Annotated in this window: 44 protein-coding genes (2 of these 44 running past the window's edge); 21 read left to right on the top strand and 23 right to left on the bottom strand. The window is 62.7% G+C overall.

Annotated features, from left to right (window positions below):
- The 5 genes from ACZ6YA_RS01340 to ACZ6YA_RS01320 all read left to right on the top strand — a co-directional run.
- On the top strand, positions 1-1208 hold the 3' portion of the coding sequence (locus ACZ6YA_RS01340) for an NAD(P)/FAD-dependent oxidoreductase (protein WP_465894953.1). It extends 82 nt beyond the left edge of the window; the window shows 1208 of its 1290 coding nt (coding positions 83-1290); the start codon falls outside the window, past its left edge; its stop codon occupies positions 1206-1208.
- The gene (locus tag ACZ6YA_RS01335) at positions 1201-1752 is read left to right on the top strand and encodes a helix-turn-helix domain-containing protein (RefSeq protein WP_465894952.1); all 552 of its coding nucleotides are present in this window, start codon (positions 1201-1203) and stop codon (positions 1750-1752) included. The genes ACZ6YA_RS01340 and ACZ6YA_RS01335 overlap by 8 nt, the downstream gene beginning before the upstream one ends.
- 9 nt (positions 1753-1761) lie before the next feature.
- On the top strand, positions 1762-3117 hold the full coding sequence (locus tag ACZ6YA_RS01330) for a glutamine synthetase family protein (protein WP_465894951.1): 1356 nt from the start codon (positions 1762-1764) through the stop codon (positions 3115-3117).
- A 72-nt stretch (positions 3118-3189) separates the two neighbouring features.
- Positions 3190-4020 (top strand): alpha/beta fold hydrolase, encoded by an 831-nt coding sequence (locus ACZ6YA_RS01325; RefSeq protein ID WP_465894949.1) that lies wholly within the window; start codon positions 3190-3192, stop codon positions 4018-4020.
- Positions 4021-4185: 165 nt separating this feature from the next.
- Positions 4186-4965: a TSUP family transporter gene (locus tag ACZ6YA_RS01320; RefSeq protein ID WP_465894948.1), complete on the top strand. Its 780-nt coding sequence runs from the start codon at positions 4186-4188 to the stop codon at positions 4963-4965.
- Here the strand turns inward: ACZ6YA_RS01320 and nudC are convergent.
- The gene (gene nudC / locus ACZ6YA_RS01315) at positions 4933-5763 is read right to left on the bottom strand and encodes an NAD(+) diphosphatase (protein WP_465894947.1); all 831 of its coding nucleotides are present in this window, start codon (positions 5761-5763) and stop codon (positions 4933-4935) included. The genes ACZ6YA_RS01320 and nudC overlap by 33 nt on opposite strands.
- Positions 5764-5796: 33 nt before the next feature.
- Complete coding sequence (locus ACZ6YA_RS01310; RefSeq protein WP_465894945.1) at positions 5797-6609, bottom strand: crotonase/enoyl-CoA hydratase family protein; 813 nt, start codon at positions 6607-6609, stop codon at positions 5797-5799.
- Positions 6610-6764: 155 nt separating this feature from the next.
- On the opposite strand from ACZ6YA_RS01310, the gene ACZ6YA_RS01305 reads away from it, so the two are divergent.
- The 4 genes from ACZ6YA_RS01305 (at position 6765) to ACZ6YA_RS01290 (ending at position 10496) form a co-directional block, all read left to right on the top strand.
- Positions 6765-7328, top strand: a complete 564-nt coding sequence (locus tag ACZ6YA_RS01305) for a lipocalin family protein (protein ID WP_465894944.1) — start codon at positions 6765-6767, stop codon at positions 7326-7328.
- 61 nt (positions 7329-7389) lie between these two features.
- Positions 7390-8349, top strand: a complete 960-nt coding sequence (locus ACZ6YA_RS01300) for a ribonuclease Z (RefSeq protein ID WP_465894943.1) — start codon at positions 7390-7392, stop codon at positions 8347-8349.
- Positions 8350-8500: 151 nt separating this feature from the next.
- On the top strand, positions 8501-9400 hold the full coding sequence (locus ACZ6YA_RS01295; RefSeq protein ID WP_465894942.1) for a c-type heme family protein: 900 nt from the start codon (positions 8501-8503) through the stop codon (positions 9398-9400).
- Entirely contained in the window at positions 9393-10496 is a 1104-nt protein-coding gene (locus ACZ6YA_RS01290) for a serine/threonine-protein kinase (RefSeq protein ID WP_465894941.1), read from the top strand. Before ACZ6YA_RS01295 ends, ACZ6YA_RS01290 begins: the two co-directional genes overlap by 8 nt.
- Before the next feature lie 33 nt (positions 10497-10529).
- Here ACZ6YA_RS01290 and tssM read toward each other — a convergent pair whose 3' ends face one another.
- The 13 genes from tssM to tssA all read right to left on the bottom strand — a co-directional run bounded on the left by tssM (position 10530) and on the right by tssA (position 29931).
- Positions 10530-13952 carry a type VI secretion system membrane subunit TssM gene (gene tssM, locus ACZ6YA_RS01285; RefSeq protein WP_465894939.1) on the bottom strand — a complete coding sequence of 1141 codons (3423 nt, stop codon included), beginning with the start codon at positions 13950-13952 and terminating at the stop codon, positions 10530-10532.
- A gap of 10 nt (positions 13953-13962) precedes the next feature.
- Positions 13963-15243: a type IVB secretion system protein IcmH/DotU gene (icmH, locus tag ACZ6YA_RS01280; RefSeq protein WP_465894938.1), complete on the bottom strand. Its 1281-nt coding sequence runs from the start codon at positions 15241-15243 to the stop codon at positions 13963-13965.
- Positions 15244-15265: 22 nt separating this feature from the next.
- A complete protein-coding gene (tssK, locus tag ACZ6YA_RS01275; RefSeq protein WP_465894937.1) occupies positions 15266-16597 on the bottom strand; it encodes a type VI secretion system baseplate subunit TssK in 1332 nt (443 codons plus the stop codon).
- 33 nt (positions 16598-16630) lie between these two features.
- Positions 16631-17986, bottom strand: a complete 1356-nt coding sequence (tagH, locus tag ACZ6YA_RS01270; protein WP_465895323.1) for a type VI secretion system-associated FHA domain protein TagH — start codon at positions 17984-17986, stop codon at positions 16631-16633.
- 40 nt (positions 17987-18026) lie between these two features.
- Positions 18027-19985 carry a type VI secretion system Vgr family protein gene (locus tag ACZ6YA_RS01265; RefSeq protein WP_465894936.1) on the bottom strand — a complete coding sequence of 653 codons (1959 nt, stop codon included), beginning with the start codon at positions 19983-19985 and terminating at the stop codon, positions 18027-18029.
- 58 nt (positions 19986-20043) lie between these two features.
- Complete coding sequence (tssH, locus tag ACZ6YA_RS01260) at positions 20044-22719, bottom strand: type VI secretion system ATPase TssH (protein ID WP_465894935.1); 2676 nt, start codon at positions 22717-22719, stop codon at positions 20044-20046.
- Complete coding sequence (tssG, locus tag ACZ6YA_RS01255; RefSeq protein ID WP_465894934.1) at positions 22712-23755, bottom strand: type VI secretion system baseplate subunit TssG; 1044 nt, start codon at positions 23753-23755, stop codon at positions 22712-22714. The genes tssH and tssG overlap by 8 nt, the downstream gene beginning before the upstream one ends.
- Positions 23740-25614, bottom strand: a complete 1875-nt coding sequence (tssF, locus tag ACZ6YA_RS01250) for a type VI secretion system baseplate subunit TssF (RefSeq protein ID WP_465894933.1) — start codon at positions 25612-25614, stop codon at positions 23740-23742. Before tssF ends, tssG begins: the two co-directional genes overlap by 16 nt.
- Entirely contained in the window at positions 25611-26129 is a 519-nt protein-coding gene (gene tssE / locus ACZ6YA_RS01245) for a type VI secretion system baseplate subunit TssE (RefSeq protein WP_465894932.1), read from the bottom strand. The genes tssF and tssE overlap by 4 nt, the downstream gene beginning before the upstream one ends.
- A 99-nt stretch (positions 26130-26228) precedes the next feature.
- Positions 26229-26711 carry an Hcp family type VI secretion system effector gene (locus ACZ6YA_RS01240; protein ID WP_465894931.1) on the bottom strand — a complete coding sequence of 161 codons (483 nt, stop codon included), beginning with the start codon at positions 26709-26711 and terminating at the stop codon, positions 26229-26231.
- A gap of 49 nt (positions 26712-26760) precedes the next feature.
- Positions 26761-28257, bottom strand: coding sequence for a type VI secretion system contractile sheath large subunit (gene tssC, locus ACZ6YA_RS01235; protein WP_465894929.1), 1497 nt, complete (start codon positions 28255-28257; stop codon positions 26761-26763).
- A gap of 91 nt (positions 28258-28348) precedes the next feature.
- Complete coding sequence (tssB, locus tag ACZ6YA_RS01230) at positions 28349-28858, bottom strand: type VI secretion system contractile sheath small subunit (RefSeq protein WP_465894927.1); 510 nt, start codon at positions 28856-28858, stop codon at positions 28349-28351.
- Between the two features lie 59 nt (positions 28859-28917).
- Positions 28918-29931, bottom strand: coding sequence for a type VI secretion system protein TssA (tssA, locus tag ACZ6YA_RS01225; RefSeq protein ID WP_465894926.1), 1014 nt, complete (start codon positions 29929-29931; stop codon positions 28918-28920).
- 257 nt (positions 29932-30188) lie between these two features.
- Between tssA and ACZ6YA_RS01220 the strand changes: the two genes are divergently transcribed.
- The gene (locus tag ACZ6YA_RS01220) at positions 30189-30722 is read left to right on the top strand and encodes an RNA polymerase sigma factor (protein ID WP_465894925.1); all 534 of its coding nucleotides are present in this window, start codon (positions 30189-30191) and stop codon (positions 30720-30722) included.
- A 34-nt stretch (positions 30723-30756) separates the two neighbouring features.
- Here the strand turns inward: ACZ6YA_RS01220 and ACZ6YA_RS01215 are convergent, their stop codons facing one another.
- A complete protein-coding gene (locus tag ACZ6YA_RS01215; RefSeq protein WP_465894924.1) occupies positions 30757-32040 on the bottom strand; it encodes a Zn-dependent hydrolase in 1284 nt (427 codons plus the stop codon).
- A 13-nt stretch (positions 32041-32053) separates the two neighbouring features.
- Positions 32054-33556, bottom strand: coding sequence for an NCS1 family nucleobase:cation symporter-1 (locus ACZ6YA_RS01210; protein ID WP_465894922.1), 1503 nt, complete (start codon positions 33554-33556; stop codon positions 32054-32056).
- Positions 33557-33905: 349 nt separating this feature from the next.
- On the opposite strand from ACZ6YA_RS01210, the gene hydA reads away from it, so the two are divergent.
- The 3 genes from hydA (at position 33906) to preA (ending at position 38083) form a co-directional block, all read left to right on the top strand.
- Complete coding sequence (gene hydA, locus ACZ6YA_RS01205) at positions 33906-35345, top strand: dihydropyrimidinase (protein WP_465894921.1); 1440 nt, start codon at positions 33906-33908, stop codon at positions 35343-35345.
- Positions 35346-35440: 95 nt separating this feature from the next.
- Positions 35441-36808, top strand: coding sequence for an NAD(P)-dependent oxidoreductase (locus tag ACZ6YA_RS01200; RefSeq protein WP_465894920.1), 1368 nt, complete (start codon positions 35441-35443; stop codon positions 36806-36808).
- Positions 36809-38083 carry an NAD-dependent dihydropyrimidine dehydrogenase subunit PreA gene (preA, locus tag ACZ6YA_RS01195; RefSeq protein ID WP_465894919.1) on the top strand — a complete coding sequence of 425 codons (1275 nt, stop codon included), beginning with the start codon at positions 36809-36811 and terminating at the stop codon, positions 38081-38083.
- A 30-nt stretch (positions 38084-38113) separates the two neighbouring features.
- Here preA and ACZ6YA_RS01190 read toward each other — a convergent pair whose 3' ends face one another.
- The 4 genes from ACZ6YA_RS01190 to gnd form a co-directional block, all read right to left on the bottom strand.
- Complete coding sequence (locus ACZ6YA_RS01190; RefSeq protein WP_465894917.1) at positions 38114-38734, bottom strand: TetR family transcriptional regulator C-terminal domain-containing protein; 621 nt, start codon at positions 38732-38734, stop codon at positions 38114-38116.
- Positions 38734-40530: a glycoside hydrolase family 15 protein gene (locus ACZ6YA_RS01185; RefSeq protein WP_465894916.1), complete on the bottom strand. Its 1797-nt coding sequence runs from the start codon at positions 40528-40530 to the stop codon at positions 38734-38736. Before ACZ6YA_RS01185 ends, ACZ6YA_RS01190 begins: the two co-directional genes overlap by 1 nt.
- A gap of 113 nt (positions 40531-40643) precedes the next feature.
- Positions 40644-42149, bottom strand: coding sequence for a glucose-6-phosphate dehydrogenase (gene zwf / locus ACZ6YA_RS01180; protein ID WP_465894915.1), 1506 nt, complete (start codon positions 42147-42149; stop codon positions 40644-40646).
- Positions 42146-43129 (bottom strand): phosphogluconate dehydrogenase (NAD(+)-dependent, decarboxylating), encoded by a 984-nt coding sequence (gene gnd / locus ACZ6YA_RS01175; protein ID WP_465894914.1) that lies wholly within the window; start codon positions 43127-43129, stop codon positions 42146-42148. The genes zwf and gnd overlap by 4 nt, the downstream gene beginning before the upstream one ends.
- A 202-nt stretch (positions 43130-43331) precedes the next feature.
- On the opposite strand from gnd, the gene ACZ6YA_RS01170 reads away from it, so the two are divergent.
- The 7 genes from ACZ6YA_RS01170 to glgX all read left to right on the top strand — a co-directional run bounded on the left by ACZ6YA_RS01170 (position 43332) and on the right by glgX (position 54740).
- Positions 43332-43499, top strand: a complete 168-nt coding sequence (locus ACZ6YA_RS01170; protein WP_465894912.1) for a DUF6026 family protein — start codon at positions 43332-43334, stop codon at positions 43497-43499.
- A gap of 511 nt (positions 43500-44010) precedes the next feature.
- Positions 44011-45570, top strand: coding sequence for a glycogen synthase GlgA (glgA, locus tag ACZ6YA_RS01165; protein WP_465894909.1), 1560 nt, complete (start codon positions 44011-44013; stop codon positions 45568-45570).
- 14 nt (positions 45571-45584) lie between these two features.
- The gene (gene treZ / locus ACZ6YA_RS01160; RefSeq protein ID WP_465894908.1) at positions 45585-47327 is read left to right on the top strand and encodes a malto-oligosyltrehalose trehalohydrolase; all 1743 of its coding nucleotides are present in this window, start codon (positions 45585-45587) and stop codon (positions 47325-47327) included.
- Positions 47324-49393, top strand: a complete 2070-nt coding sequence (gene malQ, locus ACZ6YA_RS01155) for a 4-alpha-glucanotransferase (protein WP_465894907.1) — start codon at positions 47324-47326, stop codon at positions 49391-49393. Before treZ ends, malQ begins: the two co-directional genes overlap by 4 nt.
- Entirely contained in the window at positions 49390-52164 is a 2775-nt protein-coding gene (locus tag ACZ6YA_RS01150) for a malto-oligosyltrehalose synthase (RefSeq protein WP_465894906.1), read from the top strand. The genes malQ and ACZ6YA_RS01150 overlap by 4 nt, the downstream gene beginning before the upstream one ends.
- 14 nt (positions 52165-52178) lie before the next feature.
- Positions 52179-52445, top strand: coding sequence for a DUF2934 domain-containing protein (locus ACZ6YA_RS01145; protein WP_465894904.1), 267 nt, complete (start codon positions 52179-52181; stop codon positions 52443-52445).
- A gap of 141 nt (positions 52446-52586) precedes the next feature.
- Entirely contained in the window at positions 52587-54740 is a 2154-nt protein-coding gene (glgX, locus tag ACZ6YA_RS01140) for a glycogen debranching protein GlgX (protein ID WP_465894903.1), read from the top strand.
- A 77-nt stretch (positions 54741-54817) separates the two neighbouring features.
- On the opposite strand, the gene ACZ6YA_RS01135 is transcribed toward glgX, so the two are convergent.
- Positions 54818-55684, bottom strand: a complete 867-nt coding sequence (locus ACZ6YA_RS01135) for a hypothetical protein (RefSeq protein WP_465894902.1) — start codon at positions 55682-55684, stop codon at positions 54818-54820.
- Between the two features lie 518 nt (positions 55685-56202).
- Between ACZ6YA_RS01135 and ACZ6YA_RS01130 the strand changes: the two genes are divergently transcribed.
- On the top strand, positions 56203-57279 hold the full coding sequence (locus ACZ6YA_RS01130; RefSeq protein WP_465894900.1) for an autotransporter domain-containing protein: 1077 nt from the start codon (positions 56203-56205) through the stop codon (positions 57277-57279).
- Positions 57280-57390: 111 nt separating this feature from the next.
- Here ACZ6YA_RS01130 and glgB read toward each other — a convergent pair whose 3' ends face one another.
- Positions 57391-57671, bottom strand: the end of a protein-coding gene (glgB, locus tag ACZ6YA_RS01125) for a 1,4-alpha-glucan branching protein GlgB (RefSeq protein WP_465894899.1). Its footprint extends 1930 nt past the window's final position; the window shows 281 of its 2211 coding nt (coding positions 1931-2211); its start codon lies off the right edge, out of view — the gene reads right to left on this strand; the stop codon is at positions 57391-57393.

Genomic DNA, 57671 nt, shown 5'->3' with positions numbered 1-57671 from the left:
AAGGCCGGCACGACACCGATGTGCTGATCATCGGCGCTGGCTTCAGCGGCCTGCACACCGCCCTGCGCCTGGCCCTGGCCGGCAAGCGCGTGACCCTGTTGGAAGCCAGCCGGGTGGCCTGGGCCGCTTCGGGTCGCAACGGGGGCCAGGCGCTGCTGGGCTGGTCATGTGACATGCCGCCCATGGAGAAGGCGTTGGGCGTCGAGCGCACCCGGCGCCTGTGGGAGAGCATGTGCTGGGCCGCCGATGAAACGCGTGAGCTGCCAGTGCGCCATGGCTTCGATATCGACTATCGGCTTGGCAGCCTATGGACATCGGTATTGCCGCGCCGGGTGAAGATGTTGCAGGAAGCGTTGCGAGACGCCGAGCAGAAATGGGGCTATGACGCCTTGCGCCTGATCGGCCGGGACGAGTTGACACACTGGATCGACAGTCCGCGCTACCAGGCCGCGCTGTACGACGCCAAGGGTGCGCACCTCAACCCCATGAAGCTGGCCCAGGGCTTGGCTGCCACCCTTGAAGCCGTTGCCGGGCAGATTTTCGAGCAAAGCCAGGTCCTTGCTTACCAACAGAGCGTCAATGGTTACGTCGCCCGCACGGCGCAGGGCGAAGTGCACTGTGACGTGCTGGTACTGGCCTGCAACGCCTACATCGACCGCCTCGACCGCACCCTGTCACGCCGCTTGCTGCCGGTCGGCTCGTATCAGGTGGCCACTGCGCCCCTCGAAGCGGATGTCGCCCGCTCGCTGCTGCCGCGCAACAGTTGCGTGATCGACAACCAATTCGTGCCTGACTATTTCCGCCTCACCCCGGACAACCGCCTGCTGTTCGGCGGTGGCTGCACCTACCTGGGCGGTATCCCAAAAGATGTCGCCAGCGCCACCCGTCCCTACCTGGAGCGGGTATTCCCGCAGCTGACCGGCGTGGCCATCGACTACGCCTGGGGCGGGCATATCGACTGCAGCATCCAGCGCACCCCGGACATCGGCCGCGAGGGCCAGCGCTATTGGCTGCAGGGTTTCTCTGGCCACGGCGTGCTGCCGACCCTGGCCGGGGCGCGGGCGGTGAGCGATGCGATCCTCGGCGACGACGAGCTGCTGGCGTTGTACCAAGGCATCGACAATGGCCGCTTCCCCGGCGGCGACCTGCTGGCCGCGCCGCTGGAAGCCGCCGCCAAGGCCTGGTACAGGATGCGCGACCATGTCTGAAGACGCCCAGGGCCTGGCCCAGCTGATTCGCGACCTGCGCAAGCACCGCGGGTTGACCCTCGGCGAGCTGGCGACCAAGGTCAATCGTTCGCTGGGTTTTCTGTCCCAGGTCGAACGTGGCCTGTCGCAGCCCACCGTGGCCGATCTGACCGGCATCAGCGAGGCCCTTCACGTACCTACCACCTACTTCTACTCGGCCAGCCAGCCGCGTGAACTGGACTGGGTCACCCGCCCAGGCGAACGGCGCACGATCTACTACGCCGAGGGCATCAGCGACGTGCTGGTATCGCCGACCCTCAACGGCAGCTTCGCGATGCTCGAAAGCCACTTGGCGCCCGGTGCCAGCAGTGGCGAGGGGCACCTGAACGACAGTTCGGAACAAGGGGGTTTCGTGCTCGAGGGCGAGCTGACGGTTTGGCTGGCGAGCCGCGAAGGCGCGATAACACTCGGCCCCAACGACAGCTTTCAGCTCCCCCCGCACAGCCACTTCCGCTACGCCAACCTGACCGACCAGACGACCCGCGTCCTCTGGGTATTCCGATGAGAGCACAGCATGACAACCACAACGACAAGCGTTGCCGATCTGCTCAGTGAAGTGCGCGCTTTCCGCGCCCGTTACCCCGAAGTCACCCACGTCGACCTGCTGAGCCTGGACATCCCCGGGCACTTCTACGGCAAGCGCTACCCCCTCGACATGCTGGAAAAGGTCGCCGGCGGCAGCCCGCTGAAGCTGCCGCAGAACTGCGTGCTGCTGGGCGTGCAAGGGGGGCTTTTCCCGATTGGCGACTACTGCTTCAACGATGGCGACCCGGATGCGCTAAGGCGTCTGGTGCCCGGTACTCTCAAGCCGGTCAGCTGGGAACACGAGCCGCTGGGCCAAATGCTGATCAGTTCCGACGGCACCGCCGCCCCCATCGAATTCGAGCCCCGCGCAGTGCTCGCACGCGTGCTGCAGCGCCTGGAACGGCGCGGCATTCGCCCAGTGGTGGCATTCGAGCTGGAGTTCTACCTGTTCGACCGGGCGCTCAAGCAAGGCCTGCCGCAATTTCCGCGCGACCCATTCAGCGATGACCCTGATGACCAACCGAACATGCACATTGAACGGTTGTCGCGGTTTAGCGATGTGCTCCGCGACATGGTGCACACCGCCAACGCGCAAGGGGTCGACGCCAACGTCATCACCGCCGAGCTGGGCCCAGGCCAGTTCGAGATCAACTTCGGCCATTGCGACGACGGCCTGCGTGCCGCCGACTGGGCGGCCTTGTTCTGCCGCAGCACGCGCGGCGTGGCGCTCAAGCACGGGCTGCGCGCCTCGTTCATGAGCAAACCCTATCTGCAGGCACCGGGCAGTGGCATGCACGTGCACGTCAGCCTGTACGACAAGGCGGGCAACAACCTGCTGGCGGCCAACCAACAGCGCCCACTGCGCCATGCGGTGGCTGGCTGCCTGGCCTTGCTGCCGCACTGCATGCCGATCTTTGCCGCCAACCACAACGCGTTTCGCCGCTACGGCGCCATGGTCAACGCCGCCAGCCGCGCCAGCTGGGGCTTTGAAGACCGTGACGCATGCATCCGCATTCCCGACTCGGATCCGCGCAACCTGCGCATCGAGCACCGCCTGGCGGGGGCGGATGCCAACCCCTATCTGGTGCTGGCTGCAATCCTCTGCGGCATGGAGCACGGGCTGGATGCCAAGCAGGAGCCGATTGCGCCGCTGAACGAAGACCGCACCAGCGGGATCGACTTCCCCAAGGACATGCCAAGTGCGGTCGTGAGCATGCGTGGGCACCCGGCAGTGAATGAGGGACTTGGAGAAGAGTTCGTGATGGTGTACTGCGAGAACAAGCGCCAGGACCACCTGGCATTCATGCACGAGGTCAGCGCTCGCGAATATCGGTGGTTCCTGTGAACGACAAAAACCAAATCTCTCCTATTCTCAATAGCTCATTTGGCAACCCCCCTGCACAGAGGAGACGCGACCATGAGCTACGTGACCACGAAGGATGGCGTTCAAATCTTCTACAAGGACTGGGGCCCGCGCGATGCGCCGGTCATCCACTTCCACCACGGCTGGCCGCTCAGCGCCGACGACTGGGACGCGCAGCTGCTGTTCTTTCTCGACAAAGGTTTTCGCGTAGTGGCCCACGATCGTCGCGGCCACGGGCGCTCCAGCCAGGTGTGGGACGGCCACGACATGGACCATTACGCAGATGACGTGGCCGCCGTGGTCGCGCACCTGGGCATCCAGGGTGCGGTGCATGTCGGCCACTCCACCGGTGGCGGCGAGGTGGTGCGCTACATGGCCCGCCACCCCGGCGACAAGGTGGTTAAAGCCGTGTTGATCGCGGCCGTGCCGCCATTGATGGTGCAAACCCCAGGCAACCCCGGCGGCCTGCCCAAGTCGGTCTTCGATGATTTCCAGGCGCAGGTGGCGAGCAACCGCGCCCAGTTCTACCGGGATGTGCCCACTGGGCCGTTCTATGGCTTTAACCGCCCGGGCGCCAAGCCTGCCGAAGGGGTCATCGCCAATTGGTGGCGCCAGGGCATGATCGGCAGTGCCAAGGCCCACTACGACGGGATCGTCGCCTTCTCGCAAACCGACTTTACCGAAGACCTCAAGGGTATCAGCCAGCCGGTACTGGTGATGCATGGCGATGATGACCAGATCGTGCCTTACGAGAACGCCGGGCCGCTCTCAGCAAAATTACTGCCCAATGGCACGCTGAAAACCTACAAAGGCTACCCGCATGGCATGCCGACTACCCATGCCGATGTGATCAACGCGGATCTGCTGGCGTTCATCCAGAACTGATTTGATTGGCTGCACCGGCCTCTTCGCGGGCAAGCCCGCTCCCACAGATTACGAGTTGCAATTGAACCTGTGGGAGCGGGCTTGCCCGCGAAGAGGCCGGTACTGGCAACCCATTCTTCCCAGGTTTACCATGCGCTTCCTGCCTACCCTGCAAGCCAGCCACCAATGCCCTTCGAACTCACCGTAGAACCACTCACTCTGCTGATCCTCGTGCTGGTCGCCTTTGTCGCCGGTTTCATCGACGCCATCGCCGGCGGTGGCGGCCTGCTCACCACCCCGGCACTGCTCACCGCCGGCATGCCACCGCACCTGGTGCTGGGCACCAACAAGCTCAGTTCGACCTTCGGTTCCGCCACCGCCGGCTTCACCTACTACAGGCGCAAGCTGTTCCACCCGGCGCAGTGGCGCCCGGCGTTGTTCGCCACGCTGGTCGGTGCCTCAATCGGTGCGGTCGTGGCCCACTACATGCCCGCCGAATGGCTGAACAAGATGCTGCCAGTGATCGTCTTCGCTTGCGGCATTTATCTGCTATTCGGCGGTACCCCTAAGGCGCCGCTGGATGCCGATGCGCCGATCAAGAAGAAGTGGCAGTTCCCGCAAGGCTTCACCCTGGGCTTCTACGACGGCGTGGCCGGCCCCGGCACGGGTGCGTTCTGGACCGTGAGCACCCTGCTGCTTTACCCCATCGACCTGGTCCGCGCCAGCGGCGTGGCACGCAGCATGAACTTCGTCAGCAACATCGCAGCGCTGACGGTGTTCGTGATATCAGGACAGGTGGATTACGTCGTCGGCCTGTGCATGGGCCTGTCGGTGATGGTCGGCGCGTTCTTCGGCGCACGCACGGCGATCAGCGGCGGCAGCAAGTTCATCCGCCCGGTGTTCATCACCGTGGTGCTGGCATTGACCGTGCGCCTAGCGTGGCAGCACTGGTTCGGCCAGGCCTAAGCGGCGCGCCACATACAAATCGATCAGGTAACGGGCGATGGAACGTCCCGCCGGCAGCGGTGGCAGGTCGTGCACGCTGAACCACTGGGCGTCCTCGATTTCGTCCGGCTGCATGACGATGTCTCCTCCCGCGTACTCGGCATGGAAGCCCAGCATCATCGAATGCGGGAACGGCCAGCACTGGCTGCCGACGTACTGGATGTTGCGCACCTCGACCGCCACCTCTTCGCGCACTTCGCGCACCAGGCAGTCCTCGGCCGATTCGCCCGGCTCGGCGAAGCCCGCCAGGGTGCTGTAGACACCGGTAACGAAGCGCGGTGAACGGGCCAGCAGGATCTCGTCGCCACGGGTCACCAGCACGATCATGCTCGGCGAAATGCGCGGGTAGCTGCGCAGGTCGCAGGGCTGGCAGTACATCGCCCGCTCCCAGCGAATCTGCGTCATCGCCTGGCCGCAGCTGCCGCAGAAGCGGTGCTCGCGTGCCCAGGTGCCAATCTGCGCCGCGTAGCCCAGCACTTTGTAGAGGTCGAAGTCGCCTTCCAGCATGAACGCCCGCAGGCCACGCCAGTGGCAGCCAGGCACTTCGGCGGCGTTGCGCAGCTCCAGCAGGAACACCGGCTCACCGTCGAAATGGCCGATCCCGTGCTCGGCCAGCACGTCGAGGTCCTGGCGTTTAAGCCAGTCGCGCGGGAACAGCGCGCCGTTGGCGTCCAGCAAAAACCCTTCCGGGCTGCGGGCGACGGCCCAGCCCCCGGTGATCTGCGGGTCGAGTACTGCGGTAGTCCAGCGTGCTGACATGTCGGGGTTCCTGTGTTGCGTCCCCCGGCCCAGTCAGTCGGCGAACGTCGGTTTCTGTTTGCTCATGTGCGCTGCCACGGCCACGCGCAGGTCTTCGGACTGCAGCATCGCGGCGTTCCAGGTGGCGATGTATTCCAGGCCATCGTCGATGCGATGGTCGCGCATGTAGCTGAGCATTTCCTTGGTGCCGGCCACGGCGATCGGCGATTTTGCGGCAATCTCGCGGGCGATGGCAAAGACCCCGTCAAGCAGCGCGGCCTGATCATCATAGACCCGGTTCACCAGGCCGATGCGCAGCGCCTCGTCGGCCTCGACATTACGTCCGGTGAAAGCCAGCTCACGCATGATGCCGTCGCCGATAATACGTGGCAAACGTTGCAGGGTGCCGACATCGGCGGCCATGCCCATGTCGATTTCCTTGATCGAGAATTGCGCCTCCGTGCTGCAATAGCGCATGTCGCAAGCCGAAACCAAGTCGATGGCGCCACCGATGCAATAGCCCTGGATCGCTGCCAGCACTGGCTTGCGGCAGTTGTCCACGGCGTTGAACGAGGACTGCAGGCGCAGGATGGTGCGGCGCAGCAGGCGCGCATTGCGGCCCACGTCCTTGCCCATCTGGCCAGCCAGCGAAGCCAGCATCATCAGGTCGATGCCTGAAGAAAAGTGCTTGCCCGCACCGCTGATGACCACCGCGCGAACCGCGTCGGTGTCGTCGATCCACTGGAAGATATCGACGATCTCCTCCCAGAAGGCCGCGTTCATCGCGTTGATCTTTTCCGGTCGATTGATCTGGACATGAGCAATGTTGTCGGTCAGTTCGACCTTGAATGCGCTGTACTCGGTCACGGGCTGCACTCCTGGGGGTAAAGGGTTCACGTTGCCGGATGGTAACTCAGCCGGGTTGCCGTGCTTGTGCCAAAAGCGGGACCCCAATACAACTTTTAGCCCCCGCCCGTATCGAAACACAGGTAAGTATTACAACCGTTTCCAGGAGGTTTGCCATGGCGATGCGTACGGCCCTTATCCTTTCCTGCATGACGCTGGCCCTGGCGGGCTGCGCCGGTTCAAGCGACGAACACCGCTCCCCACCCACCACCCAGCAGGTCGACTTGCAGCGCTACCAGGGCACTTGGTACGAACTGGCGCGCTTGCCAATGTTCTTCCAACGCAACTGCGTGCAGTCCGAGGCGCACTATGGTCTGCGCGAAGACGGGCGCATCGACGTAACCAACCGCTGCAAGGAAAAGGATGGTGAATGGAACGAGGCCAAGGGCATTGCCCAGGCGCAGCAACCCGGCAAGACCGACAAGCTCTGGGTGCAGTTCGACAACTGGTTCAGCCGCCTGGCGCCGGGGCTGACCAAGGGCGAATACTGGGTGCTGTATCACGACAAGGACTATCGCGTAGCGCTAGTCGGGCACCCGAATCGCGAGTACCTATGGGTTTTGTCGCGTACACCGGCCATCACTGACCAGAGCCGCGAGCAACTGTTGGCGATGGCGCAGAAGCAAGGGTATGACACTCGCAAACTGATCTGGCGCCAAGCGGATTCCGCCACTCCCTGACCCATCGACGGCTCGGCCCAGCCGGGCTAAGGTAGGCCCACGGAACATAGGGAGTCAGACAGTGGACCTGCAGTTTCTGGGCACCTCGGCCGGGGTGCCCACCCGAATGCGCAACGTCAGCGCCACCGCAGTGATCGAGCCCTGTGGTAAGCGATGGTACCTGGTCGATTGCGGCGAGGGCACTCAGCATCAATTGCTACGCACGTCATTATCCATGCGCGACTTGCGCGCCATCTTCATCACCCACGTGCACGGCGACCATTGTTTCGGCCTGCCTGGCCTGCTGGCCAGTGCCGCAATGAGCGGGCGCACAGCGCCACTGGAGTTGATCCTGCCGGATGCGTTGCGCGACTGGGTACGCTTGAGCCTGGCGGCCAGCGACAGCTTCCTGCCTTTCGAACTGCGCCTGTTGCCAGTCGAAGGTTTGGTGAATTGGAACAGCGAAACGCTCCGCGTCAGCACCGTCCAGCTGTCGCACCGGGTACCGAGTGTCGGCTATGTCTTCACCGAGCTCAATCCCGAACCGCGCCTGGCTATAGCGCGCCTGGATGCCGAAGGGATCCCGCGCGGCCCATTGTGGGGCGACCTGGCCCGGGGGCTGTCGGTCGAGTTCGGCGGGCAGCGGCTTGAGGCTCGCGACTATCTGCTGGCCTCGCGGCCACCGCAGCGGGTGATCGTATGCGGTGACAATGACAACCCGGCGCTGTTGGCCGATGTCGCCCAAGGTGCGGATGTACTGGTGCACGAGGCAACATTCACCCAGCCCATCGTCGAGCGCAGCGGCAACGCCTTCGGTCACAGCACGGCGGCGGCCGTCGCGCAATTTGCCGAGCGAGCGAAGGTGCGCAATCTGGTGCTCACCCACTTCAGTGCCCGCTACCAGAGCGACATGCGACGCAGCCCGCACATCGAGGATGTGCGCACTGAAGCCCGTGTTCATTACACCGGGCAACTGACCCTGGCGCAGGACCTGCAGCGCTACCACCTGGGCCGTGATGGATACCTGCTGCCTGTCAGCTGAACACCCGATGACGTCCTTTTATTCCATGATTTCATTCAATCCCTTCACCTGAACGACATAGAGAGAATTGCCGTTCCCCATCCCCGTGGAGTCGTTACGCTGCCTTCCGTTTCAGCGGTGTCTGCAATGACGCCCAGCAGGGAAAGCCACCATGAAATCGTCACTGTCCGTCACATTCAACGTCGTGCTGCTTGCGGTTCTAAGCATCGCCTTCGGCGCTGCCAGCATGCTTGCCGATTATTACCTGAAGCAGAATGCCCGTGAGCAAGCCTTGGATAAAGCACGCATGCTCCTGGGCGCCGCGTCTGCCAGCAGCGCCTATTCCATCAAGCATATCGCGCCACTGCTTGGAAACTGCCTGGAGGTCGAGTTCCTGCCCCAGTTGAGCCCATCGCTGGCCACCACCGAGCAGATGCGCGAGATGCTCAAGGCCTACCCGCAATACCGTTACAGACAAGCCGCCGTGAACCCGCCCAACCCCGGTAACAAAGCGACCGGCTGGGAAGTCGAGCTCATCGAACGGTTGCGTGAAAGATCAGTCATCAAGGAGCTGGTCGGCGAACGCGAACAGGGTAATGAATCGATGCTCTTCGTCGCCCGGCCGATCCAGGCCAGCGACCCGGCCTGCCTGGCCTGTCATGCCTCGCCGGACACCGCGCCCCAGTCCATGACAAACCTCTACGGCCCGCACAATGGCTTTGGCTGGAAACTCGACGAAATCGTCGGCGTGCAATTTTCCTCGGTCCCGCTTGCCGTGCCGATGCAGCATGCCCGCGAGCGCCTGTATGGCGTCATGCTGTGGCTGCTGGGCATTTTCACGTTCCTGTTCTGCGCGTTGAGCTTTACGTTGCACGCGCTCGTCACCCGGCGCCTGAAGGCGATGGCCGACATTGCCGAGCGTGTCAGCCTCGGCGAGCCAGACCTGCCATCATTGATCCTCGGCAACCCTGACGACCTGGCGCGCATTGGCCAGTCGTTCACGCGCATGCGCACGAGCCTGAACTGCGCCATGAACATGCTCGAAGCGCAACCGGGTGCTCATCATGCCTGAGCGAATGGGCAAGTATCACATCGTCAGCGTGCTGGGGTCGGGTGCCATGGGTACCGTCTACAAGGCGTTCGACCCCCATATTGCGCGGACGCTGGCGCTCAAGACGATACGCATGGAGCTGCTCGGCGACAAGGATCGGGGGGAGTTGCCCATCCGCTTCCAGCATGAGGCCCAAGCCGCTGGCCGGCTGAACCACGCGAACATTGTGACCGTCTACGACTTTGGTGAGGCTGATGGTTTCGCCTACATCGCGATGGAGTTCATTGATGGCATCGCCCTCGACACCCTCCTGCAAAACAGGCAGAACCGACCGACGCTACAGGTCGTCGGCTGGATGCGTCAGCTGCTACTGGCCTTGCATCACGCCCATTCCAGAGGGGTGGTTCATCGCGACATCAAACCCGCCAACCTGATCATCACTGAGGATGATCAGCTCAAGGTCACTGACTTCGGCGTTGCACACATGGCCAATACGGTTCTGACGCAGGCCGGTTCGATTTTCGGCACGCCCTGCTACATGTCACCCGAACAGTTCCGTGGTGAACGGGTAGATGGCCGTTCGGACATCTTCTCCACCGGCATTCTGCTCTACCAACTACTAACCGGGGAACGGCCGTTTTCCGGGTCGGCAGTCATGATCATGCATCAGGTACTCAACCAGTCCCCGGTGCCGCCATCGAGCCTCAACCTGGCATTGGACAGGCAGTACGATCGCCTGATTGCCAAGGCGCTGGCAAAGTCCCCGGAAGATCGCTTCGCCTCGACATTGGACTTTCTCGAGGCACTTCAGTCCCTGCCCGCAGCAACGCTGCCAAGCTGCCCGCTGCAGGACGATGAACGTACCCTGCCGAGGGTGCCAGTGGGGTGCGTGGGCAGTTACCAACAGCCGATACTCGCCTCCCCCTTGACCGGCTTGGACCCCGCCTTCTTGCAGCGTTGCCAACAGCGCCTGACCTACCTGATCGGCCCGATCGCACGCATCCTGATGCGCCAAGCCCTGAATCATTGCGCTACCCCTCAGGCGTTGCTGCAGACGCTGGCCCAGCATATCGACGATGACGCTCAGCGCAGTGTGTTTCTTCACGATAATCCGTGATGACGGGACTGCGGGCGGTTCATTTCGATCACGCTATAACGCCGGGCAGCGGAACTGTTCGAGGGTGTCACGCTGGAACGGGTTGACCACGCTACTGGGTTGCAGCACAAAGCGCACCTGGCGTCCGGCAAGGTCGAAGGTCAGTACGAAGCGCTCGCCCTCCTCAGTGCTGAGCTGGCCTTGGTCAAGCAGGCGCAGCCAAGCCCAAGGCCCCTCGCTGCGCATCCCATCGCCTGCCAAGAGTTGAACCAGATCCTTGCCCTTGCCACTTGGCAGTGTGATCGGCGTGAAGCCAGGCGGCGTATCGGGTTCGAAGGCCACAGGCTGGCCGGCGATATCCAGGCTCACCTCGCCCAGCGCAGGGTCGGCTTCAAGGGGTTTGAGAGCAAAGTGCAAGGATGGCTGGCGTGCATCGCTGGCAAAGTACATGTCGCGTATGCGTGCGCCACGCTGGAATTGGTCGAGTACCGCCTGAGGACTGTTCATCGATACATTGCCGGTGGTACGCCAGCGCCAGCGGCTGGTGCTGGTGTCAACATAAGGCGCCAGATGATTGTTGAAAAATGCATCCATCTGCCCTCCAGGGCTGAAGAACTTGCCGAAATCGTCGGCAGTGACTTCACGGTTAGCGCTGCGTACCAGCGGGTAGCGGCCAGCGATAGCATCGCGGCAGAATGCCGCGCCGCTGGCACGCCACAAGGCACTGAGCCGTTCGCGCTCATTACCGAGCGCCAGCGCGCTGCCCTGGTTGGCAATGGCAAGCAAGATCGTCGACAAGGGGGCGGGCTGATGTTCGGCCTCTCTTCTGATGCGACCGAGGACCTCTGCGCTCGGTGCGGAGGTACCCGCATGGCGAGCATCCTCGGCACTGTCGAAGAATTGCGCAGCTTCTTTCAGCAGCGCCCGGCTTTCGTCAAGCGGCGTTGAGTCACCCCGACCGAACAAGGCGTGCAAACTGGCAAAATGGTGGTCCACTGGGTTGCTGGCTGACTCCACGACCCGGCCCGGGGCACCATCATCCAGTGCGCTGTCCAAACGTTCATGGGCACTTGCGAGGCCTGTGCCATGCAGGCGGTGCAGCGGATGGTCATTTTTCCCTGCGAAAACGTCTTCGAGCGTGGTCTCACGCACAGCTGCCATCAGCACAGCCCGCAACGGCGAATCTGCCTCGGAAAGCGCGTTGCTGGCCCTCGCTGCCTCGCCCAGGGAGCCAAGCGATACCAACTGAAGATCCTTGAGGTAATTATTCCACTGGCTGATGAAGTCGGCGTAATACAGACCAAGCACCGATGTCTTCAAACCCTCAACGTTGCTTTCGGCCAGCACCGCTTCATGACGATCGAGAATCCAGTGCTCCCTGGCCATCTCGACAACCGCGTTTTCGTGCATCGCCAGCAAGGCACGATAGCCGGCCACGGTGAACAGCCCACTTACGCCCCGAGACAAGGGCGCTCCGCTGCCACGACTCAGCAGCGACGATGCATCTTCCCCTGCTGCGGCATTGGCGCTGAACGCGGGTAGTTGCTGATGAAGAACCTGACGTTTGAGCCGGTTGTAGATGCGCTGTGACAGTGACAGGGAGGCAAGCGTCAGACGGGTTTGAGCGATCAGTTCGGCGTCAAGAGGCTCAGGGCTTGTCTTCTCATCATCAAGCAAGGTGGCCAAGTGCAATGACAATGTCTGGCGCTGCATCTCGCTGGCCTGGGGCAGCTCGCGAAACCAGGCGATATCGGCCCACGCCCGCACCGAATCGGCATCGAAGTATTGCCGCTCGCCGAGCATGAGATAAACACGCAGCGTTTCGAACAAGAGATCCTGATTAGTGGTATCGCCTCGACGCAAGACGGTTTCCAAATTGGCGATGAGCGGTGCCATCAAGGTGCTGTGCAGTAGTCGCCGATACAGGCTCAACGCATCGGCCTCAAGGGGGCCGTTCTGATACACCCCGAACCGTTCGAGCAACCTCGGTCGCTCCGCTCGCCGGATGGCGTTCCCTGACAACTGCCGTGCTTCATCGAGCAGTGGAAGGGCGGCAAGGACGTTGCCGTCTCTGGGCAATGCCTGGGCCAGCCTGGCAACCTCTGTCGTGCGTTGCTGCGACCACTCGACCACGGCTTGGTTGCGGTGGTAGTTGAAAACAGCCCCCAGCACCAGCAGCCCCGTCAAGGCCGCCAACCGCAACGCGCCCGCTCGTAGCCAGCGACATTTCTCGGGTCTGAAACTGGCGTCAACCAACCCCATTTCCTTGCAGATCACTGCCTGCATCAGACGGGTGATGAAATAGCTGCGTCCGCTGCCCTTTTGGCTACCGCTGGTGAAATAGACCCCTCGTACCAACGCCGGCAGTTGATATCGGTTGGGTCCGAAAACCTGGGTAATGAAACGCCCGAGTTCATCCTTGATACTGGCAAACCGGCGAGGGAAGTTGTACAGCAAGGCCTGCCGGTCAAGGTCGCGCTCTCGCTGCATGCGCTGGAGCACCCGTACCTGCAACTGGCGCTCCAACGCATCGAACTCCGCTGGGAAACTCGCCAGCGCCGCGTCCAACTGCGGGGCCTGAGGCAGGGGAAAGGTCATCCCCCAAACCTGGCTGCGCTGTTCTCGGCCAAGGTGTTCGAAGAACTCGATGAAGCCCGGCAACAAATCACACTTGGTGACCACAACATAAACCGGGAGGACTACACCCAAGCGCTTGTGCAACTCATCGATACGCAGGCGTAATGCCTTGGACTGCAGAGCCTGTACACCCCCGGGCTGTAACAGGTCACTCACACTGAGGGTTACGATCATGCCATTCACCGGGCGGCGGGGACGGTGCTTGCGCAAGAGGTCGAGCAAGGCGTGCCATGCTGCTGAATCCACAGGGTGATCCTGACGAGAGTAGCGCCCAGGCGTGTCGAGCAACACTGCCTCGTTGCTGAACCACCAGTCGCAATTACGCGTTTCACCCCTTCCCTCCATGGCCGAAGCACCACGCGTTTCGCTGAGCGGAAATTGCAGGCCGGAATGAGCAATTGCAGTGGTCTTGCCACTGCCAGGGGCGCCAATGACGAGATACCACGGCAATTGATAGCGATACCCCCTGCCTGGCCCGCCCCTGCCGGAGCGGCCTTTGCGCAGCAGCGCCATTGCTGCTCGCATGTCCCCCGCCAAGCGCGCTAGCTCGTCCTGCAATGAGGGCTCTTCGCTGCTCATCCGTGGCACTTGGCTCGCGCGCCAGGCACGGTATGCCCGCCCACCGAAGTACATCGACCATGCAACCAGCAGCAGGATGATCGCGGCCCAGCGCCAGTGCTCCGACGCCAGCGGTCTATAACCATCGAATGTGAAAAGTGGGCCCTGGTACCACAGCATCACAGCGACCAACAGTACGCCGAGCAATGACAGCAACCAGGCGCTGGTGAGCCATTGCAATACGCGCCCGAGCACTTCGAAGAACGCAACCCGATAAGACAACGCCTACCCCTTACTGCAGCTGTACAGGATTGATCAAGGTGATATCCACGCGTCGATTGCGCGCACGATTGGCCGGCGAATCGTTGAGCACTAGCGGTTCGGTTTCGCCGCGTCCCTCGCTGCGGTAACGCGTAATCGGCCCGGCACGGTTAGCCAATAGCGCCACCACGGCGCTGGCACGCGCCTCGGAAAGCTCAGTGTTGTTCGCTAAGCGCGCGCGAGGCGACAACGGTTGGTTGTCGGTGTGGCCGACTACCAGCACCTCCCCAGATACGCTGCTCAGCGCATCACCGATTCGTCCCAGCAACGCCTCTGCGCTGTGTAAAACCACGGCGCTGCCCGAGCTGAAAACGTCTTGCCCACTCAGGGTAATGACCGAACGCTCGGCCGTTTCGCGCACGCTCAACAGGCCTTGCTCACGCTCATTGGCCAGTAAGCGCAAAATCCCCATAGGCGCAGTTGCGGCCTTCACGGGCGCTGGCAGGTGGATATCGGCCATTTGCGTGCGCAGCGACGTCGAGGTACGGTCGATCAGCCAGTGGCAGGTGACCACTGTCCCACCTACCAGCACTGCGGCCACGATTGCCTTCACCCATAGGGGCATACCCTGCTGCCTCGGTTTGTTCGTGGTGGCCACACCACTCCAGCGAGGCGACAAGTCTTGTTCGATTGCTCCACGTTGCAACTGGATCAGCTCATACAAGCGCTCACGCAGTAGCGCCAATTGATCGGAGCCGCGCTCGATCACTCGATACCGCCCTTCCAGACCCAATGCCAGGCACAGGTACATCAGTTCCAGCAGGTCGAGATGGCTACGCGCATCCATGCTCAGACGCTGAAGCACCCGAAAGAAGCGCTCGCCGCCGCCCGCCTCGTTGTGAAAAGTCACCAACAAACTGCGGCTGTTCCACACTCCGGCGCCCCAAGCTGTGCAGGAAATGGACTCATCGATCAGGGTGCACAGGGCATAGCGAGCCACGGCAATGGTCTGCGCCTCCATCCCGCAAGCCCGCGCCTGGGCATCGAACTGGCGGATTGCCTGCATCAGGCGCTGGCGCAAATCTGCCATGTCCGGGGCGTGTTTCAGGCTGCGCAAGGGCATGACCAGAGCAAACAACGGGTGGGCGGCTCGAACCAGGGCATTGAGGCCTTCGCCGCACGGTGTGAGCGCCTCGGTTGCAATACTTTGCCAATGCGACATACCCGGGATCACGTGGCGACCGTTGGTTGCGGACAGCAGCACGGTACGCTCAGGGTCCAACCCAGCAACCAAGGGATCGTTGACGTTCACGTTTGTGCACCTGCGCTGTTGATCAAGCGTTACGAATGGCCCAGAACTGCATGTCAAGCCCCGGGAAATTGCCCGCCACATGCAGGGCGAAGCCCGCCGACTGGGTCATTTGCTGCCACTGCAGGCTATGGCGGTCGAGTTCGAAATAGGTGAAGCCTGCGTGGAAAGGCACCTGACGCGGCGCCACCGGCAATGCGCTCAAGCCGATACCAGGCAGTTGCAGGTTGACCATGTCGCGGATGCGTTCAACAGAACCCAGCTTGGCCTGCCGTGGAAAAACAGTGCGCACGGCTTCGCTCGGCATCTGCGCATGTACCGCCAGGACAAACGTCGCGCAGTTGAGCAATGCCCGGTCCGACAACACAGCCACGCGGATACCGAACTGGCGCTCCTCCAGGTGAATCTGGATGGCGCGTGCGTCAATGACCGTGGCCAGGGCCCGGCGCAAATCGAGCATCAAGGGCGAGAACGTCTCGGCCAAGGCATCGTGACGGTAGGCCGGATAACGGGCAGCGCGCCTCTCGATGTGGGTGAAGGTAGCCAGCTCGCCTGCCAACTGGGTCAACTCACGGTACAAAGCTTCAGGGTGCAGGCCGGCCATGCCCGCCAAGTGGCGAACCAACGGTTCACTGCGGTTGAGCAGTTGCAGCAGCAGAAAGTCTGCGATCTCCGCCACGCCGCTGGTAGCCGGTTGGTCAAGCCGTTTGGCAATGGTGTCGGCGCGCTGTTGCAGCAAGCCGAGCAACTCCTCGACAAATTGCCCTAAACGCGGGGCGGCCTGCAGGACGATGCTCGGCGGGCAGAACTCGGGGTCCAGCTGCACCCGCTGATCGGCGCGTCGCTCCAGCACCCGCGCGACGCCTAACGTGGCATAGCCATCAGCAACATCGCCAACGCGCGCCAGGCGCAAGCGCAGCTTGCCCACGTTCAGCAGTGCACTGTTATCCAGACCGTTGCTGTCCCACACTTCGTACTCGACGCTGCGAAAGCGCGCAAAATTCTCGACACTGGCATCGTCATCGGTGTCAGCCACGCCATGGCGTGCTGTGGGAAGCGCCAGTACCACGAGCAGGTCGCGAGTGTCGGCGGGAATTTCCAGTGGCAGCGGCATCTCGTCAAAGGGCAGGCCGACCGGTGTGCCATCTGGCAGTACGCCGCTGAAGGCCTTCAGCGCCAACTTGCCGAAGGCCAGGTGCTGCTCGTCGATCTCCAAGCGCGAGAAACCCCAGGCATGAGGCCAGAAGGCACCCACCCGAGCCTCAAGCCGAGCGCTCAGATAGCGATCGTGTTGTTGCAGATGCTGAGGCTGCAGAAGCATGCCTTCCGACCAGACGATCTTGCTATTCCATGACATGGGGGCTGGCCTCGCAGCAGGTGAAGAAGCGAATTACCGGAGGGCGCGCTGATGGCGGGCCTGCATTGAGCAAGCGGTGAAGCGCTTTTCAGCGCCCCTCCCTTGCACGTCCGTGTTGCCATCACCCGTCAGTTCGGCATAGCACTCGGTGAAACGGGTCCAGAGGCGCGCCTTGTGCACCGAAGGGCGTAGACGCTTCAGCAATCCCGGTGCCGCCACCCCACGGGCAATGCACGCTGGCTCCAAGTGCAGCAGCACCTCGTCCAGCGCTTCGCGCATGCCAGTTTCAACCGCTAATTCATGGGACTTGAGATCGTTGAAAGCAGCCTGCAGAGCCTGTTGGCCAGACAGATAAGCGGGTGAATCGATACCGAGCATTTGACTCAGGGCGCTGGTGGCGTCAGGAAAAAACTTGAGTGGGTTGTTCGCGAGGACGCCGATCATGGTCACCTCGACGGACCGTTCACGCTTGGCCACGGCCCGCTCCCTCAGCATGGCCATGGTGCCGCTGGTGGCTTCACGAAGCATGCGCCCTACCAACCGGGCCAGCGCTTCGGGGCTCTGAGCGTGGTACGACGGTGGCAAGCCCAGACCTTCCAGCAGGGCTTTGAGCACGAGGCCCTCGGCGGAAAATGAACCATCATGGGTCGCAACTTCAGCCATTGCTGGCTGCGGCACCACTGCCGGTGTCATGAGGTCGGCCATGGGGTCGTAGTCCTTGGGAATAAGCGCTGGCTCTACAATGACCGGAGCAGGCTCGACGGGCATCGACAAGGCGTGCAGCTCAGGCGACAAATGGTCGCTGTGCGCCCCTCTGTAGCTTGCAGGCGCAGACACGTCGAACAGCGATGCCTGGGCACTGCCCGCAAGCAGGTTGGGCCCCAGATGCTCGGCAAGCATGATCGAGTGATCGAATTCAGGTTCGTGCAGCATGCGCTGTGCGGCCAATGCGTCGGCGTCCGCCTTCGGCCGCACGAAGGCCGGCTCGACAGCCGGCCGCGATGCAGGCATTACGGGCTCCCCGAACACCGCCAGCGTCTGGGTTACCCCGACGCTGGCCGGGTCGCCACTTGGTGCCGATGGGGGCAACACGTCGATATCGATTTGATAGTCGCCGATCATCAGTACATCGCCCGCCTGCAGCAGCGTTTCGCAACCTTGGCCGACCAGGCGCTGGTTGACCACGCTTGGGTTACTGCCAATGTCGACCAGGTAGTAATGCGCTTCGCGTCGTTCGATGCTCGCATGTTTGCGGGAGATGTACCGATCAGGGTCGTCCAGTACCAAATCATTGCTCGCTGCCCGTCCCAGGGATCCAGTGGCATCGATCAAACAGCAAAGGTCAGTCTCCGGCGGCTGTCCGCGGTAACTTTTGACCCTTAATTTCATGGGCATATCAGGCTCCTTGACGTGCCAGGTTGACGAAATTTCAGTGCAGGCCATCATCCGCTTCCTTGGGTTCCAGCGGCTCACCGGCAGGCCCTGGTCGCAAGGCCTGGGCCAAGGCATTCGCGGCAGCGGCCGCCTGGGGCAATGGCAGTGGCAGCGCCGAGGCGATGATGGACGGGCCGATGGTCAGGAACGAACTGCCGGCCTTGAGGGTGATGCTCGCACCAGCCTCGATCACCACGTTCGTGCCCCCCTTGATGTGGACATCCATGCCACCGCTGAGGCTGGCTTTCTTGCCGCCCTGCAGCAGCAAGTCACGGCCGCAGACCTGCGCGACATTACCCGCGGCCTTCTCGGTGCGGTCACCCAACACCTGCTGATGGCGGTCGCCACCGATGCGTTCGCGCACGTCTCCGGCAACGCGGGAATGGCGATCACCGCCAACCCAGTCCAAGGCATCGTGCTTGACGCGCTGTTCCAGATTCTTTTCGGCATGAATGAACACTTGCTCCGCGCCCTTGCGATCATCGAAGCGCAGTTCGTTGTAGCCTCCGCCTTGGGCTGAGCAGCTTTTGAGCGTCGAGCGAGTGGCCTGCTCAGGCAACGTGCAAGGCGGCATGGTTTCAGCGTTGTAGACACAACCTGTGACCAGCGGGCAGTCTGGATCACCCTCCAGAAAGCTCACGATCACTTCCTGGCCGATGCGCGGCAGGAACAGACTGCCCCAGCGTTTACCCGCCCAGCCCTGGGCGACGCGGATCCAGCATGAGCTGTTTTCGTCATGCGCGCCTTCACGGTCCCAATGGAACTGGACCTTGATCCGGCCGTAACTGTCGGTCCAGATCTCTTCACCCTGCTTACCCACCACCTGGCCAGTCTGCGGGCCGTGAATCATTGGCCGGGGTGTAAGGCACTGCGGCCGGAACTCTTGTTGGCTAGGCATGGCGGTGAATCGGCAGGTCAGCACCGGCTCGAACGCACCGGAAGCGGTTGGCTCGCAGGCATCGGATGACAGTACGTAGTCAGCAGACAGCACCAGCATCTGCTGATTCTGATCGTTACGAGGATGATCGGTGAGGGTGAACAGGGCGCCAGGAAACAGCCCTCGGGCATGGGTGGCCGCCTCGACGCGCCGATAGCTGCCATGGCGCGCCTCGATGCGCAGGCGTGCCAGGATTTCGCCCTGCTGGCGCTCACGATACCTGCCGGGGTAGTCATAGCATTCGTGGCGAGACTGGCCGTAGTCGCGCGCCAGGGCAGACTTGACCAGCAAGTTGGCCGACGGCTTTTCGAAATCGTAATCTTGCAAGACCCACGCGCCGGGCTCGACCTCGGCGCTCATGCTCCAATCGTGAATCACCTCATGCTCGCACCGGGCAGGGTCTCGCGCTGGCAGATAACGCAGCTGCTCGTAACCCTCTACCGGCGAGTGCGCGATATAGCCGTCCGCCAACACCAGCGTGTGTCGCCCCGCGGTACTCTTGAAAAAATAATAGATGCCGGAATGCTCCAGCAGACGGCTGACGAAATCGAAATCGGTTTCGCGGTATTGCACGCAGTATTCCAGTGCTGGGTAATGGCTACTGAGCCCGGAAGTGTCGAGGTCCACGACGGAGTAAGCGGCGCAGACCGATTTGACGATATCCAGCACGCTTTGCTGCTGGAAGATCCGGCAATCGCTACTGTGGGTGAGCAGCCACAACCAGGGGCGCACGATCGCACGGTAAGTGGCAAAACGGCCCTCATGGCCGGTGTAGGCAAAGTAGGCGACCAAGCCACTGAAATGGCGCTGACCGCCCCTGGGCAGCTGTACGGCAACCGTCAGTGGCGTGGCCAGCAGGTCGTCCGGGTTCAGGTCGCCGCGTTCGCTGTAAAGGTCGAGTCGATACTCGCTCAGGCTCGACAGACCCTCGCTGGCCGTCATACGCCGCAACAGCAGGGTGTCCGCACCCATCGCACAGGTAACGGCGATTTGGCGATGGGATTGAGTAACGGGCATCGTGCAGTCCTTGGCGACTGTTGAGGTGATAGGGAATACAACAGACGACCGTCTCGAATTATTCCCTGCCGCCCAGCAAAAACGGCGCATTTTTAGGCGGCGCGAGGCGCGTTGGGCTGAAAACAAATGAACCGCTGCAGACACTGATGTGCAGCGCGCTCAGCGCTTCTGCACGAAGCTTATGTTCGAGACAGATCCGGCTGATGCTGGGCAGAATCGTCTGAGTCAGGATCGCGTCGATCATCCGCCCACCACTCTCGAACTCAGTGCAGCGACTGGCGACCAGTGCCACTACCTCGTCGTCGAAGCTCAAGGGCACGGCGTGGCTGGCCTGCAAGCGCTGCTGGATGCGCCCTAGTTGCAGGCGGATGATGCTGGCGAGCAGGTCGTCGCTCAACGGGTAGTAAGGCACCACCACCACACGCCCCAACAGCGCCGGTGCAAATACCTGCAGCAACGGCACCCGCAGCGCCTGGGCAAGGGCGTCGGGTTCTGGTGGCGGACCTGGCTGCTGGCACAGGCGCTCGATGGTTGCGGTGCCGACATTGCTGGTCAGCAAGATCAGGGTGTTGCGAAAATCGATGACCCGGCCCTCTCCATCCTCCATCCAGCCTTTGTCGAACACTTGGTAGAACAGTTCATGCACGTCGCTGTGAGCCTTCTCGATTTCGTCCAGCAACACCACGCTGTAAGGCCGCAAGCGCACCGCCTCGGTCAGCGCGCCGCCCTCACCGTAGCCAACGTACCCAGGCGGCGCCCCCTTTAGCGAGGAGACCGTATGGGCCTCTTGGTATTCACTCATATTGAGCGTGATGAGGTTCTGCTCACCCCCGTACAAGGTCTCGGCAAGCGCCAGGGCAGTCTCGGTCTTGCCCACCCCTGAGGTGCCTGTGAGCAGGAACACGCCCACCGGTTTGTCTGGGTTGTCCAGGCCCGCACGCGCGGTCTGGATGCGCCGGGCGATGGTTTCCAAGGCAGGGTGCTGGCCGAGGATGCGCTGCGACAAAATGTCGGCCAGGTTGAGCACGCGACCGATCTCATTGCCCACCATACGGCCCACTGGAATGCCGGTCCAATCTTGCACAACCGAGGCGACTGCCTGTTCATCGACAGTGAGCAGGATCATTGGCGACTCGCCCTGGGCATTGGCAAGGGCCTGCTGCTGCGTGCGCAGCGCGTGCAGGGTGTCGTAGTTGTCTGGCTGGTCCCGCACCTGCTCGCGCAAATCGAAAATGGACTTCGCCTGACTATGCTCGCCTTGCCATCGTGCCTCGAGACCCGCAAAGCGCCGCTGCTCATCGGCCAAGCGTTCGACAAGCGCGTACTCGCGGGTTTCAGTATCGCCCCCCACGGCGCGCTCACGGGCAATGATCGCCCGCTCGGTCGCCAGCGCCTCAATGCGTCGCCGGCTGTCCTCCAAGGCCGCTGGCCTAGCATGCTGGCTGATGGCTACGCGCGCGCAAGCGGTATCCAGCAGGCTGATGGCCTTGTCAGGCAGTTGCCGCGCGGGGATGTAGCGCTGGGAAAGCTCTACTGCCGTCACCAGCGCTGCGTCAAGCAGTTGCACCTGATAATGCCGTGCCATGCCCTCGGCGAGCCCCCTTAGCATCAGGAGAGCGCGAGCTGCGTCGGGTTCATCGACCTTGACGGTCTGGAAGCGTCGCGTCAGCGCCGGGTCTTTCTCGATATGCTTGCGGTATTCGCCGAAGGTGGTGGCGCCGATGGTGCGCAAGGTGCCGCGGGCCAGCGCAGGTTTGAGCAGGTTGGCCGCATCGCCTGTGCCGGCAGCACCTCCTGCGCCGATCAAGGTGTGGGTTTCGTCGATGAACAACACCACCGGTACAGGGCTGGCCTGCACCTCGTCGATCACCGACCGCAGGCGCTGTTCGAAATCACCCTTCATGCTCGCGCCAGCCTGCAACAAGCCAATATCCAGCATGCGCAATCGCACTTCGCGCAACACCGGCGGCACGTCGCCTCGGACGATGCGCTGGGCCAGGCCCTCGACCACAGCCGTCTTGCCGACGCCCGCCTCGCCGACCAACATCGGGTTGTTTTGACGCCGACGCATGAGGATATCGATGACCTGACGGATTTCATCGTCTCGCCCCACAATGGGGTCTGGCGCACCTTCGCGCGCCTGGGCGGTAAGGTCGACGGTGAACCTGGCGAGCGCCGTCCCGCTGTCATCCGCGCCCTGCCCTGCACTGACTTCGCCCGATGCCAGCGTGAAACCATCCGTGGCTCGCTGGCGGGCTTCGGGCGAGTCGGCCAGCATCTGAGTGAAATGGTCGGCCAGATCTTCGACTTTGACCTTGGCAAACTCAGCGGACATGGCCAGCACCGAGTTGCGCAACGTCCGGTCCTTGAGCAGGCTGAACAGCAGATGCCCTGAGCGTACCTGGGTGTCGCCGAACAACAACGTGGCCTGCACCCAGGCTCGTTCGACGCTGTCTTCCAACAGCGACGAGAGGTCGGTGATCGAGGTCGAGCCGCGTGGCAAGCGGTCAAGGGCCGTGGCCAGGTCACTGTGCAAACGCGCGCTGTCCAGCTCGTAGTGACGCACGATACGCGCCAGGTCACTGTCGGCAGGCTGCAGCAGTTGGTGCAACCAATGCACCAGTTCCACATAAGGATTACCGCGCAACTTGCAAAATTGCGTGCTGCTTTCGATGGCGCGATAACACAGGCTGTTGAGCTTCCCGAACAGGGCCACCCGACTGATCTCAGACATGAGCTGTTCCTTGCGATGAAGGTGAAAAAGCAGAAGAAATGCGAGGTTTGATAACTAACTGACGGTCGTCATCGGTCGCCGGCGCGCTAAGCAGCCAACTGTTCCAACCAAGCCGTGTGCCCTGGCCCAGGCGCGCAGTCGACAGGTGCTCCCTGGCGACGATGAGGTTGACGTCCCACTCCAGCACCAGCCCCGCATAATGGCGAACCCAGTCGGTAAGCCGGCGTATCCCTTGGCTGCCTGGCAGCAGGCTGTACAGTTGTGGTATGTCCAGTGGGCCAATCAGCAGACGGAACTTGCCTTGGGCATCCCAGACCCGCCTTCCCACGACGGTGCCTACACCGAGGCGCGCGGCATCCGGCCCGCTGTGCAGGGTGCACAAACCATCGACCGGCAAGCGCATCCAGTGGCCAACGAACTGCTCCACCTGCACCGTCACCTGTAGGTCATCAGTGAGCACAGCGGCGAGACCTTGCGCACTCCGTGCGTGGGGCGCCAGACGCCCGGCATAGTGCAGTTTGGCCAGATGTGGGACAGCATCGCGCCCTTGTAGCGAGGGCATGCCCAGGCCAATCAATGAGGCGACATAATCGGAAAAGCGATCCGCCGTCCGACGGTCAAGGCTCACCGTCGGCTGCGCACTGGCCCAGGCGCGATAGAACAGGCTGACCATGCGGTGGTTGAACATGTCCAGAAAGCGCGCCAAGGTTGGGTCATTCAGGTTGCGCTGGCGGTCACGCACGTATTCGGTCAGGTGCAATGGCAACGGTCCATTGGCCCCCAGCACACCGAAGAAATTGAGCAGCAACCGCGGCGCCTTGCCTGCCACATCGTGCTCCAACCCTGCCAGCATCGCCGGCTCGAACGCCAGCGATGGCTGCTGGCCAAAGCGTATCGGTTCGTGGACCGGATGGCTGGCCTGACCGATCCGTGGGTGCTCGGCGAAGGCACATTCCAATTGACGCAGTGCGGCATTGAAGTCGTAGCCGGCAGGCTCACGTGCCAGGCGTTGCAACAGGGCTACAGGATCGCGCATAGCCCAACTCTTGCTGGCCATTGCATGATCAACCCACGCGTGACGCCGTGTAGTTGGGTTTCGGTAAACGCATTGATCGAGACGTACTTGGCGAAAAATTGCTCCAGCACTGCACCGAAAATGAACAGGCTGGCGCCTTCAAAGGCGCTTTCGTCGATCGTTACGCAAATCTGCAGACCCCTGCCATAGGCAATTGGACCTGGAATCGGCAGGCGTCGTACGATCGAATGAGCACTCACCGATCGCACCCCCTCGACCAGCCGGTGCGCCGACGCATCGTTCGGGCCACAATACAATCGCAGCAGGTCGCGCAGCGCCGTGGCACCTTGCTCCGGGCTCTGATCGAACAGCGACAGGTAGTTGAGCGACAGGTGACTGACCAGCCGCCACGCCGTTTCGCCCTCGGCAAACGACGGCTTTGGCGCGGTGGGACCCTCCAAGCAGCGCACCGCTTGTACGGGAGCACCGGAAACGACGGTGAAGTCGGTTTTGCCCGTGCCCACTGGCATGCCCAGCACCAGGTCACGGTTGCTACACAGCGCGTGTATGCTCAGCTGCCGCAAGTCACTGCGGTAAGGTGCTTCATGGCTGTCCACCAGGCTCAGGAACAGCTCGCTGCCGACGTAGCTCGAGCGCGGGCCTTGGCTGCGTTGGCGCTCGGACAGCACTCGGGTATCGCGGCGAACGTGGTACCAGGCCCCCTGCCCCTGCAGGTGCAGATCGTTGGCGTGGTAGAAGGATGAGAACGCTTGCTCGGCCTGTGCCCCACTGCCATGGCCAGTAACACGGGTAACCTGATACACCTCGAAATCCATCGGCCGAGTGCGGTCCGGCACCACGTGGTAATCCACTTTGTGTTCAGACAGGTGCACACGGTCTGTAGATTTGGGGAACAGGTTGATCGCCGGTGTGCAGTGCAGGGCGAACTGTGCAGTGGATACATGGTCTTCCAGCATCGGTTCGAATGTCTTGAACAACACCGTGATATCAAGCTGTGAGGCATCACAACGCTTGATGCCAAGGTCCAGGCCGCCCAGTTCGATGAATTGGAAGCGCTGTGGCAAACTGAAATATTCTTGCAGCATCCGGTAGCCCTGGAAGCTGCGCGGCCCGGCCGGCAACAGTGCCTGATCGTCGGCAAAGCCTTGGGCGCGAAGCTGGCCGGGGTCAATGAACAGATGCCAGCGATTGTCGTCCTGCACCGGCTGGAGCAGCACACCTGCAGCTTGCGCCAGCAGTTGTTCGAGCATCAGCCCCGCGAGCCCTGCCGTACCGCGCAAGTGCAGCGCCAGCGTGTCCAGGGCAAGGCTGTCGAAGGTCAAGCCCGCGCCTACGGACAGACGCAAGCGCAACGCCGCCTTGACTGGGCCCAGCCGCGCCAGATCCACCCCACCGACCCGCCCGGAGCAGGCGAAATAACTAGCCTCGGTGAGCGCCAGCGGCCACAGCGTGACGTCATGTGCGGTGCGAAACTCGCAAGCCGTCTGGTCACCCTTGCCCAATTGACTGTGCAGCGAACTACCGCGCGGTACCGTGAACCCCTGGCTCAGGCTGCCCTCGTTCAGGTCCGGCTGTAATTGCACCACGGCCATGGACGGCGTCGGGGCGAGGTAATGCGGCAGCACCAGTTCCAGTAGGTGATGAGTGAAGCGGGGAAATTCGGCATCGATCTTCAACTGCACCCGCGCGGCGAGAAAGCTGAAGCCCTCCAGCAAGCGCTCGACGTAAGGGTCTGCGCAGGCCTGGCTTTCCAGGCCTAAACGGCCGGCAATCTTGGGGAAATCGCGGGCAAATTCACCCCCCATTTCCCGCAGATGCTGCAACTCGCGTTCGTAGTAGCGCAGCAGCTTGGCGTTCATCGGGCACCGACCGATTCGCCGGCGTAGAGCCTCACATCACCAGAATCAAGGTCAAGCTCAGTCTTCACGTACAGGCGCTCGGACAAAGGCTGACCCCACAGTTCACCGTGAATTTCGAAAGCCACCCGGTGAAGGCCCGCCTGCTCTCCTTGCCGGGCCAGTGGCGTGACGCGTACGCTGCCGGGTAGGATCCGGGGCTCGAAATCTTCAATCGCCCGCTGAATATGGCGGCTCAGGGCCTGCGCATCGAGCCCGGTTGCGCTCTTGCCGGAAAGGTCCGGCAAGCCAAAGTTGAGCACTGAACGTGCGGCCAGCGGGTAGGCGCAAAGCTCGCGTACAGTGCTTAGCGAAGTGCTGTTGAGCAGCCAGCTCAGGTCGCGCAATACGGCCTTGCGCAGCGTGCGCATCGACATGACGCGTTGCTCGCGTGACTCACGCAATTGTTCGCGGGCATCGTCGCTCAGGCGGTCCAGCAACGATGGCTGAAGACGCTCCCGGGTGGTCAGTTCAACCATGATCGGACTCGTTGCCAACAATTGAGGGTGTACATCGTCATTTCTCCTCCACACAGGGCTGGCCGACGCGTCGCACGTCGACCAGCCCTGTGCTGTTCATCAGAGCTTGGCGTTAGCCTGCAGATCCCACTTCTTCGCAGTACCGACGGTGACCTTGTCACCGCTGAACGAGTCGTACTGGTAGCTGATCTTGGTGAAGTTGATGGAGAAGGTTTCGCTCGGCCGCTCGCCGTTGCTGCTGGCCGAGTAGGAGCTCACGATTGCATCCTCCAGTTCGAGCTTGAAGAACACCTGGTCCTTCGCATCGACACCACCGGTCTGGACGAAGTGAATTTCGGCCTTGCCCAGGCTCTTGCCGCACACCGCCTCCATGAACAGGTCGGCCGAGGCCAGGTCGGTGAACTTGGTCAGGATGATTTCCGAGAACGACGGGTTGCTGGTATCACGGTCGGTGCCGCCACCACTGGCGGAAATGGAGCGGCCGACGCCCATTTGCAGTGCGTCGATGGTGATCCAGTCAGTGTGGCTGGAAACGGTCGCAGTCCCTTTGATTTTCTTGCCGTTGAAGTTGAGCAGTATCATGGTCTAAACCTTGTCAGTCAGGTTGGTGGAGTGCAGCGAGACAACGCCGTCAGCTTTTGGCCGAAGGCAGTTTGGAAACCAGGCGCAACGACACCGTCAGCCCTTCGAGCTGATAGTGCGGACGCAAGTAGAATTTGGAGTTGTAGTAACCGGGGTTGCCCTCGACCTCCTCAATGACCACTTCGGCGCCAGCCAATGGCTTGCGTGCCTTGTCCGATTCGGAGGCGGTAGCTGGGTTGATTTCGACGTAGCGGCCGATCCAGTTGTTGAGCCACACCTGCATGTCGGCGCGCTCCTTGAACGAGCCGACCTTGTCGCGCACGATGCACTTGAGGTAATGGGCGAAGCGGCATGTGGCGAACAAATACGGCAGACGCGCCGCCAGGTTGGCGTTGGCGGTGGCGTCAGGGTCGTCGTACTCGGCTGGCTTGTGCAGCGATTGCGCGGCAATGAACGCTGCCAGGTTGCTGTTCTTCTTGTGTACCAGGGGCATGAAGCCGTTTTTGGACAGTTCTGCCTCGCGGCGGTCGCTAATGGCGATCTCGGTTGGGCAGGTCATGTCGACGCCGCCATCGTCGGTCGGGAAGGTGTGCACCGGCAGGCCCTCTACCGCACCGCCAGACTCGATGCCGCGAATCTGCGAGCACCAGCCGAAGTGCTTGAACGAGCGATTGATGTTCACCGCCATGGCGTAGGCGGCGTTGGCCCAGGTGAAATCCTTGCAGCCCGCTGCGCTGGTGATCTCTTCGAAATCGAATTCCTCCACCGGGTTGGTCTTCGCTCCATACGGCGCACGGGCCAGAAAGCGCGGCATGGCCAAGCCAACGTAGCGCGCGTCTTCCGAGCTGCGGAAACTGCGCCACGCCGCATGTTCCGGGGTTTGGAAGATCTTGGTCAGGTCGCGCGGATTGGCCAGCTCCTGCCACGAGTCCATCAGCATCACGCTGGGGTCGGCGGCTGCAATCAATGGGCAATGGGTGGCCGCGCTGATCTTGGCCATCTGGCTCAGCAATTCGACGTCCGGCGCACTGTTGTTGAAGTAGTAATCGGCTACGAACGCGCCATAAGGCTCGCCACCGAACTGGCCGTATTCCTCCTCGTAGAGCTTCTTGAAGACCGGGCTCTGGTCCCAGGCGACGCCCTTGAATTTGCGCAGGGTCTTGTGCACCTCCTGCTTGGAGATGTTCATCACACGGATCTTCAGCGATTCGTCGGTTTCGGTGTTGCTGACCAGGTAATGCAGGCCACGCCAGGCGCTTTCCACCGACTGGAACGCATCCTGGTGAATGATGAGATTGACCTGTTCGGACAGCTTGCGATCGAGTTCAGCGATCATACCGCTGATGGTCACCAGCACATCGCCGGCGACCGGCGGCGTATGCTGCAGGGCCTGTTCGGCCAGCGTGCGGACAGCACTTTCAACGGCATCACGCGCCCGTTCGGTCTTGGGTTTGAACGCTTTATTCAAGAGGCTGGCGAAATCGCCTTGATCGCCATCCTCGGTCGCCGTCGGTACCAGCGGCTCGTGCGCTTGGGCGGTGGACATTACTGCATCCCTCGTTTCTAGGGCTCATGGGGCTACCTGCCGGTACTGCGAAGTCCCAGCCAGGTCAGGTGTCGGTCATTGGGCCGGACTATCAGTCGGCGGCTGGATCGGTCGGCTTGGGCGCGCTGCCCAGGGCCTGCAGCAACGCAGGGTCACTGAGCACCCGTGCCAGTAATTGCTCGGCATCGGTCTTGCCGTCCATGTAGGTCAGCAGGTTCGATAGCTGGTTGCGCGCAGCCAGCAGTACTTCGAGCCCGGGTACCTTGCGCGCCACGGCACCGGGGCTGAAGTCGTCCATGCTTTGGAAGGTGATATCCACCGCCAGGTTGCCTTCGCCGGTCAGGGTGTTGGGTACTTGCGCAACCACGCGGGGCTTCATTGACTTGAGGCGGTCGTCGAAGTTGTCGATGTCGATTTCGAGAAACCGGCGCTCGGCTACCGGCGGCAACGGCTCTTCCGGTGTGCCGGAAAGATCAGAAAAAACCCCCATGACGAATGGCAATTGAACGGTCTTCTCTGCGCCATAGATCTCCACGTCATATTCGATCTGCACCCGCGGCGCTCGGTTACGGGCAATGAACTTCTGGCTGCTTTCTGTCATGTGGCTACAACTCCTGTGAGTGGCATCGATGGGGTGAACAGGCCTGGTCTGACTTGGGGTCAGTGATCGTCGTAGCGGATGCCGCTGACCTTGGCCATCTGGTCCAAGCCATCAGGCGCCAAGTCCCGCAGCAGCTCGATGAAGTTCAAGTCCAGCAACTTGCACGCACGCTGCAACAACAGGGGAACAGGGCTTGTGGGTTCGTGTAGGGCGAAGTAGCTGCAAATAGCCAGCAGCCCCTGGCGCACGTCCTCGCGGCTGGTGATATCGCCCTGCATTCGCAGGCCACCCGTCGCGCTTTGCGGCGCAGGTTGCGGCTGCTCACTGGTTGGTTGCGGCATGCGCTGGCGCAGTGCTTCGGCGGCACGCAGCAACATCGCCGGGAGGGCCCCCATATCAATGGCGCAGGCAAAGCCGACACGCTCGGTCAACAGCGCCTCGATGTGCTTGCTGCTCCTCAACGCCTGTTCCAGGTGCTCAAGTACGGTCTGCAAATGCTCATGCCCCACTTGCCGCAACACGGCATCGATCATCGCCCGGGAGGCAATTGCGGGGTCGGCGTCACTCACATCGGCATTGGCCAAATCGATGTCGCGCAGGCTGACCCGGCCCAAGGACGCCACCTCGACCAGCGGTGCCGCGCGCAGCTCCTGAAGCAGGCCTGCTTCGTCACACAGGCTGGCGAGGATGTTGACGCGCAGTTGTGGATCGTTGTCGTCGTCCGGGTCCAGTTGCGGATGCACATGTTGCCAGTGGTCGGCCAGCAAGCCCTCGACCAGCACCAGGCCGGCAGCCAGACCGGCGATGCCATGCAGATGCAGTTCGGCCCGGGTGAGGTGCACGGCCAGACGCAAATCCCGGCTGCGGCTGGTCAGGGCCAGAGCGAGCGGGTGCACACGCTTCCAGTCCGGCGCGATGGCCTCGGTGAGCGTGTTGCCGTACTCGACTTCCGGCCTGCCCTGCACTTCAACCTCCAGCACGAGATAGTCAGCGTCGTATTCCAGGCTTTCGCCGCAAGGGCAGTCAGTACTCAAAGGTTCGGCCAAGTGGGCCAGGTGACGGGGAAGGTGCATGGGTATATCCGTCGCAATGCAAGTTCTGAGGGGAGAACACATGGGCGACGAGGTTTATTCCCAGCGGCCGGACCAACGCCTGCGGGAGTTCAGGAGGAAACGCTTGGTAGTGCCACCGGTAATGACTCGGTTCTTAACTAACCGGGTGTGAACAACCGGTTCGATGACAGTGACGTCCAAGGGCATGCGAGGGGGCTCCGCCAACCGGCAATCAAGGCATCTGCCTGCCAGCCCACCTCAAACTGGAACAAAGAACCATGCCCAACGATGGCGTCTGCCTGCCCACCTTGCTGCCCACCCTGTTACCCCAGCTATGGGCATTCGCACTGCGTCTCTCAGGCGATCATCATGATGCTGAAGATCTGGTGCAATTCGCTTGCATGCGTGCTCTTGAGCGCGCCCACCAACTGCAGCCAGGCTCCTCTCCCTTGAGCTGGGCCTACGCCATCGTCCACTCCAGCTGGATCAACGAGGTACGCTCACGCCGGATACGCAGCCGCTCGCGTACGGAGTGGGATGACACCGCTATCGAGTCGATCAGCGACCCCAACGCGCCCACCCCGGAAACCGAGCTGATGCACCAACAGATCCTCACTGCGCTGAACAACCTGCCCGATGGCCAGCGCGATGTCATGTTGCTGGTTGCAGTCGAGCGTTTCAGCTACCGAGAAGCCGCGCAGATCCTCGGTATCCCAATCGGCACGGTAATGAGCCGAATATTTCGTGCCAGGCAAGCGATCGGCACGCTGCTTGAGGAAAACCACCAGGCGCCCCGAGTGCTGCAGGCTTAGCAGGCGAGCCCTGGATCGCTCATTCGCCACCGTATCAGGCGGCCAGTTGGCCACTGGCAATCGCCTCCGATGCCGCCAGCATTGCCCGCAGCAGCACCGCGCAACCTGCGGCCAGGTCCTCGGGCGCGGCGTTCTCAATCTCATTGTGGCTGATGCCATTCTCGCAGGGCACGAAGATCATCCCGGCAGGCCCCAGCTCGGCCAGGAAAATGGCGTCATGCCCTGCCCCGCTGACGATGTCCATGTGCGGCAAGCCCAGGGCTTGCGCCGAAGTGCGCACAGCGTCGACGCAACCACGGTCGAAGTACAAGGCAGGGAAATCGGCCGTGGGAATCAACTCATGGCTCAGGCCATGCTTGGCACAGACGGCGTCGATCACCGCGCGCACGCCGGCGATCATCGAGTCCAGACGCTCGCCCTCGAGATGACGGAAGTCCAGGGTCATGCGCACTTCGCCGGGGATCACATTGCGTGATCCGGGGTAAGCCTGCAAGCAACCGACCGTGCCGCAGGCATGCGGCTGATGAGCCAGTGCAGCGCGGTTGACTGCCTCGACTACCGCAGCGGCGCCGACCAGGGCGTCCTTGCGCAGGTGCATTGGCGTCGGGCCGGCGTGGGCTTCTACGCCGCGCAAGGTCAGGTCGAACCACTTCTGCCCAAGGGCGCCGAGCACCACACCGATGGTCTTGGCCTGGTCTTCAAGAATCGGCCCCTGCTCGATGTGCGCTTCGAAGTAGGCGCCCACCGGGTGGCCCAGCACTGCCCGCTGGCCGGCGTAGCCGATGGCATCCAGCGCCTCGCCCACCGTCACGCCCTGGGCGTCGTGCTTGGCCAGGGTGTCCTGCAGGGTGAACTTGCCGGCAAACACCCCCGATCCCATCATGCACGGCGGGAAGCGCGAGCCCTCCTCGTTGGTCCACACCACCACTTCCAACGGGGCCTCGGTTTCGACGTTGAGGTCATTGAGGGTGCGGATCACCTCCAGGCCCGCCATCACCCCAAAGCAGCCATCAAACTTGCCGCCGGTAGGTTGAGTATCTATGTGGCTGCCGGTCATCACCGGTGGCAGTGTGGGATTGCGCCCGGGGCGGCGGGCGAAGATATTGCCGATCCCATCGATGCTAACGGTGCAGCCAGCGGCCTCGCACCATTCAACGAACAGATCGCGCGCCTGGCGGTCAAGGTCAGTCAGTGCCAGGCGGCAGACACCCCCCTTGGGCGTGGCACCGAAGCGGGCGAGGTCCATCAGCGATTGCCACAAGCGCTCACTGTTGATGTGGCGTTCGGTGGATTGGAGGACATCCTTGGTTGGGGTCATCGGTCGTATCTCCTCAGGCATTCTTGTTATCAGCATTGATCACGGGCGGCACTGGGCCACGCACCGCTACCCCACCAAGCGCGTAATACAGCGCCCCGCCGAGTAGCGATCCGGTAAACCAGCCATAGTCGTAGAACCAGCTGAAACTGCTGTTGCCGATGGCCATCACGGTCAGCGCCACCGGTAGCGCAAAGGCGGCGAAGCCTGCCCAGTTCCAGGCTGGATAGACGTCATCGCGGTACAGCCCGGCCAGGTCCAGCTTCTGCCGACGGATCAGGAAATAGTCCACCACCATGATCCCGGCAATCGGCCCCAGCAGGCTGGAATAACCGAGCAACCAGTTGGAATAGACGCTCTCCAGGCTCAGGTCGGAAACAATCAAGCCGAGCTTCTTGAGCAGCTCATGGCCCATCAGCGCCAAGCCGATGAAACCGGTCAGCCACACGGCGCGGCTGCGCCCGATCAGGCGCGGCGCGATGTTCTGGAAGTCGTTGGTCGGCGAGACGATATTGGCGGCGGTGTTGGTCGACAATGTGGCGATCACGATCAGCGCCATCGCCAGAGCCACCCAGCCTGGGCTGTGGATCTTGCCAATCAGGCTCACTGGGTCGGACACCGTTTCACCCACCAGCGACGCCGACGCTGCGGTCATCACCACGCCCAATGCGGCGAACAGGAACATGGTCAGCGGCAGGCCGAAAATCTGCCCGAGAATCTGGTCTTTCTGGCTTTTGGCGTAGCGGCTGAAGTCAGGAATGTTCAGCGACAGCGTGGCCCAGAAACCGACCATCGCGGTAAGCCCGGCGCAGAAGTAACTCACCACGCTCGCCCCTTCGGGGCGCTTGGGTGGCTGGGCCAGCAGCTCGCTCATCGACATGTGCGGCAACGCCCAGAACAACAGGCCAAAACCCACCGCCACCAGCAGCGGCGCCGACAAGGTTTCCAGCCACTTGATCGACTCCGCGCCGCGCAGCACCACCCACAGGTTTAGCGCCCAGAACATCATGAAACCGATCACTTCGCCGGTCCCGCCCAGGGCTTTCCACTCGGGGAAGACCGAGCCCAAAAACAGATGAATGGCCAGACCACCGAACATCGTCTGGATGCCGAACCAGCCGCAGGCCACCACCGCGCGGATCAGGCACGGCACATTGGAGCCGAGGATGCCGAACGATGAACGCAGCAGTACCGGGAACGGAATACCGTACTTGGTACCCGGGAAAGCATTCAGGGTCAGCGGGATCAGCACGATCAAGTTGGCCAGCAGAATCGCCAGCAACGCTTCGCCCACGCTCAGGCCGAAATACGCGGTGAGCACACCGCCTAGGGTGTAGGTAGGCACGCAGATGGACATGCCCACCCACAGTGCAGTGATATGCCATTTGTTCCACGTGCGCTGGTGCACCTTGGTCGGGGCAATGTCATGGTTGTAGCGTGGGCTGTCGAGCACGTCACTGCCCGCCGACAGCTCGAACAAGCCGTCCTGCTCGACCACTTGCGATCTGCTCTGTTGCATGGGGCCTTCTCCAGATTTTTCTAATTTTTTGCTCATCGGGCTAATGCGATGGCCGGAGTACACGCGGACCGAAAATGCTGGATTCGCCCAGAAAATCTTGCCCATTTCCTGATCCTGTCAAGCTCGACAGCAAGCCTAGCGAACCGCGCATTAACCTTACGGAATGGATTTATTCATGTTTATCAGCACGTTAATGACCACAGGTTTTATCGGGAATATTTTCTTGCTCAAATCCAAACCAGCAACTAGCCTCGATTCTTGTCAGGCCTGACAGGATTGAACCCCATCACGGGCCAAGACAACAATTCCAAGAACCGGCCCAGACCGGTCAGCCTGCGAGGAAGACGGCATGTCCCTGTTGATCCGTGGCGCCACCGTGGTCACCCATGAAGAGAGCTTTCCCGCCGATGTCCTGTGTGTCGATGGCCAAATCCGTGCCATCGGCAAAGACCTCGAACCGCCCACCGACTGCGAAATCCTCGACGGCAGCGGCCAGTACCTGATGCCTGGCGGCATCGACCCGCACACCCACATGCAGCTGCCTTTCATGGGCACCGTTGCCAGTGAGGATTTCTTCAGCGGCACGGCAGCGGGGCTGGCGGGCGGCACCACCTCGATCATCGATTTCGTCATCCCCAACCCACAGCAGTCGCTGCTGGAGGCCTTCCATACCTGGCGCGGCTGGGCACAAAAGAGCGCCTGCGACTATGGCTTCCACGTTGCCATCACCTGGTGGAGCGAGCAGGTCGCCGAAGAGATGGGCGAACTGGTCAACCAGCATGGGGTGAACAGCTTCAAGCACTTCATGGCCTACAAGAACGCCATCATGGCGGCCGATGACACCCTGGTCGCCAGTTTCGAGCGTTGCCTGCAGCTGGGTGCGGTGCCCACCGTGCACGCCGAGAACGGCGAACTGGTGTATCACCTGCAAAAGAAACTGCTCGCTCAGGGGCTGACCGGCCCGGAGGCGCACCCGCTGTCACGTCCTTCCCAAGTCGAAGGCGAAGCTGCCAGCCGCGCCATCCGCATCGCCGAAACCATTGGTACGCCGTTGTATGTGGTGCACATCTCCAGCCGCGAAGCGCTGGATGAGATTACCTATGCCCGGGCCAAGGGCCAGCCGGTATACGGTGAAGTGCTGCCCGGCCACCTGTTGATCGATGACAGCGTCTACCGCGACCCGGACTGGGCCACTGCCGCCGGCTATGTGATGAGCCCGCCGTTTCGCCCGCGCGAGCACCAGGAAGCGCTATGGCGCGGCCTGCAGTCGGGCAACCTGCACACCACCGCCACCGACCACTGCTGCTTCTGCGCCGAGCAGAAAGCCATGGGCCGCAACGACTTCAGCCGTATCCCCAACGGCACTGCCGGCATCGAAGACCGCATGGCCGTGTTGTGGGATGCCGGGGTCAACAGTGGGCGCCTGTCGATGCACGAATTCGTCGCGCTGACCTCCACCAACACCGCGAAGATCTTCAATCTGTTCCCGCGCAAGGGTGCCATCCGCGTCGGCGCCGATGCCGACCTGGTGCTATGGGACCCACAGGGCACGCGCACGATCTCCGCCCAAACCCACCATCAGCGCGTCGACTTCAACATCTTCGAGGGCCGCACCGTACGCGGCGTCCCCAGCCACACCATCAGCCAGGGCCGAGTGGTCTGGGCCGATGGCGACCTGCGCGCCGAGCCTGGCGCCGGTCGCTACGTGGAACGCCCGGCCTATCCCTCGGTGTACGAAGTACTGGGCCGGCGCGCCGAGCAACAGCGCCCGACGCCCGTCCAGCGCTGAAGCCACCCCGCAATGCCGGACCGGCCCACAGAGGCCGGACGGCGGCGTATTGCCGTTGACTGCCAAAACCAAAAAAGAAAAGAGAGGCTACAACCGTGATCGATGCCCTGAACCATTTGCCGCGCCCCAGGGCCGGCGCCGACCAACTGGCCGAGCAATTCACCGACCTCGCGCCGCCCCTCACCGCCCGCCAGGCTGCCGTGGAGAGCGCGCGCTGCCTGTACTGCTACGACGCACCTTGTGTGAACGCCTGCCCGAGCGAGATCGACATTCCCTCGTTCATCCACCGCATCAGCGACGACAACCTGCAAGGTGCCGCCGAGCGGATTCTCTCGGCAAACATTCTCGGCGGTAGCTGTGCCCGCGTGTGCCCCACCGAAATCCTTTGCCAGCAGGCGTGCGTGCGCAACAACGCCCAGGAGTGCGCGCCGGTGCTGATCGGCCAGCTGCAACGTTACGCCGTGGACAATGCCGATTTCAGCGAACACCCCTTCAAGCGCTCACCCAGTAGCGGCAAACGCATCGCCGTGGTCGGTGCAGGCCCGGCCGGGTTGTCCTGCGCCCATCGCCTGGCCATGCACGGCCATGAAGTGGTGGTTTTCGAGGCCAGTGACAAAGCAGGCGGCCTCAACGAGTACGGCATCGCCCGCTACAAGCTGGTAGACGACTACGCTCAGCGCGAAGTTGAATTCTTGCTCGGCATCGGCGGCATCGAAATCCGCCATGGCCAGCGCCTGGGCGGCAACTTGAGCCTGGCCGAGCTGCGCGATCAATATGACGCCGTGTTCCTCGGCCTCGGTCTTAACGCCGTGCGCCAGCTGGGCCTGGCGGATGAAGAAGCGCCCGGCCTGCTCGCCGCCACCGACTACATCCGCGAACTGCGCCAGGCGGATGACCTTACGCAACTGCCCTTGGCAGACCGCTGCCTGGTCATCGGCGCGGGCAACACTGCCATCGACATGGCCGTGCAGATGAGCCGCCTCGGCGCCCGCGACGTCAACCTGGTGTACCGCCGTGGCTTCGCTGACATGGGCGCCACGGGTCATGAGCAGGACATCGCCAAGGCCAACCAGGTACGCCTGCACACCTGGGCCCGCCCCGACGCCGTGCTGCTCGACGACAACGGCCGCGTGCGCGGCATGCGCTTCGCCCGCACCGAATTGGCAGACGGCAGCCTGGGCGACACCGGTGAAACCTTCGAGCTGGCCGCCGACGCCATCTTCAAGGCCATCGGCCAACGCTTCGACGAACAAAGCCTGAGCGACCCGCTGGCCGCGCAACTGGCCCGCGATGGCGAACGTATTCGGGTCGACGAGGGTATGCGCACCAGCCTGCCGGGCGTGTACGCCGGCGGCGACTGCACTGCGCGGGGCCAGGACCTCACCGTCCAGGCCGTGCAACACGGCAAGCTGGCCGCCGAAGCCATTCATGCCCAACTCATGCTCAACGTGGAGGCTGCATAAATGGCCGACCTGTCTATCGTGTTCGCCGGCATCAAGTCGCCCAATCCCTTCTGGCTGGCTTCAGCGCCGCCCACCGACAAAGCCTACAACGTGGTCCGTGCCTTCGAGGCCGGCTGGGGTGGTGTAGTCTGGAAAACCCTGGGCGAGGATCCGGCGGCGGTCAACGTGTCGTCGCGTTACTCGGCGCATTACGGCGCCAACCGCCAGGTGCAGGGCATCAACAACATCGAGTTGATCACCGACCGTTCGCTGGAGATCAACCTGCGTGAAATTACCCAGGTGAAAAAAGACTGGCCAGACCGTGCGCTGATCGTGTCATTGATGGTGCCGTGTGTCGAAGAATCGTGGAAGTTCATCCTGCCGCTGGTGGAGGCCACCGGCGCCGACGGGATCGAGCTGAACTTCGGCTGCCCCCATGGCATGCCCGAGCGCGGCATGGGCGCGGCAGTCGGCCAGGTGCCGGAGTACGTGGAGCTGGTCACCCGCTGGTGCAAGACGCACTGCTCGCTGCCGGTGATCGTCAAGCTCACGCCCAATATCACCGACATCCGCCAGTCGGCCCGCGCCGCCCACCGTGGCGGCGCGGATGCCGTGTCGCTGATCAATACCATCAACTCGATCACCAGCGTCGACCTGGACCGCATGGTCGCCCACCCGATCGTCGGCGATCAGAGCACCCATGGCGGCTACTGCGGTTCGGCGGTCAAACCGATCGCCCTGAACATGGTCGCCGAAATCGCCCGCGACCCAGAGACACGCGGCTTGCCGATCTGCGGCATCGGCGGTATCGGCAACTGGCGAGATGCCGCCGAGTTCGTTGCCCTGGGCAGTGGCGCCGTGCAGGTGTGCACGGCGGCGATGCTGCATGGCTTTCGCATCGTCGAAGACATGCAGGACGGCTTGGCACGCTGGATGGACCAGCACGGGCATCGCAACCTGGAGGCCTTCCGCGGTCAGGCCGTGGGGCACACCACCGACTGGAAATACCTGGACATCAACTACCAATCGGTGGCGCACATCGACCAGCAGGCCTGCATTGGCTGCGGGCGCTGCCATATCGCCTGCGAGGATACTTCGCACCAGGCCATTGCCAGCACGCTGAAGGCAGACGGGACCCATGCCTACAGTGTGATCGAGGACGAGTGCGTGGGCTGCAACCTGTGCCAGATCACCTGCCCGGTGGAAGGCTGCATCGACATGGTGGCGCAGGATACCGGCAAGCCCTACCTGAACTGGACCCAGGACCCGCGCAACCCCTACCGCGAAGCGAGCTGATCTCGGGTGGGGCTGCTGCGCAGCCCCCCCTCAAGGCTCCAGCCCGATGCCCCGCAGGATCACACCAGTCACCGTCTGCACCGCGCTCTCGAACGCCAGGTCCGACAGCGGTTCCCCGCCATTGAGCACCGCAACCTGGTAGCCGAAGTCGGCGTAGTGCTGGGTCGAGGCCCAGATCATGTACAACAGCGCAGAAGGCTCCACTGGCAAGATGCGCCCTTCCTCCACCCAGCGACGTATCTTGTCTACTTTCATTTTCGCCCAGGGCACCAGGCTGTCCTCCAAGCTCACCGCGAGTAGCGGCGCGCCGTGCAGCATCTCTTCCGCCCAGATTTTCGACCCCAGCGGGCGCGAGCGCGAATGCCCCATCTTCGCCCGGATGTAGCTGGTCAGCACCACCCGCGGGTCGTCGAAATTCTCGAAGCACAATGCGTCCTGCTTCCACACATCCAGCAGGTCCTGCAGCACGGCACGGAACAGCTCATCTTTGGTACTGAAGTAGTAGTGCAGGTTGGAGCGTGGCAGATCGGCCTGTTCGGCAATATCCCCCATCGAGGTGGCGCCATAACCTTTCTCGGCGAAGACCCGTTCTGCGGCCACGAGGATTTTTTCGATGTTGCGCCGGCGAATTTCGATCTTGTGGTTCGCCATCAACCACACCTCGCCCTATCCCGCGCCGGGCATTGCGCCCGGTGCAGGTTGAGCGCCGTATTGATGATGCCTATATGGCTGAACGCCTGCGGGAAGTTGCCCAGCATGCGCTTGCCGGCCGGATCGTACTGTTCGGCCAGCAGGCCGAGGTCATTGGACAGGCCGGTCAGTTGCTCGTATAGCGCCCGCGCCTCATCCTCACGCCCCAGCAGCACGTACACGTCAGCCAGCCAGAACGAGCAGACCAGGAATGTCCCCTCCCCTGGCGTCAGCCCATCACTGCAGCTGTCGCTGTCGTAGCGCAACAGCAGGCCATTCTTGAGCAGCCGCTGCTCGATCTGCGCCAGGGTGCGCAGGAAGCGTTGATCATCCACCGGCAGGAAGCCGGTCAGGGCAATCTGCAGGAGGCTAGCGTCCATTTCCGTCGAGCCATAGGCCTGAACGAAATGCTGGCCCTGGGCATCTAGCCCCTGTTCGCAGACTTCACGGCGGATCTCGTCCGCCACCTGGCGATAGTGCTGACCCCGCTCACGGCCCTCTTCGGTGGTGTCGGCCAACCCCGCCGCGCGGTCGAAGGCGACCCAGGCCATGACCTTGGAATGCACGAAATGCTGGCGACCGCCGCGCACTTCCCAGATGCCTTCGTCCGGTTCACGCCAGATGCGCTCCAGGTACGGCAAGATCAAACGGGAGATCGCCGCGCTGCGCGGGTGCCGGGGCAGCCCGCCCTTGATGGCCTGGCTCATGGCGTCGGCCAGTTCACCGTAGATATCCAACTGCACCTGTTGTGCGGCCGCGTTGCCCACGCGCACCGGCTGCGAGTGCTCGTAGCCGGCCAGCCAGGGCAAGGTGTATTCCTGCAGGTCGCGTTCGCCGGCCAGGCCGTACATGATCTGCATCTGCTCGGGATTGCCGGCCACCGAGCGCAGCAACCATTCACGCCAGGCCTGGGCTTCGTCGAAATAGCCCAGGTTCATGAATGCCAGCAAGGTCATGGTGGCATCACGCAGCCAACAGAAGCGGTAATCCCAGTTACGCTCGTGACCAATACTTTCGGGCAATGAGGTGGTAACGGCGGCGACGATGCCGCCGGTGGGCGCGTAGGTCATGGCCTTGAGTGTGAGCAGCGAGCGGCGCACCCGGGCGCTGTAGGGGCCGACCTCAGGGCAGCGCCCGGCAAAGGCCTGCCAATGGTTGACCGTGTGTTCCAGCGCTTGGTCGATGTCGCAGTCGGGCTGCACCGCCAAGTGCGAGGGCTGGTGGCGCAGGCTGAACACCTGGCGCTCTCCGGCGCCTACCCTGAAGCGTGCGACGGTGTGGTGGTCGCGCGCATGCGAGGGCACGCTGCTGCACAGGATCAGGCGGTCGGGGCCGGCAACGGCGCTGAGGGTCAGTGGGTCGAGCTTTTCCACCCAAGGCACGCTGCGGCCGTAGTCGAAGCGCAGCACCAGGTCCATTTCGAAGTTGGTTTCACCTGTGATGCCCTCGACGATGCGCACCACCGAGTTGACCTCGTCCAGCGGCATGAAGTCGAGCACGCGGGCGCGGCCGCTGGCAGTGACCCAGGTGGTTTCAAGGACCAGGGTATCTTCCAGGTATGCGCGGCTGACGTGCTTGATGGACTCGCTGGGGGCCAGGCGCCAGCGGCCGTTTTCTTCATTGCCCAAGAGCGCGGCGAATACCGCAGGGGCATCGAAACGTGGCAGGCAGAGCCAGTCGATGGAGCCGTCACGGCTGACCAGTGCGGCGCTGCGGCAATTGCCGAGCAGCGCGTAGTCTTCGATGTGCGCGGGCATGGGATCTCCTCAATGATTGTCTGTGCCGGCCTCTTCGCGGGGCAAGCCCGCTCCCACAAGGACTGCACTGAGCCCTGTGGGAGCGGGCTTGCCCCGCGAAAGGGCCAGCTCAGTCACCCCAATTTGTGCCACTCGCGCTTGTCGCGGGTCAGCAATTCATTTCCAGCCTCTGGCCCATCTTCACCGGCTGCATACTCGTGAACCTCGCCATCCTGCGCCCAGGCATCCAGAAACGGCTGCACCGCACGCCAACCGTTCTCGATGTTGTCGGCCCGCTGGAACAACGTCTGGTCACCCGTGAGGCAGTCGTAGATCAAGGTTTCATAGCCGGTTGCCGGGGTCATCTTGAAGAAGTCTTTGTAGGCGAACCCGAGCTCGACGTTCTCCATCACCAACTCTGGCCCTGGGCGCTTGGCCTGCAGGTCGAACCACATGCCTTCGTTGGGCTGGATCTGGATCTTCAGGTAGTTGGGCTTGGGCCGTTCAAGTTCCGACTCACGAAACTGCGCGTACGGCGCGGGCTTGAAACAGATGGCGATTTCGGTGTCGCGCACGCTCATGCGCTTGCCGGTACGCAAATAGAACGGCACGCCGGCCCAACGCCAGTTGTCGATCATCACCTTCAGGGCTACGTAGGTTTCGGTCTTGCTGTCCGCAGCCACTCGCTCCTCCTGGCGATAACCGGCCAGGGATTTGCGGCCCTGCTTGCCAGCGGTGTACTGGCCGCGCACGGAGTTTTTCAGCGCCATCTTCGCCGACCATGGGCGGATGGCACCGATCACCTTGGCCTTCTCGCCACGCACAGCGTCAGCACCAAAGGCCGCAGGCGGTTCCATGGCGACCATCGCCAGCAACTGGAAAAGGTGGTTGGGCACCATGTCGCGCAGAGCACCGGTGTTGTCGTAGAAGCCGCCGCGGGTCTCGACACCCACGGTCTCGGCCGCGGTGATCTGCACGTGGTCGATGTAGTGGTTGTTCCAGAACGACTCGAACAGGCCGTTGGAAAAACGACTGACCAGGATGTTCTGCACCGTCTCCTTGCCCAGGTAATGGTCGATGCGGTAGATCTGCCGCTCGCTCATCACCTTCAGCAGGCAGGCATTGAGCGCCTCGGCGCTGGCCAGATCGGTACCGAACGGCTTCTCCACCACCACCCGGCGAAAGCCCCCGGCGGACTCGTCGAGCAAGCCTGCCTCGCCCAGGCGCTGGGCCACTTCAGGGAAGAAGCGCGGCGAGGTGGCCAGGTAGAAGATCGCGTTGCCGTGGCTGGTCTTGTCGATGCGTTTGGCCAACGCCGCATAGGTGGCTGGGTCCAGGAAATCGCCGGTCTGGTAGTCCAGGCGCTTGGCCAGACGCGCCCAAAGCTTCTCGTCCAGGCACTTGGCCGCTCCCTCGCTGCCTTTGTCCCGCTCACGCATGAAGCCATGCAGGCGCTCGGCAAATTCCTCGGCGGTGGCGGCATTGTGGTCGACGCCGACGATGCGCAGGTTGCGGTCCAGCAGGCCGTCGCGGCTGAGGTTGTACAGCGCCGGCATCAGCAGGCGCTTGACCAGATCACCGTTGGCGCCGAACAGAAACAAGGTGCAAGGCGGAGCAGCAGGTATGGTCGGTTTGGTCATTGGCCTTTCTTCTCGACGTGGCCACCGAAGCCCAGGCGCATGGCTGACAGGACCTTGTCACCATAGGTGCCCTGCTGCTGGCGCGAGCGGAAGCGGGCGAACAGCGCGCTGGACAGTACCGGTACCGGCACGGCCTGCTCGACGGCGGCATCGATGGTCCAGCGGCCTTCGCCACTGTCGGACACCGAGCCGCTGAACTGCGCCAGCTGCGGGTCGGCTACCAGGGCATCGGCGGTGAGGTCCAACAGCCAGGAGGTGACCACACTGCCACGGCGCCAGACTTCGGCAATCTCGGCCACGTTCAGCTCGAAGCGCTGCTCCTCAGGCAACTCGTTGCCGCCCTTGCTACGCAGCAGGTCAAAGCCCTCGGCGTAGGCCTGCATCAGTCCGTACTCGATGCCGTTGTGCACCATCTTCACATAGTGCCCCGCACCGGGCGGGCCGGCGTGGATGTAGCCGTGTTCGGCGCGCCCGTGCTCGCCCTCGCGGCCCTGGGTGCGCGGAATGTCGCCCACGCCCGGTGCCAGGGCTTTGAACAGCGGCTCCAGGCGCTCGAAGACGTCCTTCTCGCCGCCGATCATCATGCAGTAGCCACGGTCCAGGCCCCACACCCCGCCAGACGTACCGACGTCCAGGTAATGCAGCCCACGCTTGGCCAGTTCGGCGGCGCGGCGCATGTCGTCCTTATAGAAGGTGTTACCGCCGTCGATGATCGCATCGCCCGGTTCCAGCAATTCGGCCAATTGTGCGATGGTCTGCTCGGTGGGCTCTCCCGCTGGCAGCATCACCCACACGGCGCGTGGCGCTTTTAGTTTTTGCACCAGCGCACCAAGGTCGTGCGCCCCTTGAGCGCCCTCGCCTTCCAACGCAGTGATGGCTTCACGGTTGCGGTCGTTGACCACCGTGCGGTGACCGGCGCGCATCAGGCGCCTTGCAATATTGCCGCCCATGCGGCCCAGCCCGACGATTCCCAGTTGCATGAGCCGATGCTCCCCTTAAAAATTGATGACAATACAGTTCAGCGTTTCAGATTAGTCCAGCACACCGCCCGAGGGTTCAGCGACGAACGGCGAGACAACGTTAAACAAAAAAGTTCCCATAGGCCGCGAAAGAATTCAGAATGCGCGCCGCGTGAAGCGACTACGCTTTAACTGTCACCAGCCAAAACCGCGAGGTGTATACATGGGTACCTTGATGCCTGCTACTCCCACCCAGACCCTCTATGTCTCCGTGCGCCGTGATGAACTGCGCAAACTCAAAGATGAACGTGAACAGCTGCGCCAACAGGTCGCCCAGTTGCACATGATGCTGGAACAGGCGCGCGCCGGCGACAAAACCGTCAGCCTCTGATTCATTCTCTCCTTGCGTGGGAGCTTCCTGCTCCCACATTGCTCGCACCAAATCAGTGCAAAGCACCCCGCCCGCCACACGATAGCGCATCCTCAATCACGCCCACTCTCCCCTCTATTGCCCTTGTTCACATTCCGTGACACACGCCAACGTTTGCGTATATCTCGCCTCATAACGAAAGTGACCAGTGGGTCACCTTTTTATCTCCGGCTCTCCTACACTCAGCTTTCGGCCCGCCATTTGCTCATAGGAAGAGCGACATAAAAAAAGTCGAACTTTTGGAAATACTGGCGGGTCAGCAATTAAGTAGGCCAATACATGGGGGCTTCCCTCGCCACGGCCTGCCACCCCAACCAGTCCAATCGCCTTCGGCCGGAATGCCGATCGCGCCGTGCCCGTGCGCACGCTCCTGGGGCAAGGACCGCACTACCAACTGACGTATTAGAGAAACCAACACGATAGAGAGTAACGGGTGCCAGCACCCGGCCAAAACATAGGGACGGAGAGAAGTATGATCAGTGCCGCTGTCGAACCTCACGTAGAGTCATTCAAACCGGAAAACCGCGAACCGCTCACCCCGGACTTCGCAACGACAGTCAAGGCACCCGGCGCGCAGCGCCAGCACAACCCGAACAAGCGCAAGATCCTGTTCGTCACCTCGGAAATTGCCGACCTGGTCAAGACCGGCGGCCTGGGCGACGTGTCCGCAGCGCTGCCACGGGCGCTGGCGCACCTGCACGATGTGCGCGTGCTGATTCCCGGCTATCCCCAGGTGATGGAAAGCGACAACCCCATTCATATCGTCGGCGAACTCGGCGGCCACGCGGCCCTGCCACCGTGCAAGATCGGCCGCATGGACATGGCCGACGGCTTGGTTATCTATGTCCTGATCTGCCCTGAGCTGTACCACCGCGACGGCACTCCCTATGGTGCCAACAACGGTCGCGACTGGCCCGACAACCACATCCGTTTCGCCCGCCTGGGCCTGGCCGCCGCCGAGATTGCCGCGGGTGAAGGCAAGATCCACTGGAAGCCCGAAGTGGTCCACGCGCATGACTGGCCCGCCGGCCTGGCGCCGGCCTACATGCACTGGCGCGGGCTGAACACACCGACCCTGTTCACCATCCACAACCTGGCCTATCAGGGCGTTTATAGCCGCGCCTGCAGCCCGGAGCTGGCGATCCCCGACCATGCCATGCAGCAGGAAGGCATGGAGTTCTACGGCAAGCTGTCGTTCCTCAAGGCAGGCTTGGCCTACTCCAGCCATATCACCACGGTCAGCGCCACTTACGCCCGCGAAATCACCACACCGGAATTCGGCTGCGGCCTGGATGGGTTTCTTGCCAGCAAGGCTCAGCAAGGCCTGCTCGGCGGCATCCCCAATGGCATCGACGAGAGCTGGGACTCGGCCACCGACCAGCACTTGCAGCACAACTTCAGCATCAATGACTGGGAAGGCAAGGCACGCAATGCCGAAGAAGTCCGCCGCCTGTTCGAGCTGGAGCCGTCCGAAGGCCCCCTGTTCGCGGTTGTTTCACGGCTGGTCTTCCAGAAAGGCCTGGACCTGACCCTGGCCGTGGCCGACTACATCGTCGAACAGGGTGGCCAGATTGCAATTATCGGCCGTGGCGAGCCTGAAGAAGAACAGGCCATGAGCGAGCTGGCGCTGCGCCACCCAGGCCGCATCGGTGTACGCATCGGCTTCAACGAAACCGACGCCCGACGCATGTTCGCCGGCAGTGACTTCCTGCTGATGCCGTCGCGCTACGAGCCCTGCGGCTTGAGCCAGATGTATGCGCAACGCTTCGGTTCGCTGCCGGTGGCACGCAACACCGGCGGCCTGGCCGACACCATCGAGAACGGCGTCACTGGCTTCCTGTTCGACGAGTCTACGGCAGACAGCTACCGCGAGGCGCTCAGCCGAGCCTTCTATGTCTATGGCAAGAAGAACCTGCTCAACGCCATGCGCTGCCTGTCGATGACCCAGCCGTTCAACTGGTGCCAGGCGGTCGAGCCCTATGCGCGCCTTTATGAGGACCTGGTCAAACAGGCACAACTCAGCCACTACTGAGCAGGGGGTGGAAGATGCACAGACATGGCGCACACCTGCTGGACGCCACGTCGGCGCGCTTCGCCCTATGGGCGCCGGATGCGCGCAACGTGAGCCTGGAGCTGGAGCAGCAGCCGCCAATCGAGCTGCTGCCCGACGACAACGGCTGGTACACGGGGGTTGCTTCGTGCCAGGCCGGTGACCGTTATCGCTACCGTATCGACGGCCAATTGCAGGTAGCCGACCCGGCCTCGCGCTTTCAGCCCGAAGGCGTACAGGGCCCGAGCCAGGTGGTGGACACCCGGGCCTATGCCTGGCAACACCCCTGGCAAGGCCGCCCCTGGCACGAAGCGGTCATTCAGGAGATGCATGTCGGGGTGCTCGAAGGCTATGAAGGTGTTGCCCGGCACCTGCCGCGCCTGGCAGAGCTCGGCATCAGCGCCATCGAGCTGATGCCCCTCGGGCAATTCCCCGGCGAACGCAACTGGGGCTACGACGGCGTGCTGCCCTATGCACCGCAACACAACTATGGCAGCCCCGAGCAACTGTGCGCGCTGGTCGACAACGCCCACGGCGAGGGGCTGATGGTGATGGTTGATGTGGTCTACAACCACTTCGGCCCGGACGGCAACTACCTGCACCAGTACGCCAGCCCATTCTTTCGCGAGGACCGGCAGACCCCTTGGGGCGCTGCCATCGACTTTCGCCGCCCCGAAGTGCGCGAGTACTTCATCCAGAACGCCCTGATGTGGCTGTGCGATTACCGCTGCGATGGCCTGCGCCTGGATGCCGTGCATGCCATCGACCAGCCCGATTTCCTGATCGAACTGGCACAGCGAGTACGCGCTGCGGTGCAGCCTGGCAGGCAGGTTTGGTTGGTGCTGGAAAACGAACACAACCAGGCCTCGTTGCTCGACCAGGACTTCGACGCGCAATGGAACGATGACGGCCACAACGCCCTGCACGTGCTGCTCACCGGTGAAACCGAGGGTTACTACGCCGACTACCAGGCGCAGCCCATCGACAAGCTGGCCCGCTGCCTGTCGGAGGGCTTCGTGTTCCAGGGCCAGGCCAACCGCCACGGCACGCCACGCGGCGAACCCAGCGGGCACCTTGAACCCAGCTCGTTCGTGCTGTTCCTGCAGAATCATGACCAGATCGGCAACCGCGCCCTGGGTGAGCGCTTGACCCGCCTTTGCCCGCCAGCAGCCCTGCGCGCGGCGACCGGCCTGCTACTGCTGTCGCCGATGATCCCGCTGCTGTTCATGGGCGATGACGATGGCAGTTGCCGGCCGTTCCTGTTCTTCACCGATTTCCACGATGATCTGGCCGACGCTGTGCGCGAAGGCCGGCGCGGCGAGTTCGCCCACTTCACCGCGTTCGCCGATCCCGAGCAGCGCGCGCGCATCCCCGACCCCAACGCCGAGCAGACCTTCGAGGCTTCGCGGCCGCAGCGCCAGGAAGTCATCGCTGGCTGGCACGGCCTCTACCAGCAACTGCTCAACCTGCGCCAGCGCCATGTCATCCCGCACTTGCCCGGCAGCCGCGCGCTCGGCGCACAGGTGCTTGGCGAAAAAGCCTTGACCGCACGCTGGCGCCTGGGCGACGGCAACACCTTGCGCATCGACCTTAACCTGGCGGCAACGCCACAGCCGGTCGAACTGCCCGCTGCTGAACACCGCCTGTTCGACAGCAGCGACACCACGCACCCCGACACCGCGCTGTCTGCCTACAGTTGCGTGGTCAGCCTGCTTGCACCCGGCCAGGAGAGCCCATGAGCGAAACCGCACTGCACCGACTGGCCGCCCGCGTCGGGCTGGCCCGCGACTGGATCGACGCCAACAACCGACCACAGCAGGTAAGCGATGAAGTACTGCGCAAAGTCCTCGAAGGCCTGGGCCATCCGGCCGCTGATGACAGCGCCATCGACAGCAGCCTGCGAGCCGTAGAGCGAGCGGATGACAGTGAGCACCTGCCGCCGCTGCTGACCGCTGAGCTCGGCGAACCCTTGCCCCTGGCGCGCTACTTCACGGCAGGCAACACCGCGCACTGCACGCTGGAAGACAACAGCAAGCTCACGCTGACGCTTGACCCCCAGGCGCGTCTGCCCGGTGAGATGCCCATCGGCTACCATCAGGTCAACGTCGACGGCCGCACCTTCACCTTGGCTGTGGCCCCCGCGCGCTGTCATAGCCTGGAAGACGCCGTAGAACAACCACCACCCCGCTGCTGGGGCCTTGCGATACAGCTCTACAGCCTGCGCCGCCCAGGCGATGGTGGCTACGGCGATTGCCTGGCCCTTGAGCAGTTGGCCCGCATCGCCGCCGAACGCGGCGCCGATGCTCTGGCGATCAGCCCGATCCACGCGCTTTCAGCTATCGACCAGCAACACTACAGCCCCTATTCACCCTCCAGCCGCTTACTGCTCAACACCCTGTACGCCAGCCCCGCTGCCCTGCTCGGCGAGCGCGCGGTGCGTATGGCCATTGAGGCCTGTGGTCTGGAGCAGACCCTCGAAGACCTGGAACAACGCTCACTGGTCGATTGGCCACGGGCCGCCGATGCCCGCCTGCGCCTGCTCGAAGCGCTGTACCAGGACTTCAGCCAAGGCGATCACCCGCTGCGCAAGGATTTCGAAAGCTTCCGCGAGGCCGGTGGTCAGGCACTGGAACTCCACTGCCGCTTCGAAGCATTGCAAGCCCAAGCCGTGGAGCATGGACTGGGTGCCGACTGGCGCACCTGGCCAAGCGCCTGGCACGATCCTTACCACCCGGAAGTCGAAGCCTTCGCCAGCGCATATCCGGCGAAGGTCGAGTTCCACGCCTTTTGCCAGTGGCTTACCGAACGCGGCTTGCAGCGCGCCCAGGAAGCCGCACGCGGCAATGGCATGGCGGTCGGCCTGATTGCCGACCTGGCCGTCGGCGCCGACGGCGCCGGCAGCCAAGCCTGGAGCCGTCAGGACGAACTGCTGGCCAACCTCAAGGTCGGCGCCCCGCCTGACATCCTCAACCGCTCAGGCCAGGACTGGGGCATCTGCGCGTTTTCTCCCGAGGGCCTCAAGCGCAACGGCTACCGCGCCTTCATCGAAATGCTGCGGGCCAACCTCGCGCATGCCGGCGGCCTGCGCATCGATCATGTCATGGGCCTGCGCCGGCTGTGGCTGATCCCGCGCGGCAGCAAGCCCAGTGAAGGCGCCTACCTGCACTACCCGCTGGACGATCTGCTGCGTCTGTTGGCGCTGGAGTCGGTACGGCACCAGGCAATCATCCTCGGCGAAGACCTTGGCACCGTGCCCGAAGGCCTGCGCGAACAACTGGCCGACAGGGCTGTGCTGGGCATGCGCGTGCTGCCCTTCGAACAGACCCAGCCCGGCCACTTCAAGCCGATCCTCGACTGGCCCGACAACGCCCTGGCCACCACCGGCACCCACGATCTGGCGCCCCTGGCCGGTTGGCTGCAGAGCCGCGACATCGACTGGAGCCAGCGCCTGCAGTTGATCGACGCCGACGCAGAAAAGCACTGGCGCCAGACCCGTCTACAAGAAAGTGCCGGCCTGCGCCGCACCCTGGAAGCCAACTACGGCCCGCAGAAGGACAACGACCACGTGATTGATGCCGCCATTCGCTACGTCGGCCACACCCGCGCACCGCTGGTGCTGATCCCACTGGAAGACCTGCTCGGCAGCGACGAGCAGCCCAACCTGCCCGGCACCACCGAAGGCCACCCCAACTGGCGTCGGCGCTTCGCCGCCCCTGTGCGCGACCTGCTCGACGACGAGGACGCCGCACGCCGCCTGGAGCTGTTGGCCCAGGCCCGCGAACAAGCCTGGGAGCGTGACCGATGAAGCCGTTGACCGCGACCCTGCGCCTGCAATTTCACAGCGACTTCACCCTTGACCATGCCCTGCCGCTGGTGCCGTACTTCGCCCAACTGGGCATCAGCCACTTGTATGCTTCCCCTATCCTCAAGGCCCGCGCCGGCTCACGCCATGGTTACGATGTGGTCGACCCGACTCAGGTCAACCCGGAGCTCGGTGGCGAGGCGGCGTTGGAGCGCCTGGTCGTAGCGTTGCGCCAACACGGCATGGGGTTGATCCTCGACACTGTGTCCAACCACATGGCGGTCGGCGGCGCCGACAACCCTTGGTGGCAAAGCCTGTTGGCGTGGGGGCGACGGAGCCCGTACGCGGAGTTTTTCGACATCCAGTGGCATTCCAGCGACCCGCTGCTGGCTGGCCAACTGCTGCTGCCTTTTCTTGGCAGCGACTACGGCATGGCGCTGAAAAACGCTGAGATCCCGTTGCAGTTCGACAAGCAGCACGGCGTGTTACAGGTCGCCCACTACGATCATCGCTTCCCGATCTGCCCCATCGATTATGGCTGGATCCTGTCGTTCAGCCCCGAGCCGGCCCTGAAGTACCTGGCCGAACATTTCACAGCACTGAGCGATGCGGCTGATCCATTGGCGGCCGCCGTCGATTTACAGCGCGAACTGGCGCGACTGGTGACCGACGGCGCGGACCTGGAGTCGGCACTGGTGGCCTTCGACAGCCGCAGCGAAAACGGCTTCAAGCGCCTGCACCTGCTGCTCGAACGCCAGACCTACCGGCTGGCCAGTTGGCGCACCGCCGCCGACGACATCAACTGGCGGCGCTTCTTCGACATCAACGAACTGGGCGGTCTGCGGGTGGAACGCTCGGTGGTGTTCGAGGCTACCCACGCCAAGCTGTTCGAGCTGATCGAGCGCGGCCTGGTGGACGGCCTGCGCATCGACCATATCGACGGCCTCGCCGACCCGCGCGGCTACTGCCGCAAGCTGCGCCGGCGGGTCGAAAGCCTGCTCGCCCAGCGCCCGCTGAATGCCGCGCTGGAGCACTTCCCGATCTACGTCGAGAAGATCCTCGGCCTCGGCGAGCACCTGCACCGCGACTGGCTTACCGACGGCACCACTGGCTACGAATTCATGAATCAGGTCTCGCTGCTGCAGCACGACCCGGCCGGCGAAGCGCCGCTAACCGAGTTGTGGGCCAACGTCAGCGAGCGCCCCGACTTCACGGAGGAGGTGCGCCAGGCCCGCCACCTGGTGCTCAATGCCAGCCTTGCCGGTGATTGCGAATCGGTGGCCCAGGCGCTGCTGCAGGTGGCCCGCGACGACCTGATGACCCGCGACCTGACCCTCGGCGCGATTCGCCGGGCCCTGCAGGCACTGGTCGCGCACTACCCGGTGTACCGCACCTATTTCAACCCCTGCGGGCGCCCGGCCGAGGATGAGAAATTCTTCCAGCAGGCCCTTACCAATGCCCGCCAGGACCTTGGCGAAGCCGACTGGCCACTGCTCGATCAGTTGGAACAATGGCTCGGCGGCCAGCCTTGGCGCAAGCTGCCGCCCGGCCGCCCACGCAAGCACCTGCGCCATGCCTGCGTGCGCTTTCAGCAGCTCACCGCACCCACTGCTGCCAAAGCGGTGGAAGACACTGCCTTCTACCGTTCGGCGCGGCTGCTGTCGCGCAATGATGTGGGCTTCGAGGCAGAACGCTTCAGCGCCAGCCCCGAACACTTCCATAACGCATCTCAGCGCCGCCTGCGCGACTTCCCCGACAACCTGCTCGCCACCGCCACCCACGACCACAAGCGCGGTGAAGACACCCGCGCTCGGCTGGCCGTGCTGAGCGAGCGAGGGCCCTGGTTTGCCAGCCGCGTGGAGCATTGGCGCGAGCTGGCGGCGCCCTTGCGCGAGCAACTGGACGATGGCCCAGCGCCCAGCCCAGGTGACGAGTTGTTGCTGTTGCAGACCCTGCTGGGCAGCTGGCCACTGGCGCTTGACTTGCAGGATGACAATGCCGTTCGCCAGTACGCCGAGCGCATCCGTCAATGGCAGCAGAAGGCCCTGCGCGAAGCCAAGCTGCGCAGCAGCTGGAGTGCGCCACACGAGGCCTACGAGGCCGCCTGCGCGGCTTATGTCGATGGCCTGCTGCTCGACCGCGAGAACCAGCAGTTGCGCCAGTCACTGGCCGATGCCGCGCGACTGATTGCCTGCCCTGGCGCCCTCAACAGCCTGGTTCAGGTCCTGCTGCGCTGTACCGCACCCGGCGTACCCGACCTGTACCAGGGCAACGAGTACTGGGATTTCAGCCTGGTCGACCCGGACAACCGCCGCGCCGTGGACTACGCTTGCAGGCGTCGCACCCTGGACGACGCAACGCCCGCCGCAGAGCTGCTCGCGCACTGGCGCGACGGTCGTATCAAGCAGGCCTTGCTGGCCCAGGTGCTGGACTGCCGGCAAGCTCACGCCGAGCTGTTCCGCCGCGGCGCCTACCTGCCACTGACCGTGCAGGGCAAGCACGCTGACAAGGTGCTGGCGTTCGCCCGGCTGGGTGAAGAACAACACGCCATCGTCGTCGCCCCGCGCCTGGCCAGCGGCCTGCTGGGCGACGCTACTACACCGTTGATCCCGGCACAGAACTGGGACGACACCCGGGTACTTCTGCCGTTTGCCGTGTCACCTGCCAACGCGATGGGACTTTTCCCCAGTGCGGTGGTCAGCCCTTCAAAGGAGCTGATGTTGAGCGCTGTGCTGGCGGAGTTTCCGGTCAATGTGTTGATACAACAATCTTGAGCATCAGGAGCGTCATGATGAGTGTCGATGAAAAGCGTATTCGCGAATTCGCCTACCAGATCTGGGAGTCGGAGGGTAAGCCTGCAGGGGAAGAGGAACGGCATTGGGACATGGCTCGCAAGCTGGCCGAAGCCGAAGCATTGGCACCCAAGGCCGCACCCCGCAAGAAGGCTGCTGTCAAGCCCAAGGCCCCTGCCGAGCCCAAGGCGGCAGCGCTGCCAGGCGTGAAACCGGCGGCGACGAAAAAACCTAAAGCGGTGAAAAAACCGGCTGCAGGTTGAGCCTGACCGGGCCTCTTCGCGGGGCAAGCCCGCTCCCACAGGTTTTGCGCCTAACTCAAGTCTGTGGGAGCGGGCTTGACCCGCGAAGAGGCCATGCCTGACACACAGCTACCCCTTCTCCAAGGCCATCCGAGGACTGCCATGAGCCCCCGCACCCCTAAGAAAACCCGCTCCATCGCCCCATCCCGCCTGCGCGAGGGCATGCCCTTCCCACTCGGCGCCACCTGGGACGGCCTGGGGGTCAACTTCGCCTTATTCTCGGCCAACGCTACCAAAGTCGAGCTGTGCCTGTTCGACTCCACCGGCGAGCAGGAAATCGAGCGCATCGAGCTGCCCGAATACACCGACGAGATCTACCACGGCTACCTGCCCGACGCCCACCCCGGGCTGGTCTACGGCTACCGCGTCTACGGCCCCTACGAACCCGAGAACGGTCACCGCTTCAATCCCAACAAACTGTTGATCGACCCCTACGCCAAGCAACTGGTCGGCAGCCTGAAATGGTCCGAGGCGCTGTTCGGCTACACCATCGGCCACCCCGACGGCGACCTGTCGTTCGATGAGCGCGACAGCGCGCCGTTCGTGCCCAAGTGCAAGGTCATCGACCCGGCGTTCACCTGGGGCCGCGATCAGCGCGTGCAGATCCCGTGGGAGCGCACGATCATCTACGAAGCCCATGCTCGCGGCATCAGCATGCGCCACCCGGCGGTGCCGGAAAACCTCCGTGGCACCTTTGCTGGCCTGGCCAACGACGAGCTGCTCAAGCACATCAAGGACCTGGGCGTGTCGAGCATCGAGCTGCTGCCGATCCACGCCTTCGTCAACGACCAGCACCTGCTGGAAAAAGGCCTGAACAACTATTGGGGCTACAACAGCATTGCCTTCTTCGCACCCCACCCGCGCTACCTCGCCAGCGGCAAGATCGCCGAGTTCAAGGAGATGGTCGCGCACCTGCACGACGCAGGCCTGGAGGTGATTCTCGACGTGGTCTACAACCACACCGCCGAAGGCAACGAGCGTGGCCCGACGCTGTCCATGCGCGGCATCGACAACGCCTCTTACTACCGACTGATGCCCGATGACAAGCGCTTCTACATCAACGACTCCGGCACCGGCAACACCCTCGACCTCAGCCACCCCTGCGTGCTGCAGCTGGTCACCGATTCGCTGCGCTACTGGGCCGGCGAAATGCACGTGGATGGCTTCCGCTTCGACCTGGCGACCATTCTCGGCCGCTACCACGATGGCTATAGCGAACGCCACGGCTTCCTCGTCGCCTGCCGCCAGGATCCGATGCTCAGCCAGGTTAAACTCATCGCCGAGCCTTGGGACTGCGGCCCTGGCGGCTATCAGGTGGGCAATTTCGCGCCGGGGTGGGCGGAGTGGAACGACCGTTTCCGCGACACGGCGCGGGCGTTCTGGAAGGGCGACGAAGGCCAGCTGGCCGACTTCGCCTCGCGCATGACGGCTTCGGGCGACATGTTCAATAACCGCGGCCGGCGACCCTACTCTTCAGTCAATTTCATCACCGCGCATGACGGCTTCACCCTGCGCGACCTGGTGTCGTACAACAGCAAGCACAACGAAGACAACGACGAGAACAACCAGGACGGCACCGACAACAACCTGTCGTGGAACTGCGGCGCCGAAGGCCCCACCGACGACCCCGAGATCAATGCCCTGCGCGTGCGCCAGATGCGCAACTACTTCGCCACCCTGCTGCTTGCACAGGGCACGCCGATGATCGTGGCCGGCGACGAGTTCAGCCGCACCCAGCATGGCAACAACAATGCCTATTGCCAGGACAGCGAGATCGGTTGGGTCAATTGGGACCTGGATGAAGACGGCAAGGATCTGCTGGCCTTTGTCAAACGCCTGACCCGCCTGCGTCTGGCCTACCCGGTGCTGCGCCGCTCACGTTTTCTGGTTGGCGATTACAACGAGGCGATCGGGGTCAAGGACGTGACCTGGCTAGCGCCCGATGGCAGTGAGATGAGCGTGGAGCAGTGGGAGGATCCGCATGGGCGTTGCCTGGGAATGTTGATCGATGGGCGTGCGCAGGTCAGTGGTATCGCTCGGCCTGGGTCCGAGGCAACTGTGCTACTTATTGTCAATGCACATCACGACGTGGTGCCGTTCTTGCTGCCAAGCGTTCCGGAAGGCGATTACTGGAGCTGCCTGGTCGATACCGACCGGCCGGAATTGCGCAAGGGGCAACATTTGCAGTTCGAGAGTACATTCGAGGTCAAGGGACGTTCGTTCCTCTTGATGGTGTTGCAGCGTGAGGAAGAATGATCTGCAGCATCATCAAACGCTTGAACTCATGCGTATGGCCGTCGATCGACGGCCATACGCTTTTAGACGAATCCTTTTTAAACCGGGGCATTCAACTTGATCAGCGAGTCGCTGACCAAACGTTTGAGCCTTTCCAGCTCATTCATGGTTCTCCCATGATGCTTCATGTAAGCAGATTCGCGCACCCATTCAGAGGGTTTCTGCCGCACCTTGACCCCATAACCTTTGCCCATGGGTTCGCCCAGCAAGCTGTAATGCTGCTCGAATTTTCGATGGAGGCGGAATGCCGCGCTGAACCGGGCATGCAGCTCTTCTATGATGTGTTCGGCTTTCCACAAACTGACCTGCAGTTGCCGGACCAAATCCAGTTTCGAGGTCTTGCTCACCTCCAGCAGGTCTCTACCATTGTTGAAGAGCCACACGACCGGTACCGAGGCCGGGGGCGCTGCAGTCCCCGCGGCTTCCAAGCCGCCATTGATCAATCTGTTGGCTAATTCGTGATTGAACAAATCTCTGGCCTCGCCCACGTAGTAATCTGACATGAAGTATTTTCCGAAGACTCCCCGTGAAGCGTCGTCGATTCTTTTTTCCAGGTCGGTATTGGGTACCAGGTTATAGCCAGGCACCAAGGTATCCACGGCATTCACTGCCAAGACTCCGCCCGCGAACGACCCTACACCCGGCAAGATCGAACCTGCGATCCCTCCACCAATACCAGCAAGCGACATCAGCACTCGTTTCACGAAACGCCCCGCCAGGCTGATAGCCACCGCACCCCGCTTACATTGCAGGAAGCACTCGGTTTCAATTCTGCAATCACGCAGTACCTTGGCAGTCTCTTTCATGGTCCGGTAATCGCGATAAATACCTTCAACAGCCGACCAGGCTGCCGCTTTCTCCGGCGAGACGGGTCGGGTGAGATGCAAATGGCTAATAAGCTTCAAGCTCTGGCTCCTGGCTAACGGCAGCGCTAACGATGTTCAAGTAGCGCTATCATTTGCGAAATCACATGCAGATTTAAGTCGTTAGCACCACACTGCGCTGAAGGAAGTTTCGCGGCTCTGCGTAGTTATCCACTGTGCTGCGGATGCTGGGCCGCTGATCATGAGCGCTCAAGGGAATGCCTAGCTCGGGGCAGCTTTAGCAATGATTCGGCATAGCCAATGCGTGATAAATAGCGAACGCCGCTATGACGTCAGGGTTTATGACTGAAATCATGGCTTTAACTACACGCACCCCAGTCTCATGCCGCTTTAACACTTTCTTGACGCAATCCCATACCTCTCCTTAGCTAAACATTACCTAGTCGTAAAAACCTCGCGCCGGGCCTCTAGCTCGCGCCTTCGTGCATGCCTGCAAAAGTGGGCGTGTTGGGTTGGGTCGCCCTCTGTTTTTGCCGTACAGCTCGTGACGACAGGCCAGGTTCTTGGGCTGTACAACATAAAAACAAAGGATATCCGCTATGAAAACCACCTCGATTCCCTTGCGTTTCGATCGTATTTTCTACGCGGTTTCCACGTCGATGCTTCTGGCAACCCCGGTGGAAACCTTCGCCTTCGAATTGCAGGACGACCCCAGTTCGCCCCTGTACCTGCAGCAACCGGCGATGCCGCACTTGTCGCTCGACCCGGTCAGCGCCAGCGGCCTGAGCCTGGGTACGCTGTCGGCCTTCAGCGACAAGATGGGAGAGCGCCATGGCCAAGCGACCCCCGATCTGATGGCCAGCCAATGGATGCAGTTTTTCCCAGGCACGCCCCGCCCAGGTGCGCAGGCCCCCGAGCAGCTGGAAGCGCCTAGCCAACAACTGATGATCGGCCCCGACTTGTTCGTGCGTGAAACCGGCGACGGCAATGTGCACCGTGCGGGCATTTTCGTCGGCCATAACAACCTGCAAAGCAGCTTGAACGGCAGCCGGCCGCTGCTCGGCGACAAACAGCGCAATGCGGTCAACCTGAGCGGCGAGAGCCTGGGGGTGTACTGGAGCATGACCCATGAGCAGGGTTGGCATCTGGACGCAGTGGCCATGGGCTCGCGCATCGACGTGCTGGGCCGTGGCGAGAGCGGCCAGCGACTGGACGAAAGCGGCCACGCGATGACCTTTTCCATCGAGGGTGGTTACCCGATCCGACTGGGCGGCAGCTGGGTAATCGAACCGCAGGCGCAGTTGATCAACCAGCAGTTCTTCCCCGGCAACCAGGTGCAGGAAGAAACCCTGCAGGCCTTCGACAGCCAACCCACCTGGAGCGGCCGGGTCGGTGCCAAGTTGTCCGGGCGCTACGAAGTGCGGGGCATGCCGATCGAGCCCTATGTGCGGACCAACGTCTGGTATGACTTCAGCAACGCCGACGAGGTGAAGCTGGACCAGGTCGACAAGATTTCAGGCTCGCGCTACTCGACCACGGTGGAGTTAGGCTTGGGGCTGGTGGCCAGAGTCACACCTTCGGTGGCGTTGTTCGTCAGTGCTGATTACAGCAGTGATGTGGATGACAATGATCTGAATGGGTTGATTGGTAGTCTGGGGGTGCGGATGCGGTGGTAGTCAGTGTCGGCCCTTTCGCGGGGCGAGCCGGGACGCCGGACCGCCGCTCCCACAGATACGGCGCAGTAGCTGAACCTGTGGGAGCGGGCTTGCCCGCGAAAAGGCAACACATCAAGCCGGCTTCATCACCAGTACCCCCAGCGGCGGCAGGTTCAAGGCCAATGACAACGGTTGCCCATGGCTGGCAATGTCATCACTTTCCACCGCCCCCAGATTGCCCACATTCGACCCGGCATACAGCTCGGCATCACTGTTGAGCAGCTCCTGCCAACGATCACCGAACGGCACGCCAATCCGATACCCTTCACGCGGTACCGGGGTGAAGTTGGCCACCACCAGCAACGGCTCACCCTCGCTGCTCCAGCGCAGCCAGGCATACACGCTGTTGTGCG

It is taken from the genome of Pseudomonas sp. NPDC090752 (genome assembly GCF_055584805.1).
This window is presented reverse-complemented; position numbering and strand designations above follow the sequence as displayed.

Excerpts from the sequence above, each read along its gene's own strand:
- tssG (WP_465894934.1), bottom strand. The coding sequence starts at position 23,755 with ATGCGCGATCCTGTAGCCCTGTTGCAACGCCTGGCACGTGAGCCTGCC.
- gnd (WP_465894914.1), bottom strand. The coding sequence starts at position 43,129 with ATGCAACTGGGAATCGTCGGGCTGGGCCGCATGGGCGGCAATATTGCA.
- tssC (WP_465894929.1), bottom strand. The coding sequence starts at position 28,257 with ATGTCCACCGCCCAAGCGCACGAGCCGCTGGTACCGACGGCGACCGAG.
- ACZ6YA_RS01145 (WP_465894904.1), top strand. The coding sequence starts at position 52,179 with ATGATGAGTGTCGATGAAAAGCGTATTCGCGAATTCGCCTACCAGATC.
- glgX (WP_465894903.1), top strand. The coding sequence starts at position 52,587 with ATGAGCCCCCGCACCCCTAAGAAAACCCGCTCCATCGCCCCATCCCGC.
- ACZ6YA_RS01220 (WP_465894925.1), top strand. The coding sequence starts at position 30,189 with ATGCCCAACGATGGCGTCTGCCTGCCCACCTTGCTGCCCACCCTGTTA.
- nudC (WP_465894947.1), bottom strand. The coding sequence starts at position 5,763 with ATGTCAGCACGCTGGACTACCGCAGTACTCGACCCGCAGATCACCGGG.
- tagH (WP_465895323.1), bottom strand. The coding sequence starts at position 17,986 with ATGAAATTAAGGGTCAAAAGTTACCGCGGACAGCCGCCGGAGACTGAC.
- ACZ6YA_RS01335 (WP_465894952.1), top strand. The coding sequence starts at position 1,201 with ATGTCTGAAGACGCCCAGGGCCTGGCCCAGCTGATTCGCGACCTGCGC.
- ACZ6YA_RS01130 (WP_465894900.1), top strand. The coding sequence starts at position 56,203 with ATGAAAACCACCTCGATTCCCTTGCGTTTCGATCGTATTTTCTACGCG.
- ACZ6YA_RS01185 (WP_465894916.1), bottom strand. The coding sequence starts at position 40,530 with ATGCCCGCGCACATCGAAGACTACGCGCTGCTCGGCAATTGCCGCAGC.
- zwf (WP_465894915.1), bottom strand. The coding sequence starts at position 42,149 with ATGACCAAACCGACCATACCTGCTGCTCCGCCTTGCACCTTGTTTCTG.
- ACZ6YA_RS01190 (WP_465894917.1), bottom strand. The coding sequence starts at position 38,734 with ATGGCGAACCACAAGATCGAAATTCGCCGGCGCAACATCGAAAAAATC.
- ACZ6YA_RS01325 (WP_465894949.1), top strand. The coding sequence starts at position 3,190 with ATGAGCTACGTGACCACGAAGGATGGCGTTCAAATCTTCTACAAGGAC.
- ACZ6YA_RS01265 (WP_465894936.1), bottom strand. The coding sequence starts at position 19,985 with ATGCCCGTTACTCAATCCCATCGCCAAATCGCCGTTACCTGTGCGATG.
- tssH (WP_465894935.1), bottom strand. The coding sequence starts at position 22,719 with ATGTCTGAGATCAGTCGGGTGGCCCTGTTCGGGAAGCTCAACAGCCTG.
- ACZ6YA_RS01170 (WP_465894912.1), top strand. The coding sequence starts at position 43,332 with ATGGGTACCTTGATGCCTGCTACTCCCACCCAGACCCTCTATGTCTCC.
- tssF (WP_465894933.1), bottom strand. The coding sequence starts at position 25,614 with ATGAACGCCAAGCTGCTGCGCTACTACGAACGCGAGTTGCAGCATCTG.
- glgA (WP_465894909.1), top strand. The coding sequence starts at position 44,011 with ATGATCAGTGCCGCTGTCGAACCTCACGTAGAGTCATTCAAACCGGAA.
- tssB (WP_465894927.1), bottom strand. The coding sequence starts at position 28,858 with ATGACAGAAAGCAGCCAGAAGTTCATTGCCCGTAACCGAGCGCCGCGG.
- ACZ6YA_RS01305 (WP_465894944.1), top strand. The coding sequence starts at position 6,765 with ATGGCGATGCGTACGGCCCTTATCCTTTCCTGCATGACGCTGGCCCTG.
- ACZ6YA_RS01295 (WP_465894942.1), top strand. The coding sequence starts at position 8,501 with ATGAAATCGTCACTGTCCGTCACATTCAACGTCGTGCTGCTTGCGGTT.
- malQ (WP_465894907.1), top strand. The coding sequence starts at position 47,324 with ATGAGCGAAACCGCACTGCACCGACTGGCCGCCCGCGTCGGGCTGGCC.
- ACZ6YA_RS01290 (WP_465894941.1), top strand. The coding sequence starts at position 9,393 with ATGCCTGAGCGAATGGGCAAGTATCACATCGTCAGCGTGCTGGGGTCG.
- ACZ6YA_RS01240 (WP_465894931.1), bottom strand. The coding sequence starts at position 26,711 with ATGATACTGCTCAACTTCAACGGCAAGAAAATCAAAGGGACTGCGACC.
- preA (WP_465894919.1), top strand. The coding sequence starts at position 36,809 with ATGGCCGACCTGTCTATCGTGTTCGCCGGCATCAAGTCGCCCAATCCC.
- ACZ6YA_RS01215 (WP_465894924.1), bottom strand. The coding sequence starts at position 32,040 with ATGACCCCAACCAAGGATGTCCTCCAATCCACCGAACGCCACATCAAC.
- ACZ6YA_RS01150 (WP_465894906.1), top strand. The coding sequence starts at position 49,390 with ATGAAGCCGTTGACCGCGACCCTGCGCCTGCAATTTCACAGCGACTTC.
- tssK (WP_465894937.1), bottom strand. The coding sequence starts at position 16,597 with ATGTCATGGAATAGCAAGATCGTCTGGTCGGAAGGCATGCTTCTGCAG.
- treZ (WP_465894908.1), top strand. The coding sequence starts at position 45,585 with ATGCACAGACATGGCGCACACCTGCTGGACGCCACGTCGGCGCGCTTC.
- hydA (WP_465894921.1), top strand. The coding sequence starts at position 33,906 with ATGTCCCTGTTGATCCGTGGCGCCACCGTGGTCACCCATGAAGAGAGC.
- ACZ6YA_RS01330 (WP_465894951.1), top strand. The coding sequence starts at position 1,762 with ATGACAACCACAACGACAAGCGTTGCCGATCTGCTCAGTGAAGTGCGC.
- ACZ6YA_RS01210 (WP_465894922.1), bottom strand. The coding sequence starts at position 33,556 with ATGCAACAGAGCAGATCGCAAGTGGTCGAGCAGGACGGCTTGTTCGAG.
- ACZ6YA_RS01320 (WP_465894948.1), top strand. The coding sequence starts at position 4,186 with ATGCCCTTCGAACTCACCGTAGAACCACTCACTCTGCTGATCCTCGTG.
- tssA (WP_465894926.1), bottom strand. The coding sequence starts at position 29,931 with ATGCACCTTCCCCGTCACCTGGCCCACTTGGCCGAACCTTTGAGTACT.
- tssE (WP_465894932.1), bottom strand. The coding sequence starts at position 26,129 with ATGGTTGAACTGACCACCCGGGAGCGTCTTCAGCCATCGTTGCTGGAC.